48 protein-coding genes and 7 pseudogenes are annotated in these 57671 nt (G+C 57.8%); 29 read left to right on the top strand and 26 right to left on the bottom strand.

Translation table 11 applies throughout. The features are described from left to right. Positions 1-82: 82 nt before the first annotated feature. Positions 83-703 carry a Gfo/Idh/MocA family protein gene (locus tag ATB98_RS30140; RefSeq protein WP_234781992.1) on the top strand — a complete coding sequence of 207 codons (621 nt, stop codon included), beginning with the start codon at positions 83-85 and terminating at the stop codon, positions 701-703. After that, entirely contained in the window at positions 645-965 is a 321-nt protein-coding gene (locus ATB98_RS30145) for a Gfo/Idh/MocA family protein (RefSeq protein ID WP_234781994.1), read from the top strand. Before ATB98_RS30140 ends, ATB98_RS30145 begins: the two co-directional genes overlap by 59 nt. 459 nt (positions 966-1424) lie before the next feature. Here the strand turns inward: ATB98_RS30145 and ATB98_RS28195 are convergent, their stop codons facing one another. Then, a complete protein-coding gene (locus ATB98_RS28195) occupies positions 1425-1874 on the bottom strand; it encodes a DUF3846 domain-containing protein (protein ID WP_084435726.1) in 450 nt (149 codons plus the stop codon). 471 nt (positions 1875-2345) lie between these two features. On the opposite strand from ATB98_RS28195, the gene ATB98_RS22575 reads away from it, so the two are divergent. The 4 genes from ATB98_RS22575 (at position 2346) to ATB98_RS30590 (ending at position 6817) form a co-directional block, all read left to right on the top strand. Continuing rightward, complete coding sequence (locus ATB98_RS22575) at positions 2346-2819, top strand: DUF2867 domain-containing protein (RefSeq protein WP_066877706.1); 474 nt, start codon at positions 2346-2348, stop codon at positions 2817-2819. 671 nt (positions 2820-3490) lie between these two features. Continuing rightward, positions 3491-4597, top strand: coding sequence for a histidinol-phosphate transaminase (gene hisC, locus ATB98_RS22580; protein ID WP_066877708.1), 1107 nt, complete (start codon positions 3491-3493; stop codon positions 4595-4597). Positions 4598-5008: 411 nt separating this feature from the next. Beyond that, entirely contained in the window at positions 5009-6037 is a 1029-nt protein-coding gene (locus ATB98_RS22585; RefSeq protein WP_066877710.1) for an LLM class flavin-dependent oxidoreductase, read from the top strand. A gap of 402 nt (positions 6038-6439) precedes the next feature. Next, positions 6440-6817 (top strand): MucR family transcriptional regulator, encoded by a 378-nt coding sequence (locus tag ATB98_RS30590; protein ID WP_153435854.1) that lies wholly within the window; start codon positions 6440-6442, stop codon positions 6815-6817. Here the strand turns inward: ATB98_RS30590 and ATB98_RS29795 are convergent. From ATB98_RS29795 to ATB98_RS22655, 15 genes and pseudogenes are all read right to left on the bottom strand, one after another. Beyond that, a pseudogene (locus ATB98_RS29795) lies at positions 6729-7679 on the bottom strand (AbrB family transcriptional regulator); the annotation flags it as partial. The gene ATB98_RS30590 and the pseudogene ATB98_RS29795 overlap by 89 nt on opposite strands. Before the next feature lie 66 nt (positions 7680-7745). Continuing rightward, positions 7746-8027: a hypothetical protein gene (locus tag ATB98_RS22595; protein ID WP_066877712.1), complete on the bottom strand. Its 282-nt coding sequence runs from the start codon at positions 8025-8027 to the stop codon at positions 7746-7748. A 289-nt stretch (positions 8028-8316) separates the two neighbouring features. Continuing rightward, positions 8317-8538 (bottom strand): putative nitrogen fixation protein NifT, encoded by a 222-nt coding sequence (gene nifT / locus ATB98_RS22600; RefSeq protein ID WP_066877715.1) that lies wholly within the window; start codon positions 8536-8538, stop codon positions 8317-8319. Next, entirely contained in the window at positions 8535-8858 is a 324-nt protein-coding gene (locus ATB98_RS22605; protein WP_066877880.1) for a nitrogen fixation protein NifZ, read from the bottom strand. Before ATB98_RS22605 ends, nifT begins: the two co-directional genes overlap by 4 nt. Before the next feature lie 79 nt (positions 8859-8937). After that, positions 8938-9132: a 4Fe-4S binding protein gene (locus tag ATB98_RS22610; protein ID WP_066877717.1), complete on the bottom strand. Its 195-nt coding sequence runs from the start codon at positions 9130-9132 to the stop codon at positions 8938-8940. Positions 9133-9166: 34 nt separating this feature from the next. Further along, positions 9167-10648, bottom strand: coding sequence for a nitrogenase cofactor biosynthesis protein NifB (gene nifB / locus ATB98_RS22615; RefSeq protein ID WP_066877719.1), 1482 nt, complete (start codon positions 10646-10648; stop codon positions 9167-9169). A 222-nt stretch (positions 10649-10870) separates the two neighbouring features. Beyond that, complete coding sequence (gene nifA, locus ATB98_RS22620; protein WP_174551913.1) at positions 10871-12520, bottom strand: nif-specific transcriptional activator NifA; 1650 nt, start codon at positions 12518-12520, stop codon at positions 10871-10873. Between the two features lie 208 nt (positions 12521-12728). Next, positions 12729-13022, bottom strand: coding sequence for a ferredoxin family protein (locus ATB98_RS28210; RefSeq protein ID WP_084435709.1), 294 nt, complete (start codon positions 13020-13022; stop codon positions 12729-12731). A 13-nt stretch (positions 13023-13035) separates the two neighbouring features. Next, the gene (locus tag ATB98_RS22625; RefSeq protein ID WP_066877721.1) at positions 13036-14343 is read right to left on the bottom strand and encodes an FAD-dependent oxidoreductase; all 1308 of its coding nucleotides are present in this window, start codon (positions 14341-14343) and stop codon (positions 13036-13038) included. A gap of 11 nt (positions 14344-14354) precedes the next feature. Next, positions 14355-15467 (bottom strand): electron transfer flavoprotein subunit alpha/FixB family protein, encoded by a 1113-nt coding sequence (locus tag ATB98_RS22630; protein WP_066877723.1) that lies wholly within the window; start codon positions 15465-15467, stop codon positions 14355-14357. A 17-nt stretch (positions 15468-15484) separates the two neighbouring features. Then, positions 15485-16336: an electron transfer flavoprotein subunit beta/FixA family protein gene (locus tag ATB98_RS22635; RefSeq protein ID WP_066877726.1), complete on the bottom strand. Its 852-nt coding sequence runs from the start codon at positions 16334-16336 to the stop codon at positions 15485-15487. A 179-nt stretch (positions 16337-16515) separates the two neighbouring features. Then, positions 16516-16878, bottom strand: coding sequence for a nitrogenase stabilizing/protective protein NifW (gene nifW, locus ATB98_RS22640; RefSeq protein ID WP_066877728.1), 363 nt, complete (start codon positions 16876-16878; stop codon positions 16516-16518). A 100-nt stretch (positions 16879-16978) separates the two neighbouring features. Next, positions 16979-18181, bottom strand: a complete 1203-nt coding sequence (nifS, locus tag ATB98_RS22645; RefSeq protein ID WP_066877730.1) for a cysteine desulfurase NifS — start codon at positions 18179-18181, stop codon at positions 16979-16981. 113 nt (positions 18182-18294) lie between these two features. After that, positions 18295-18615, bottom strand: coding sequence for an iron-sulfur cluster assembly accessory protein (locus ATB98_RS22650; protein WP_066877733.1), 321 nt, complete (start codon positions 18613-18615; stop codon positions 18295-18297). A 960-nt stretch (positions 18616-19575) separates the two neighbouring features. Continuing rightward, on the bottom strand, positions 19576-20115 hold the full coding sequence (locus tag ATB98_RS22655; RefSeq protein ID WP_066877884.1) for a peroxiredoxin: 540 nt from the start codon (positions 20113-20115) through the stop codon (positions 19576-19578). Positions 20116-20680: 565 nt separating this feature from the next. Here ATB98_RS22655 and ATB98_RS22665 point away from each other — a divergent pair. From ATB98_RS22665 to ATB98_RS22685, 6 genes are all read left to right on the top strand, one after another. After that, on the top strand, positions 20681-21355 hold the full coding sequence (locus ATB98_RS22665; RefSeq protein WP_066877736.1) for a nitrogen fixation protein NifQ: 675 nt from the start codon (positions 20681-20683) through the stop codon (positions 21353-21355). Positions 21356-21459: 104 nt separating this feature from the next. Further along, on the top strand, positions 21460-22788 hold the full coding sequence (locus ATB98_RS22670) for a dicarboxylate/amino acid:cation symporter (RefSeq protein WP_192934017.1): 1329 nt from the start codon (positions 21460-21462) through the stop codon (positions 22786-22788). Positions 22789-23027: 239 nt separating this feature from the next. Then, positions 23028-24245 (top strand): cytochrome P450, encoded by a 1218-nt coding sequence (locus ATB98_RS22675; RefSeq protein WP_167354107.1) that lies wholly within the window; start codon positions 23028-23030, stop codon positions 24243-24245. A 311-nt stretch (positions 24246-24556) separates the two neighbouring features. Beyond that, positions 24557-24926: nuclear transport factor 2 family protein (locus ATB98_RS30150; RefSeq protein WP_174551914.1), on the top strand; the 370-nt coding region annotated here is incomplete at its 3' end. Positions 24927-24943: 17 nt separating this feature from the next. Beyond that, positions 24944-26476 carry an SDR family oxidoreductase gene (locus ATB98_RS29800; protein WP_456114851.1) on the top strand — a complete coding sequence of 511 codons (1533 nt, stop codon included), beginning with the start codon at positions 24944-24946 and terminating at the stop codon, positions 26474-26476. 177 nt (positions 26477-26653) lie between these two features. Then, on the top strand, positions 26654-27712 hold the full coding sequence (locus tag ATB98_RS22685; protein ID WP_066877740.1) for an LLM class flavin-dependent oxidoreductase: 1059 nt from the start codon (positions 26654-26656) through the stop codon (positions 27710-27712). Positions 27713-27907: 195 nt separating this feature from the next. Here the strand turns inward: ATB98_RS22685 and ATB98_RS22690 are convergent. Both ATB98_RS22690 and ATB98_RS22695 read right to left on the bottom strand, forming a co-directional pair. Next, a pseudogene (locus ATB98_RS22690) lies at positions 27908-29219 on the bottom strand (ISNCY family transposase). A gap of 315 nt (positions 29220-29534) precedes the next feature. Next, complete coding sequence (locus ATB98_RS22695) at positions 29535-30725, bottom strand: IS701 family transposase (protein ID WP_066877741.1); 1191 nt, start codon at positions 30723-30725, stop codon at positions 29535-29537. Between the two features lie 150 nt (positions 30726-30875). On the opposite strand from ATB98_RS22695, the pseudogene ATB98_RS28215 reads away from it, so the two are divergent. From ATB98_RS28215 to ATB98_RS29160, 3 genes and pseudogenes are all read left to right on the top strand, one after another. Next, positions 30876-31046, top strand: a pseudogene (locus ATB98_RS28215) (transposase); the annotation flags it as partial. A 143-nt stretch (positions 31047-31189) separates the two neighbouring features. After that, a pseudogene (locus ATB98_RS22700) lies at positions 31190-31980 on the top strand (transketolase); the annotation flags it as partial. Positions 31981-32166: 186 nt separating this feature from the next. Continuing rightward, entirely contained in the window at positions 32167-32757 is a 591-nt protein-coding gene (locus ATB98_RS29160; RefSeq protein WP_234782002.1) for an ISL3 family transposase, read from the top strand. Here the strand turns inward: ATB98_RS29160 and ATB98_RS29165 are convergent. The 5 genes and pseudogenes from ATB98_RS29165 to ATB98_RS22725 form a co-directional block, all read right to left on the bottom strand. Next, on the bottom strand, positions 32702-32974 hold the full coding sequence (locus ATB98_RS29165) for a hypothetical protein (RefSeq protein WP_066877745.1): 273 nt from the start codon (positions 32972-32974) through the stop codon (positions 32702-32704). The two genes, ATB98_RS29160 and ATB98_RS29165, sit on opposite strands and share 56 nt — an antisense overlap. Positions 32975-33239: 265 nt before the next feature. Next, positions 33240-33875, bottom strand: a pseudogene (locus ATB98_RS22710) (ISNCY family transposase); the annotation flags it as partial. 262 nt (positions 33876-34137) lie between these two features. Next, positions 34138-35457, bottom strand: coding sequence for an HlyD family type I secretion periplasmic adaptor subunit (locus tag ATB98_RS22715; protein ID WP_066877746.1), 1320 nt, complete (start codon positions 35455-35457; stop codon positions 34138-34140). 86 nt (positions 35458-35543) lie between these two features. Then, positions 35544-37235, bottom strand: a complete 1692-nt coding sequence (locus ATB98_RS22720; RefSeq protein ID WP_066877890.1) for a type I secretion system permease/ATPase — start codon at positions 37233-37235, stop codon at positions 35544-35546. A 465-nt stretch (positions 37236-37700) separates the two neighbouring features. Further along, positions 37701-38456, bottom strand: coding sequence for a calcium-binding protein (locus ATB98_RS22725; RefSeq protein ID WP_084435715.1), 756 nt, complete (start codon positions 38454-38456; stop codon positions 37701-37703). A gap of 99 nt (positions 38457-38555) precedes the next feature. Here ATB98_RS22725 and ATB98_RS22730 point away from each other — a divergent pair, with 99 nt between their 5' ends. Then, on the top strand, positions 38556-39206 hold the full coding sequence (locus tag ATB98_RS22730) for a nuclear transport factor 2 family protein (RefSeq protein WP_084435717.1): 651 nt from the start codon (positions 38556-38558) through the stop codon (positions 39204-39206). A gap of 168 nt (positions 39207-39374) precedes the next feature. On the opposite strand, the pseudogene ATB98_RS22735 reads toward ATB98_RS22730, so the two are convergent. Together ATB98_RS22735 and ATB98_RS28225 are read right to left on the bottom strand one after the other, a co-directional pair. Continuing rightward, positions 39375-39771 (bottom strand): annotated as a pseudogene (locus ATB98_RS22735) (ATP-binding protein); the annotation flags it as partial. Beyond that, a pseudogene (locus ATB98_RS28225) lies at positions 39771-40304 on the bottom strand (Mu transposase domain-containing protein); the annotation flags it as partial. The pseudogenes ATB98_RS28225 and ATB98_RS22735, both read right to left, overlap by 1 nt. Positions 40305-40759: 455 nt before the next feature. Here ATB98_RS28225 and nifH point away from each other — a divergent pair. The 12 genes from nifH (at position 40760) to ATB98_RS22790 (ending at position 53779) form a co-directional block, all read left to right on the top strand. Then, positions 40760-41653, top strand: a complete 894-nt coding sequence (nifH, locus tag ATB98_RS22745) for a nitrogenase iron protein (RefSeq protein WP_066877752.1) — start codon at positions 40760-40762, stop codon at positions 41651-41653. A gap of 100 nt (positions 41654-41753) precedes the next feature. After that, on the top strand, positions 41754-43256 hold the full coding sequence (gene nifD, locus ATB98_RS22750) for a nitrogenase molybdenum-iron protein alpha chain (protein ID WP_066877754.1): 1503 nt from the start codon (positions 41754-41756) through the stop codon (positions 43254-43256). A gap of 101 nt (positions 43257-43357) precedes the next feature. After that, a complete protein-coding gene (nifK, locus tag ATB98_RS22755) occupies positions 43358-44899 on the top strand; it encodes a nitrogenase molybdenum-iron protein subunit beta (RefSeq protein ID WP_066877755.1) in 1542 nt (513 codons plus the stop codon). Positions 44900-44952: 53 nt separating this feature from the next. Then, on the top strand, positions 44953-46413 hold the full coding sequence (nifE, locus tag ATB98_RS22760) for a nitrogenase iron-molybdenum cofactor biosynthesis protein NifE (RefSeq protein WP_066877896.1): 1461 nt from the start codon (positions 44953-44955) through the stop codon (positions 46411-46413). A gap of 9 nt (positions 46414-46422) precedes the next feature. Continuing rightward, the gene (gene nifN, locus ATB98_RS22765; protein WP_066877756.1) at positions 46423-47829 is read left to right on the top strand and encodes a nitrogenase iron-molybdenum cofactor biosynthesis protein NifN; all 1407 of its coding nucleotides are present in this window, start codon (positions 46423-46425) and stop codon (positions 47827-47829) included. Next, entirely contained in the window at positions 47826-48308 is a 483-nt protein-coding gene (gene nifX / locus ATB98_RS22770) for a nitrogen fixation protein NifX (RefSeq protein ID WP_066877757.1), read from the top strand. Before nifN ends, nifX begins: the two co-directional genes overlap by 4 nt. Positions 48309-48312: 4 nt before the next feature. Beyond that, a complete protein-coding gene (locus ATB98_RS22775) occupies positions 48313-48801 on the top strand; it encodes a NifX-associated nitrogen fixation protein (protein WP_066877759.1) in 489 nt (162 codons plus the stop codon). Between the two features lie 1697 nt (positions 48802-50498). Next, positions 50499-50816, top strand: a complete 318-nt coding sequence (fdxB, locus tag ATB98_RS22780) for a ferredoxin III, nif-specific (protein ID WP_066877761.1) — start codon at positions 50499-50501, stop codon at positions 50814-50816. Beyond that, positions 50788-51075: an exopolysaccharide production repressor protein gene (locus ATB98_RS28230; protein WP_234781995.1), complete on the top strand. Its 288-nt coding sequence runs from the start codon at positions 50788-50790 to the stop codon at positions 51073-51075. Before fdxB ends, ATB98_RS28230 begins: the two co-directional genes overlap by 29 nt. 123 nt (positions 51076-51198) lie before the next feature. Beyond that, positions 51199-51684, top strand: coding sequence for a NifX-associated nitrogen fixation protein (locus ATB98_RS22785; RefSeq protein ID WP_066877907.1), 486 nt, complete (start codon positions 51199-51201; stop codon positions 51682-51684). A gap of 142 nt (positions 51685-51826) precedes the next feature. Beyond that, complete coding sequence (locus ATB98_RS29170; RefSeq protein ID WP_153435545.1) at positions 51827-52210, top strand: hypothetical protein; 384 nt, start codon at positions 51827-51829, stop codon at positions 52208-52210. A 54-nt stretch (positions 52211-52264) separates the two neighbouring features. Continuing rightward, positions 52265-53779 carry a tryptophan halogenase family protein gene (locus tag ATB98_RS22790; protein ID WP_066877763.1) on the top strand — a complete coding sequence of 505 codons (1515 nt, stop codon included), beginning with the start codon at positions 52265-52267 and terminating at the stop codon, positions 53777-53779. A gap of 62 nt (positions 53780-53841) precedes the next feature. Here the strand turns inward: ATB98_RS22790 and ATB98_RS22795 are convergent, their stop codons facing one another. Continuing rightward, complete coding sequence (locus tag ATB98_RS22795; RefSeq protein ID WP_066877764.1) at positions 53842-54813, bottom strand: LysR family transcriptional regulator; 972 nt, start codon at positions 54811-54813, stop codon at positions 53842-53844. Between the two features lie 1109 nt (positions 54814-55922). Here ATB98_RS22795 and ATB98_RS22800 point away from each other — a divergent pair. Then, positions 55923-56936, top strand: a complete 1014-nt coding sequence (locus tag ATB98_RS22800) for a LysR family transcriptional regulator (RefSeq protein ID WP_066877765.1) — start codon at positions 55923-55925, stop codon at positions 56934-56936. Positions 56937-57671 lie beyond the last annotated feature (735 nt).

Here is a 57671-nt window from a genome sequence, read left to right on the forward strand (position 1 = left end):
CGATGCGCCCACACCTTCTTCTCAGCTATCCTCATCGCCGCAACATGCTGCTTCTATCTCAATTAATGAGTCCTGAGCCTAGATGACCTCTGTCGGGCAATGGCATTTCGCTGGGGCGAGGCTGTCGAATCACTGGCAAGTCGTTGCTGGAGCTCTATCATCAGATCCGGATAACGCGCGCAACTCAGCCGTAGAATGGATGATTGCGCCCGACCGCTCGTATGGCGACTGGAAGGAAATGGCAGAAGCAGAAGCCGGGCGCGACGACGGTATAGAAGCAGTTTCCATCGTCACGCCAAACTGGACCCACCATCGGATCGCGGCGGCATTCCTCAAGGCTGGTATCGACGTAATACTGGACAAGCCCATGACCACGACGGTTTCCGATGCTCGAGAACTCGTGGAGCTTCAAAGAGCTAGGGGTCGAGTGCTGGTCATGACTTACCCATATGCGCATCACGCGATGGTTCGTCAGGCCAAGCACATGATACGAAACGGGGCCGTTGGATCCATCCGGCAGGCACACATGGAGTATGTTCAGGAGTGGGCAACAAGTCCAGTTCCCGATCGTGGCAAGGGTGCGATCTGGCGACACGATCCCGAGAAGGTCGGCCGCACGTCAACGATTGGGGACATCGGTACGCATGCCTACCATCTCCTGCATACAATTTACCGGACAGAATATAGCGAGCGTCAGGGCTGAGTTCCACAACTGTGGAGCTCCAAAGCGGGTGGAAGACACAGCCTATGTCAATTTCCGTCTGGAGAATGGTGCGCCTGGCATTCTTTGGGTGACGCAGGCAGCGCCGGGCCAATATTGCGGGCTCCGCATTCGTGTGTGGGGCGACATGGGTGGGCTAGATTGGGATCAGGAAAAGCCCGAGGTGTTACGTTATGTGCCCTTAGGGGAGCAGAGCAGATTTTCCTCCGCGGCCATGGAATCCTGCCCGAGGCGGAAGGCCTGATACATCTTCCGCGGGGGCACGGCGAAGCGGCGGTGGATGCATGGGCAAACCTCTATGCAGAAGCTGGCCTTGCAATCGCTGCCCGGCGCGCAGGATACGCTCTCCCGAAAGATTGCGTGGAGCTTTCCGGAGTGGAAGATGGCCTTAAAGGCATGCTGTTCATCGACGCTTGTGCCGACAGCCACGAATCCGGTGGGTCTTGGGTTTCGATGACGCAGTGAATTCGTTTGCAGTCCATGTCATCCGCGGGGCTCGCTGTGCCGGGCACTGCGGATGATACTAAAGCAAAGTGCAGTACCGATCCTGCTCCTGCACGCCGCAGGAACTCGAAATGAGGTGGAGCTTGTCGCCTCTAAGATGAATCGTTTTCTGGAAATTCATACTGATTGGTTCGCCGTGAACTTCCCGGCGAACGTCTCTGGGATGATGCTGGAGTGCTATTCTCCGGGATCGCGTATCTCAGGCGCTTCCATGTACGGGCATAGGGGGGCGCCTCTCAATTCGTACTTTTAAATCCTCCAAGGCGCCTGCAGGGATAAGGCCCTTCGACTGCACATTATCATCTGTGACAAAAACCGGATCAATGACCGGTCGGCAGCACTGGAAATGTGCAGCAGCCTCGCCAATATCTATCGATGGAGAATGATATGACTCGCTTCCGTCGGTTCCGGCAAGAGCAATTTTCCCACCAAGAGGCTGTGGGTATCGGCCAAACATGGTGAAGGCTGTTAGCCCTTCCCGCAGTCCTTCCGCATCTACAAATAGCCAATGCGACTCGTCAAAGCGGACCATTTGAGTAAGCTTGCAACCGAGCAAGTCACTAATCGGCTTAACGCTGATGGCGCCGACTAGCTCAACGGCTCGAAAGAGCGCCGTTTCCGGATCCAATAGGTAAACTACACTCTCCATCTTACTCCCTCCCGCGGTGGAAGCGCTCTCACGCGGGTCAACCCGATCAAGCTGCGATTGGTGCAAGTCAGGTGCTTGGCTATCCCGTTCCGCGAGATAATCAAAATCGGTTGTTTTAATGGCATGCATTCGCGCTATGGATGCGCGACGAGTTCCTCGCGGCTCAGCAAAAGCGGACTTGAGCCCTGATGCCCCAGATAGGTGCCTGCTCGTCATGTCTGCGTTGTACCGCAGCCGCTACTAAGCCTGCGTACTGCATTTCGCGGCCCAGCACCTTGGAACCGCGGCCGGACGTACAGTCGCGATTGCTGTCGCTCTTTCCGTCCGCGTCAGACCTGTGCGACAAATGGCCCTGAACTGCGGCGACCGGTCCGCTATCTCGCGCCGCCTTCCTGCGCAATTATGTGGTACGTCAAACGCATAGTAGCGGCCCTGATCGGCGGAACCGGTAAGGGCGAAAGGTGAGCGCTCATGAGACCACGAAGGGCCGACGTAAGACTGCCGAATTTTTGGCTCCCAGGAGCAGATTGGGCAGATCGCTACGAAGTCCTAGTCTTGGCTGAACGGATAACAGCGGCTGAGGCGGCGTGGCGAGTACTTGGAAGCGCACCTCGCTGGGTGCGAAGCCTTCTCATGTTTCGAAACCACCTCGTGCCTTTGTTCGGTCTGAGCGCAACCGCGGACACGAGGTATTCCGACCTGGTCGCCAGCCTCCCGCTAATGCACAGCGACGACCGCCAGACAGTATTCGGGTATGATGACCGCCACCTCCTTTTTCGCCTGGTCGTGGAGGTCGGTGAAGGGCCGGCTGATGGCCAGATTGTCGGCATGACCACCCTGGTGCGCTGCAGGAGTTTCATGGGCTGGCTCTATCTTGCCGCTGCCATTCCCGTCCATAAGGCGATTATCCCGTCCTTGCTGACGGCGGTTGAACGATCTGCCTAAAACACTTTACGGCAAGTGAATTGCCTCCGCGCCGGACGAACACCGCCCAGCCGGAAAGCGACGCGCGATTAGAAGCAGGCCTCAGAAGCTTGTTCCGCCTGGCTCAGCCAGCCGAAGCGCCTCCATACGCCGTCTTCTTGACTAAACGCGAAAACGTATCGTCGCGCCGCTCTACCAGCGCATCACGAAAACAACCTGATCATTCTGGTTCCTGGAAAGGCTCAATAAGATCCAAAAAGCCGAAACCCTGATTCAATTCGTCCACGCGGCTTTCGCGATTTTGTGATCACAAGCCGCCGCAAAGCGGCGTAGCGACCGCAAGGCAATGGCGAACGTCAGGGGCGCGCGCCACGTCGCTGAGCATGAGATCGTTTCCCCGTGGGTGCACCACAAGTCAGCCTCTAAGTCACGCCCCCGCTTGCTGTCGGCGTTTGAGACCATAAGTCCCAGACAGGCGCTCGGCCCAGGTGCGCTCAAGAAGAGCCACGGCCTGTTTCGAGCTCAACATATGAGTAATCGACGTCCTAATCGTTCATCTTTGTATCCATGACATCAATAGCTGCGATGAAAACAAACGATTTTGCTAAGCGATAGGACTGTAATAGAAGAAACTCCATCAGGTTAAGGCCAGTAAAAGCACGACTGCCCTCTGCGACTGAAAGGGAGAATATATGTCTGATGCAAAATTGCAACGCGTACTTTCGTCTCTTTCGACAGTGCACAGACAGCTGAATTCGCTTCCCTCCAGCGCGGCACCAGATGCCGGGTGTGTCAAACTAAACACAAACGAGAATCCATTTGCCTTGCCGGCAGCGGTAATGCAGAGCGCTGTTGCTGCTCTCGAACGGCAGTATCTATATCCGGAGGATGATAACGTCAGCTTGAGGGAAGCAGCTGCCGCATCCTATAACGTTTCCCTGGATCAGGTGATCGCCGGCAACGGATCCTCCGAACTTCTTTCGCTCCTATACAGAGCATTCCTTGACCCGGGTGACAGCGTCGCGATGTTGTCACCTGGCTTTGCATACAACCACAAGCTCACGCTGCTGCAAGGTGCTCGATTGCTAGAAATCAGATCCGGCGAGTCTTGTTCGTTGCCGATACACAAATTGCTTTTCGGTCCTGCAAAGGAGGCCAAGTTCATTCTCTTGGCTAATCCGAACAACCCTAGCGGAACTTTTGTCCCGATTGCGGATATTGAAAGCCTCGTCGCACAATCTGACCGGTTGATCGTACTGGACGAAGCCTATGTAGACTTTGCGCCTGACAGCGCTCTCCGTCTAATTGACCGCTATTCGAACCTTCTGATCTTAAGAACGTTTTCGAAGAGCTATGCGGCGGCCGGCATTCGCGTTGGCTTCGGCTTCGGCCATCCTGAGGTTATAGGCAGGCTGCGCAATCTCCAGAACATGTTCAACATGAATGTGATCGCCCATGCGGTTGGTGTCAGTATCCTTGCCCACCGCACCGCCTACAAGGAAAACCACAGACATATTAAGTTTGAGAGAGAGCGCGTGAGGTTCGCACTGTCGCAACTTGGGTTCTCTGTAACGCCCTCTCATGCGAACTTCCTGCTGGCCCGTGTGCCATCGGGGCGAGACGGCACTTGGTGGCAAACCTGCTTGAAGCAAAAAAAGATACTCGTGGCCGCCCTTCCTGATGAGGGTCTGGAAGATTGCATTCGCGTTAGCATCGGGACAAAATCGCAAATGGATGCGTTTCTTGAAGCTGTCGATGAGATTTTGGGAGCTGAGACCTCCCCACGATCGGCCGTTTAGCACCTACATATTCCGTTCTGTCGCGCGTGCGAATGATCGCAGCAACAAGACAGAGAGCAACGATCGCAAGATCTCCCCACAGTGTTGACCAGCTCTACCACTCCCTAGGGAGAAAGCAGTTGCATAGCCAGCTCGTACGTCTCTTAGGTCACGCTCTCCAGCCATCAAACTGCCGAATCAGGACACAGCCGCGAACGCGATGAACCTTTCCCCGACAATAGGACTGAAGATGTTGAGCAACAGCCGAGCGTGCAAGACATGTTCCCGTAGTGTCGTTAGCTTCAACGATGTGGCTCTCGCCGGTGCTACCCAAAGTCAGACTCAACACGTTAGTGATGTCCGGCCAAGAAAGGCCCCAAGTTCGCTTGGATCAAGGTCCGGAGCTCCCGGAACAAAGTCGGAGACAGTTCAATGAGAAAAGCCCTTCCTTCAAACCTAACTTTCGGCATATTCGACCATCTGGACGAGGACGGTAATACGGTTGCACGACAATACGCAGACCGTCTCAAGCTGGCGGAAGCGTATGATCGGCTCGGCTTTTATGCTTACCATGTAGCGGAGCACCATTGCTCGCCGCATGGAAGAGGCCCGTCACCGAACCTGTTCTTATCGAGTGTCGCACAGCGCACCCGCCACCTTCGTCTCGGCCCCCTCACCATGCTGCTTAGCCTTTGTCATCCGCTGCGTGCATTTGAGGAGATCTGCATGCTTGACCATTTGAGCGGTGGTAGGGTCGAGTTGGGCATAGGGCGCGGCTCCCTTCCGATCGAGCTAGCTTACTTCGGGATTGGTGCGGACGCAGTGCCAGGACGGTATCTCGAAGCCAGCGAAATCCTGATGGAGGCGATGAGGGGCGGCACTCTTTCCTACCGCGGCCACCATTTTGAGCTAAACAATGTCCCTTTGACCCTGAAGCCTCATCAACGCCCGCACCCGCCGACATGGATCGCCACCAACAAACCCGAGTCTGCACGCTGGGCCGCTGCAAACGGCGCGAATATCGCGTCTCTAGGTCCTGCCTCATTCGTCCGCAAGGTCACCGACGCCTTCCGCTGCGAGAAAGGACACAACAGTGACGCGAACGACCAGGCGCCATTCCTCGGACTGCTTCGCATGATTGTGGTCGGGCAGTCTGCAGACCATGCATATTCGCTCGCCGCTCCTGCTTTCGAACGATGGCTTGAAACTTTCAAATTCCTGTACGTCCTAAATGAAATCCCGGTTCCACCGAATCTGCCCCTGGGCTTCGATGCAGCAATCGAAAGTGAATTGTGCGTAGTGGGAACGGCGGATTTTGTCCGACGGGCTCTATTCGATCAGGTGGAAGAGGCGGGGGCAAACTATCTCCTTTGTCAGGTCGCGTTTGGGAACCTGCCCTTGGACGCTTCGCTTTACACCGCCAGGACGCTTCAATCCGATGTCATGGATTGGGTTGGCTGAGTACCATGGTGCCTGACCGAACTCAGATATGCGGAAACGCACTTCTTTCTCTCCCCATGTGTGGCGCAGCCCATATGCTTGATTGAGATCAGGTCCGAAACGGGGGTGTTCCTTATCCGCGAGTTGATTGTTGAATGGCCGCCATGCGCGATCAAGAAGCGAGCACGAGGCGCGGAGGAAGAGGGGAACTGGTTTTAACAACCAGAATACGATAGTGACGTACGGCGAGCGGGCATGAAAGTCCACGCCAATGAAACGGATTGGCAAGGCTGGAGGGGCAACCGCACCGTTGCCCGACGCTTTCTTGCGTTTTCGATTAACCCGGTGGTCAAGTATTCGGTCGGATGCCTTTGCATTGACTTGGCCGAACTCTACTAGGCACAAATTGACGGGAGAAGAGTAATGCGCAAACTGCGTTCGAACGCCAATGAGCGGCAACTCAAGCTTGCCGGCAAGATCGTCGCGGCTTATCTAATGCGCAATGTCGTCTCGATCGACGATTTGCCGCATGTGATTCAGCAAACCCATGCGGCGCTGAGGAGTGCCTCTCCAATATTCCAAAGCAAGGAGGAGCCTATCGTCGGAAAGCGGCGCCCAGCAGTGCCGATCAGGAAATCGGTGGCCGAGCACCCGCTCCCGCTACTATCAGAAAGAGACGGACGATATGGTGGAGAACAACGAACGGGACCTCCACGCCAAGGGACAGAGCAACGACGCTTATCTCGGCGACACCTCCCGGTGAGTAGGCGAGCACGAGAGAGGCGAACCGGTCTCCTGTGAGGCAGGAGAACGCTCGCGAAGGCTAGCGTCACGGACAGAAGCAGAATTGTGGAACCGAACGACAGGCCGATGACTCCCGTGATCCTTCTGGGCGGCGCAAACGCGAAACGGCAGCCGATGGTTGCTCCGATGACGACCTGCGCCGTAGCGCGTGCCGCAGTCGGCAGCTCGAATTGCGTCAATCCCATAAGATGCATGATGGCACTTGCCGACATGGCGCCGAGCAGATAACGCGCTGGCAGGCGCAGCAAGATTCCGGTAGGCACCCCGAGCAAAACAGCCACGGAGAACCACAAAACCTCGTTGGCGCGGAGGCTCGCGAGCGGAACGAAAGCCGCCACGGTGCGATGCGGCGCGACCCTGGTAACGCTCCAAATCAGGAACGGCAAGACAAGTGCCACCAAGATGATCCTGGTGGCCTGAACGAGCGCAATCATCTTCTCGTCTCCCCACGCTCCAGGCCGAGTGTAACCATGTCGACGAGACTTCCGGGCATTGCCGAGAAGTAGGCCGTGGCGTGGTCGAATCCGGCCACACGGCGGAAGTAGACGTAGACCAGTGCGCCTTCGGCCGCGACGAACGCCGCTAGACCACCGAGCGACAATAGCAATGCATCGGCATGCTGGAACACCGCAGGCGAGAACGACCCTCCTAGCGTTGCGCCAATTGCAGCGGTCATTGGCGGTCGAGCGAAGGGAGGCATCGCCACCGGCAACCTGAACAGCGCACCCACGCCGGTGGCGATGATTGCGCCCGCGACCCATGCGAGCGATAAATCGAAATGCCACATCACCCAGCCGCCAAGCGCTTCCAGCGCGAGAGTGAGGGCAAATTTGCAAACTGACGCACCGTCCTTACTCATCACGCATCATCGGCCATAGGACGCGCACCCGCGCAATGAGTACGTTCGGTGCGATATAGCCTCGCGTCATTCATTGCCGAGCGGGTCGATGAAGCGGTGCGGCGCCTTTGGTCGGATCGAGGTCTCAGTTCGTTGGGATAAGGTCGCAGTGGACGCCGCCGACTTGTCCGATCGCCTGGCGCCGATCACGCGACCTTGGCAATTCCTCTTGTGCAGGCCCATTGGAATGGTCATGCCCTTGATTATGCTGGTCGAACCTTCGCCTTTGACAAATGGTGTCGTCGGCGCGCCGCGATCGTTAGACTTCAGTTCCACATAGTGCAGGACAGCTGCCATTGCGGTAGTCATGGTGAACTCCTTGGGAGCTTAGGCTCCGATTGCGGCAACGAGGTCTCAGGCGGCCCTTCGATCGGCAGGCGCACTGCGGCGAGTCGTTGGGGTTGAGAGTGACGCACCGGCGACGACGGCCGGCGGCGAAGGACAACGGTTGCTCCACTGCACGAGCCCAGAGGGTACCAAGCAGATCTGACATATTCGACGCCACACGTTCATCCGCGCCGGGTCACGTCACTTTCGGCGCGGCTGCTCCGAGACGACGAAGCGCGCGGAAGTCAGTGTTGGCTTTATGACGATTGGGCTACTTTGCCAGCATCTCATCCACGATCTTCCTTGCCTCGACGGTGACCGGTAGACGGGTGTCCTTCGGAAGCTCGGGCAGTAGGAGCCGCCAGCCGTTTGCAAGCACCACAAAGCCGCCCCATAGGCTTTCATTCTCAACCTCGACGATCGGTTCTTCGAGATCTTTCCTGGGAACATACGCCGATAAGCCATTGCCAGTTCTGCGAATTGTTACTTTCATCTGGCGTTTCCTTCGCTCCGATAATTGCACTCAGCAGTTGCCAGGCTTGGCACCTGGTCGAGGCTCGTCAGTTCACGCGCACGCATCCCAACGACAATGCCGCGATCAATCCATTCGACGGCATAGATGTAAAACTGCTGGAGGAAGGTCCCCACATCGCGCACAAAACCCGCGTCGCCTTTCCTGACGAGGCTTGCTCCGATTTCTTTCCCGGGATAGGTGCCGTCGTTTTTGATGTGACGTGTGGCACAAACCCGCTCACCCGGCCTAAACCGCGGAGGATTATGGATTTCGACCTCCTCTTCGCGTCCAAGACCCATCGCCATTCCTTTCATCGTTGCGGTTACAGAGAAGACTCAAGGCCGTCCGCGCGCGTAAGCCGGCCATTGCATTCGGCGCTTAAGCTGGCACGCAGGTCTTCGGCATCGGACATACCGAGGCGCATTGCTGCTCCTCGAAAACTCCCTCGCATTCGGTGCACTTATCAGGATCAATCACGTAGTTGTCTCCCTTGAACTCGATGGCGCCGGAAGGACATTCGAACTCGCAGGCACCGCATTGGGTGCATTGGGATGCGATGATTTTGAAGGCCATTAATCAACTCCTGTTTGTGTTTGGATAGGCGAGCTCAAGCTGTTGCCTGCGATAGATCGATGCCATACTCAGCGGCGTAAAGAGCGCTGATCGCGGTTTCGATGTAATCATAGCCAAAGGCCTCCGTTGCCCGGATCCCAGCTTCCATGAGCTGCTGCTTGGGGCAATCTCCGATCTTGGCGCACAACACGATATCTATGCCGTCGAGTGCAGCAATGATGCCACCGAGGGTGCCTTCCTCGCCCCAGCCCCCACGGCAATACGGCTCGATTTTGCGATGCCCCACAAATTTAATCCCGGTCTGCGAGGCTTCGTAAACTTGGAACTCCTTCGCATGGCCGAAGTGTTCGTTGATGCGTCCGCCCCCCTTCGTCGCAACAGCCACTTGAAGCGACCCGCGCACGCTCATAGATGCAAGCGTTGCAATCGCCTGGTTCTTGGCTGCCAAATGGTCATCGCGTATGTGTGCGACCACCTCACGGTAGGCATGACGCTTGCCACCGTTGTAGCCAAGTTCGAGCGGAATCTGGTCGAGCGTGAACTCCTGGCCACGATCGGTGCCGAGAAGGCCGACTGCATCGGCGCGGCACTGTCGGCAGTGACGCATCAGCTTGGCCCCGCCTTCGAGACGATCCTGAAGCGCCTTCAGCTCGAGCGCATTTGGGCCGCGCTGTCCAGTGAGGCCAAAACGGGTTCCGTGTGCCGGGTCGGAGATCAGCGGCATGACATTGTGCAGAAATGCGCCGCGCTCCTTGACGCATTTGTTGACTTCGATCAGGTGCTGGTCATTGACGCCGGGGATCATCACCGAATTAATCTTGGTTAGGATGCCGCGTTCGCTCAGCATCTCAAGTCCCAGCATCTGCCGCTCATGCAGGATTTTGGCAGCGCCTATGCCGGTGTAGCGGCGATGACGATAAAAAATCCACGGGTAAATCTTCTCGCCGACTGCGGGGTCAACCATGTTGATGGTGATCGTCACGTGGCTGATGTTCAATTCCGCCAACTCGTCGACATGCTCCGGCAGGGCAAGTCCATTGGTGGAAATGCATAGCTTGATGTCGGGGATCTCCCTAGCGACGCGTTCGAAAGTCGCCCTTGTCTTCTTCCAATCGTAACAAGCATCGCCCGGACCCGCGATGCCGAGAACGGAAAGCTGCGGCACTTCGTTGGCGACCCCAATCACCTTTCGCAGCGCCTGGTCCGGTGTCAGCTTTTCCGAGACAACACCAGGCCGACTTTCGTTGGCGCAATCATATTTTCGATTGCAGTAATTGCATTGGATATTGCAGCCTGGTGCGACTGCGACGTGCATACGGGCAAAATAGTGGTGCGCTTCCTCTGAAAAGCATGGGTGATCCTTGATCTTCTCCCAGGTAGCCGAATCCATATCGGTTGGCCTTGAAGACAAGCCGCAGGACGAGGATGCGCAGCCACCGGATTTCGCGGTTGTCAGCAACTGCCCAGAGGATGTCGTGTTGGTCAGGCTTTCAAGCGAAATTATCGGTGCGCTCATCGAACAGCTCCATTGGCGAGTAAGATCGTTGTCGGAAATGCAAGCGCTGTGCCAACCAAATAAGATGGCGATTTCAAGAGCTTGGCGTTTCGTGTTCGATTTGGGCCAATTGCTCCGACGCAGTTTTGTCGAAGTCGCGACAACAAGCGGCCAAATTGGACAGACCCGCGTGCCTGAGGAAGAGGGGGTTGGTCACGCCACAGGATACGTGGGCTCGCCGACTTAGATTTTCTTCACCTGTATACGATGCCGACGTAAAGCATAGCCGACTTGCCGCGGTGTGAGGCCGAGGATCCGAGCTGCCTTTGCCTGAACCCAGCCGGCCTTCTCCATCGCACCGATTAGCAGCTCGCGGTCCGTTAGATGTGGTGCCACCGTTAAGCCGGCCGGTCCATTGGAGTAACCGAGGCTGACCGGCGATTCGACCGACCCACTGAGCGTATTGCCCCCAAGTGGACGGTCAGCGCTTTTCCAGAGCATTGAAGAAAAGCACTGGTCCTTCAGGCAGGAGAAATCTGATGGAACGATCGCCTCCGAACCCGCGAGAGTGGCGGTCCTCCGGACGCAGTTTTCAAGCTCTCGCACGTTGCCGGGAAAGTTGCATTTCGACAAGAGCTCGAGCGCAGCCGGCGCGAACGCGAGATCGCGATTGTTTTCCCTGTTGAATCGGTCGAGGAAAACCCTCGCAAGGCGTGGAATATCCCCATTTCGCTCCCTGAGAGGCGGCAAAAATAGGGGTACCACATTGATTCGGTAATAGAGGTCGGCCCTGAACTCCCCATCCGCGACTGCCGCTTCTAGGTCTTTGTTCGTGGCGCATATGAGTCGAACGTCAACTTTGAGTGTTTTTGTGCCGCCGACTCGCTCAAGCTCACCTTCCTGCAAGACGCGCAACAGTTTCGCTTGGAAGCCCGGCGAAATCTCGCCGATCTCATCGAGCAGCAGCGTTCCGCCGTCCGCCAGTTCGAAACGGCCTGCGCGCTGAGAGATGGCCCCGGTAAAGGCGCCCTTTTCATGTCCGAACAATTCCGATTCCAGAACGCCTGCAGACAGCGCGGCGCAGTTCAACTTCACGAAGGGCTTCTTTTTCCGAGGTGAAAGCTCGTGGATGGCCTTTGCAAAGAACTCCTTGCCCGTGCCGCTTTCGCCCCTGAGAAGCACCGCAGAATTGGTTGTTGCAACGACTTTGACGCTTTCAACTACCTGCTGGAGCGCAGGGCTTTCCCCGACAATCCAATCGATTTTTGTAGGGCGTTGTCGGGCAGATTCGGGCAGTTCCTTTTCGCCTGAACTCGTCTTGCGAGTTCCTTCCTCACCCACGATTGGCTGGCCATCGCGGCTGAGGTGCCGATCCAGCCGAATGGCCCGGGCCGAAAGGTTGGCAACCATGGAGAGGAAACGCACCTCTTCCTCAAATTGTATCCTGGTGCTGCCATCTTTGGCGCGGTCGATCCACAGTGTTCCAAGCGTCTCGTTATCGACCTTCATCGGGACGCCCACGAAGGTTGCTGGGCCTGTGGCGTTCGAGCTGGTTTCGAACTCCGCCTGGAACAGGTCTGACTTGCAAGTGTCCGGTACGACCAGAGGCGCGCCTTTGGCGACGATTCTGTCTATTGCAGGCTTCGCCGGAATGCAGCGAGCGCCTTGCGATGCTTGCTCCACGCCGAGCGTCGCAACCATCTCGGGCGCTCCTCCAGCATTCAGAACCACGATTGCGCCGCGCCGCATTGGGAGAATTGCGGAAAGGGCCTTAATGACATTGGCAAGCTTGGTCTCGAGACTGTCTGGACCGATCAAGACTTTCGATATCCGATAGATACCGCTGCCCCAGAAATCCGGTTTGTGCATGGTTTGAGCGGATCGTTCAGTCATACCCTCATTGAGCCTGTTGTGCAGCATTTCAGCCTGGAAACACCGTCCGGACCGCTTATGCTCCCATGAGAACATACTGCGATGCTAATATTATCAGGTGCTTACATCGGCACTTGAGAGTACGCGAATGTAGCCGTCTTGCTCGACAAAAGCGAGATGCTTTTGGCCCCACCGGTTTGGTTTCATGCGGACTAGAGTCGGCTGCTGGTCAACCGAATTTGAAGAGGACACCGAATCCACCCCGTGGGTAGCTCCAATCGATATCACCGTTTGCTTCGCACAATATCCTACATGTACCGCACTCCATGCACCCATCAGCAGTAACTTCCACTTGACCGTTTTCATTCACCTCATAGCATTTGGCTGGGCAGATCCGCGTCAGTGCGAGCAAGTTTGCGCTGGGAGATTGATGCGGTCGCACTTTGATATGTGGCCGCCCCGCGTCCACCAGGTAGCGGTTCTGGTAAAGCCTGTCCTCGATGCGAACGACTGGAGCTGTCATCTCATTTCTCCCTTTAGCGCCAAGCAAGTGCCAAGCGGACCGCGTCGCTGAACAGTCCCCATCGCGAGCGTGCCTTGACAAAAGCGGCCGTCGTCGCTTTTTCCTTCTCGATCTTGGGTGTGCCGTCGACGCGCACGAAATTTTGCGCCGCCTTGGACAGCAGCTGCGGGTACGTCATAAAAAAGTTGCGTGAGTTCGTGTGGAGCAGGGCGGGCATGTCCTTGTATTTTTTAAGATCTTTTACAACGAAAGATTTGTCCAGCATGGCCTTGTAAAGGGAGAGGTTCTCCGGGGCCATCGGGCATCCTTGGCTCTTGATCATGGAGATCGCCTCGCCGGCGATGCGACCCGACGTCATGGCGAGATTAGAGCCCTCGCGGTGCACGGCATTGTTAAGCTGCCCCGCGTCACCAACCACAACCCAGCCGTTTCCAAAGAGCTGCGGAATTGCCTTGTACCCACCCTCCGGAATGAGGTGCGCCGCATATTCCTTAACCTCCGAGCCCGCAAGTAGCGGGCGGATTGATGGATGGTCCTTGAAGGCGTCAAGAAGGGTGTATGGACTTTCCACGGTCGCTGCGAAATCGGAGACAAGGCAGCCGATACCGAGTGAGACTGATTCCTTGTTGGTATAAAGAAATCCCAATCCGGCCATTCCGCGCGAGATTGTCCCAGCCGCTTCAATAACGCAGCCTTGATCGCCGGTAAGACCGAAGCGCTCGCCGATGACCTCTTCCGGCAGGAAATGCATTTCCTTGACAGCGAGTGCCACGGCCTCGGGTTTCGGCACCTTACGAAATCCTGCTCTCGTGCCGAGGAGGCCGTTGACACCTTCTGCGAGGACGACCACTTCCGCGTGGATGGTTTCACCAGCACGATCGGTGCGTACGCCTATCACCTTGCCCCCGCCATCGAGAACCAGCTCCGTCGCCGTCGTTTCGCACAGAACTGTCGCACCGGCCTCGCGCACTTTGCGCGAAAACCACTTATCGAACTGGGCGCGAATGATCGTGTAGCGGTTCGGCGTCGGCTCATTAAAGTCGTCCGAGCGGTAGTGCACTCCGGTGTGCGACGTATCGTCCATCAGCCAGAAACGCTGCTCGATTAGATGCCGCTCAAGAGGTGCGTCATCACGAAAATCCGGAATGATTGTCTCCAGCATGTTGGCGTACAGTATGGCGCCTTGGACGTTCTTGGAGCCCGGGTACTCTCCGCGCTCCAACTGCAGCACCTTTAGGCCGCGACTTGCCATCGTGTAAGCAGCCGCGTTTCCAGACATACCGGCGCCGACGACGATGGCGTCGAATTTCTCCTTGGACATAGGGTCTTACCTCAGTTCACTAGTCTGATATGATTGCCCGGTGCCAACCGTCTGATGAAAACTTCCGTCAGCGCCGGCAAAAAACTAACCGCGTCGGCGACAACACCGATATTGGCGAAATCGAAGATTGGCGCGTTCGGATCGGTGTTGATAGCGACAATGAGATCAGCTCCCTCGACGCCAACGCGATGCTGGACTGCACCTGATATCCCAGCCGCTATATAGAGTTTCGGCCGGATCGTTTTGCCAGTTTGGCCGATCTGCCGATCAGCCGCCATCCAACCCTTTTGCACTAACGGCCGAGAACAGCCATAATCGCCGCCGATCGTTTGCGCGAGATTCTTCAGGAGCTGCAGGTTGTCAGCAGCGCCGAGTCCAAGCCCGCCGGCAACCACTACATCCGCATAGGCGAGATTAGCGTTCTCCGATTGGCCATCGGATAGGAAACCGACCACCTTCGTGACGATCTCATCCTCGAGCATCCGCAAGTCATGCCGGATTACCCGCCCGACCGGCTTGTTTGACCGCTGTGGCATGCGCATGACCCTTGGTCGCACAGTTGCCATCTGGGGACGGCAATTGAGCGTATAGATGGTGCAAAGCAAGGAGCCGCCGAATGTGGGCCGGGTGGCTGCGAGGGAACCGTCGGCATCTACATCAAGTCCAGTGCAGTCGGCTGTGAGCCCCGTCAGCAGTGTGGTCGCTACGGAACCGGCGAGGTCCCGACCGAGCGTCGTCGCGCCGAGGAGCAGAATCTCGGGTTTATAGGTATTGACGAGATCTGTTAGTGCTTTGGTGAAAGACTCGTTTCTATAATCGGTGAGTAGCGGCTTCTCGACCAGGTAGACCAGGTCGGCATCATAGGCGAAGGCCTCAGCGACAGCATGCCGGGTAGAATCTCCCGGCGGCCCGAGAATAACACCCGCAAGCTGCACGCCCAGCTGGTCAGCGAGTCTGCGGCCTTCGCCGAGAAGCTCGAACGAGACCGGGTGGACCTGACCGCGCTCCAGCTCGATGAAAACCCAGACATGCCGGTAGTTCTTGAAGTGGTCAGGAAGGTCCTTCTTGGTGCTGGCTCGGCCGAGCGCAGCGGGTGGCGGTGCTTTAGTTTTTCGAGTTCCCATTATCTGCTCCTATCTCGTCACGCGCTACCAGCAGAGGAGAGCTCGTGTTGCAGTGCCGGCTGATGAGTGAAAATGGACGCGACCAGCTCGTCAGCTATGTCGCGCACCCTCTTTTCGGTGGTGTCGATCTGCACCGCCTTTTGTTCTCGCGGGGTAGGAGCGAAGACGCGCTTGACGACTGTCGGTGAACCGCGTAGCCCGCATTTGGTGATGTCTTCGATGCCGGCTTCCACCGCGCTCCACTTGACGATCTCGCTGCGCGCTGCGCGCAAGGCGTCATCAAGTGAGCCCCGGCGAATGACAGTGGTACCCTCTAGCATGGTGATGAGGCAAGGCAATTTGCTTTTCAGAACATGCGTGCCGCCTTCCGAGCGGCGCTCGACCGTAATCGCTCGCGCGCTGAGATCTATGGAGGTAATCTTCGCAACATAGGTCAACTGCACGAGGTTCAGGCGCTTTGCTATTCCAGGGCCGACCTGGGCGGTGTCGCCGTCGATTGTCTGCTTGCCTGTGAAGACGATGTCGGGCGTGCCAAAGCTGTTGCCAATCTGCGCTATTGCCTGAGAAAGGGCGAATGAAGTCGCCAACGTGTCAGAGCCGGCAAAGTGACGGTCAGTCAGGAGTACCGCGCGGTCTGCGCCATAAGTGAGTGCCTTGCGCAGTGCTTCCTCTGCCATGGGCGGACCCATGGTGAGCACCGTGACCTCGCCGCCGTGATGGTCGCGCACTTTGAGGGCCTCTTCGAGAGCAAACAGGTCGTAAGGGTTGATGATGGTCGGCACGCCTTGGCGCATAATCGTGTTCGTCACCGGATGGACGCGTATCTGCGCTGAGTCCGGTACCTGCTTGATACAGACTACAATGTGCATGAGGTCTCTTTAGCTCCGATCGCATTTGGGCCTGAAGGTTTCGGCTGTCTTCAAAGCACCAATCGTGCCAACCACATGACTGTCAGTAACCGACTGGAATTTAAGCATTGTTCGTTTCTGCACGATCGGATTTCTGACAGTCTTGTCGAATTGGAGACGTCATATGTCGTAAACCAACCTCACTTGTCGCTTCCGAAAGACTTCAGGACGGATTCCAACGGTACAAACGTCTGCCCTGGCGCGGCAGTTTTAGTCGGGTCGCGTTGCTCAAGCACTCTGAACACCCGATGTGAAAGTGGCGAAGAAGTCGCAAAATCCGCGTAGGCGCGTTCCAGCGCGTCGCGCACACGGGCGCGGTGATCGGAAAAGTTCTCCTCAGCCATGTACTGTCCCATGCGTTTCATGATGTGGAGCCGTGAGACGTCGAGCACCTTCGGCTCATAGGAAACGTCAAGGGCCTCAAAGAATTCCTCGGCAGTCGACAAGCTCTTTAGCCGCGCGAAAATTGCGTCGCTCGAAACGGCCTCGCCATCACAAGTCATTGCATTCTCCTATAGGTGGGATTAGTTGGCTGGTCCCAGCTGCTGCTAGACGCTGAAGACGACCCGCCGGCGGACCTCTCAAACCGTTCCCGTAAAATGATCAGCCTGCTGCGGCCGTGGAGTTGTCTATCCTCCGCCTTTCACCTACCGCAGGGAATGGAAACGAACCGCGAAGTTTCTTCACAATTCCAGGTATCACTTCGAGTACCTGATCGACATCCTCCTCGCGGCTGAAGTGTGAAAAGGAGAAGCGAACTGCGCCGAGTGCCGCAGCGTCGGGAAGGTTCATCGCCTCGAGAACATGGCTCTGCCGTGAGGAGCCAGAGCTGCAGGCGGAGCCAAACGCGCAGGCGATGCCGTGGCGATTGAGCAGAAACTGAACGGCTTCACTGCCAATGCCCTCGAAGACCACATTTGTCGTGTTAGGTAACCGCGCGAGCGGATCGCCGGTGACGAAGGCCTTGGGAACGCGTTCGAGAAGTCCTTTCTCCAAACGATCGCGGAGCGATTTCACCCATGTGTTTTCCTCGTCCATGCGCTCCAAGGCGAGTTCGGCTGCCTTGCCTAAGCCTACAATTCCGGGCGTGTTCTCTGTGCCCGCGCGTCGGTTGCGCTGCTGGCGCCCGCCCTTGATGAGTGCGTGAAAGGGCACGCCGCTCTTTATGTAGAGTGCGCCGACGCCTTTCGGGCCATGGAACTTGTGACCGGAGAGCGACAGCATGTCGATTGCGGTCGATTTCAGGTCCACCGGAAGCTTACCGATCGCCTGCACTGCGTCAGTGTGGAAAATTGCGCCGACTTCCTTGGCCATCTCAGAAAGCCTGGCCACGGGGAAGATCGTCCCGGTCTCGTTGTTCGCCCACATAATTGAGACGATTGCCACACGATGGGTGAGGGCGGCCCGATAGGCGTCGAGGTCGAGTCGGCCATGTTGATCGACCGGGATCCGGTGCACCTTGATTCCTCTTGTTTTTTCAAGCTGACCACAGAGCGTTAGCACCGCCGGGTGTTCAACCGCTGAAGTGACGATCTCTGATCGCTCGGGCATCACCTCCAGCGCTGAAAGAATCGCCGTATTGTTGCTTTCGGTCCCGCCCGACGTAAAGATGATCTCGTGGTCGAACTTGGCACCGATCAGCGCTTGCAATTGCTGGCGCGCCGTCTTCATCGCTGCGCCGGCAGCGGCGCCAATGTCGTGCATCGACGAGGGGTTGCCAAACTGGTCCGCAAAGAACGGCAGCATTGCCTGGAGAACTTCGGAATCGACACGTGTCGTTGCGTTGTTATCGAGATAGATCGACATCCAGGATGGCCCTCCTCCTACTGAAATGACGCCAGGAGCACGCTGGGACACCAGCACTGATGCAGCATTCTTGATCCTTTTTCATGATGATCTCGTATTCTCGTTCTGCCCGGTCAGCTAAAGGACTTCCCGCAGGCGCAGTTCTTGCTCGCGTTGGGATTGTCGAAGATGAATCCGGGTGAATTCACATCCATTGTGAAATCGACTGTCATGCCGCCGACGTGAGGTTGAGAGTCTGAGTCTACGAATACTTTCACCCCTCCCGCCTCAATGACAGCATCGCCGTTTCGTGACTCGCTTTCCAAGCCCAGGTGGTATTTGAAACCAGAGCAGCCGCCCGCTTGCACTTTGATGCGTAATCCAGTCGCCGGCTCGGGAGCCTTTGAAAGCGCAAACTTTATTGCGGCAATGGCACTGTCGGTGAGCGTTATCATGGACCTTTCCCCTGGTTCCGAGTTGCGCTTGCGAAAAGCGATGCACCTGGCGTGCCAACAGAAAAACCGTTCCAAAACAACACCCCATCCAAACACAGAGGTGTCGCATGTGTGACACCGTCAGAATGCCGACATTGCCGAGTTGATCACACAGAGCTCGTGTGAGGTTTTGCCGGGGCTGGGCAAAGGGGGTTATTCTCTCTTTTATTCATCGGCGACACGGTGGCAGTCGGCTCGGGCTTGCTCCTGCTAGCGACTCCGGCGTTTCTCCAACTTATCTCCCGGGCCAGTTCATGGGAGTGTCGTTGCGGACTCGGACTAGATATCGAGCGACAGTCGACCTTTGGGCCGACAAATGATGCGGTCAGCCCAACCGCCCAGGTCGGATCCGCCGGGTCAATGGGAGAATGTCGCTCCCGTTGGCATGTTTATTGCCAACCAGTCGATGAAAGCAGCGGGTAGCGGGTGCAATTTCCTTGTCTCTTATGTCGTCTGTGAAAAAAGGTCTCGTCAACCGGCTCCGCTCGGCGTGGCGGTGGGCCTTTCGAGCGGCCGCGTTCGGATTGTGTCTTCTTGCCTCTGCAACGATGGGGCAAGACAATCTGCTGGATGAGGCGAGATCGCTATTCAGCGCCACAAGGAACCGGCGGCTCTAGACTGCAATCCGGCGACACCCGAGAAGCTCGAGCCTGGCAAGATGCTGTATTTCGAACGGCGACTTTCGAAAACCATAACAGATTGGGCGCCGCGACGCAGACGGGCGACCCACCTTGGAGGCTATAGCGGGCAGCGCGTCGGACGAAACGCGCTGAACTCCTGGTACTGTTCAGCCGCGGGGATCATGAGAGAGTGCGATGGTTTAGTGCCGACGGCAGCTGCGGGACCAACGTCAGCGCTCGGGCTCCACGACATCAGGCTGGAAAGGTCACACAGAAGCATCAAAATCCTGTTGGGGACCGCTCAAGAGACGGGAGCGGTCCTCAAGGTTTCAAGAATGTTCTGCGGAGAAGAGACCTCATAGGGATCAGACTCGCAGTTGTCCGAGAGACCTTCCTCTTCGAACCATTTCTCCACCACGCCATCGTTGACCACGGCAGCGTAGCGCCAAGAGCGCATCCCGAAGCCAAGATTATCCTTTGCGACCAGCATACCCATTTTGCGAGTGAATTCGCCGGAACCATCCGGAATGAGGTTGACCTTTTCTACGCCCAAGGCCTTACCCCACGCGTTCATGGCAAAGGCATCATTGACTGATAGGCAGTAGACCGACTCGATCCCCGCATCTCGGAACTCGTCATATAGCTTCTCGAAATCGGGCAATTGCCGAGTTGAGCAAGTCGGGGTGAACGCACCGGGAAGCGAAAACAGAACGACGCGCTTGCCGCTGAAGTAATCCTCGGTTGTTCTGACTTCCCACCGGTAGGGATTTGGTCCCTTCAGGGTCTCGTCGCGAACGCGCGTATGAAAGGCAACGAAGGGAATTCTTTTTTTCATTGGCATCAGCATTTCTCCTTTTATGGTGCATCAGCATCCTTCGGAAAAGAACCGACGCATTCGCCGTGATTGGCAGCTTGGCGGCTACCGACGAGCAAACAGCAAGCGCCGTGCCACTTGCCATCCAAACTGCAGCAGCACTGCTTTGTGGCCCGCATGGCCATGTTCGTGTGCGAGTATTGGCTAGTGGCCACAAACTCCAGCAGGCGCCTTTCGAGGCCCAGCTCGTCGGCGTGATGGGCCGGCAGGTGCTGGCGCGTACTATCGCCTGCGAGGCCGATTTGCCGGGTCACGGTTCGGCGTTTCCTGTTGAGTATCCGGCCGCTACTCTTGGCAGAGAACCGACATCTCATGTCGTCCTTGTCGTCCTCCTGACACGGCCGCATCCCCCCGAGCTCCTGCCAGACTCTCGTTTAGTCCTTGAATAGCAACCACAAAGTTATCTCTTCGGCTCGGCAGATTCGATTGGCACGAGACTTGAAATGTCCCCGACACGACGCGGCCAGAATTGCCTTGCGGCAAGCACCACGCGGGCGCTCGGTGTGTGGAACGAAGAGGGAAGGAAGCAACGTTGTCAAATCTAGCTCAAGTCCGCGCTTTGTCGAAAGGGAGAACAGTCCTTGGAGCCAGAATGTCCGATCGGCCCGGTTGGCGACAATTGTCCGAACTTCTGGCCCCCGGACCTTGGCCGCCCGTAGATCTTAAAATGGATTTCGATCAATACGTGCTCGCTTGTGTCCTTTCGCGTGCGCTTGAGGAGATCGATGCCGGCGAGGCAACTGCGACAGAGGCAACGGGGCTTTCGCAAGTCGAGCTTCGAGACATCCTCAACCGCAGTTTTCCCGCACCAACGATTCACGCTTTCTGCCTGGAAGATGTCAGGGATGTGGAGCCCGGCATAGAGGAGGAGCTTCTGCGCGGTCTGCTGCTCGCGCATGCTCGACCGGGCGCTTCGGCGAGCGTACGTTTCGCCAAGATCATAGCCCGCCGTGCTTTACGCCACGACCATCTCTGGAGAGAGCTCGGCCTTTTCGATCGGGTCGAACTCAGCCGATTGCTCTCAACCCATTTCCCAGCGCTTGCAGCCGGCAATACCGACAACATGAGGTGGAAGAGGTACTTTTACCGCAAGCTCTGTGAGGCTGAGGGATTTTCGCTGTGCACGGCGGCCGCTTGCCAAGAATGCAAGGAAATGGAGAACTGCTTTGCCCCTGAGGAAGGCAAAAGTGTTCGCGTGGAGCCCTAGTAGGAGCCAACCTAGGTCGCCGCCTATGCCAACTGTAGACCGCTGCGCTTCGCCGATTCAGCATGCCCGGTTTACGACACATGCATGCACCCGTGGAGGCTATCATGTCGATCGCAGAACATTACGCGGAGATCCGCGGCAAGACACCCCTTTATCGCCATCTCTATGTCCAGGTGCTGGCAGCGATCGCCGCAGGTATCCTGCTCGGGCATTTCTATCCGGATATCGGCACCGAGCTCAAACCGCTCGGCGACGCCTTCATCAAGCTCGTGAAGATGATCATCGCGCCGGTGATCTTCCTGACGGTCGCGACCGGCATTGCCGGCATGACCGATCTCGCGAAGGTCGGCCGCGTCGCCGGCAAGACAATGCTCTACTTTCTAACCTTCTCCACTCTCGCGCTCGTCATCGGCCTAATGGTCGCGAATGTGGTGCAGCCGGGCGCCGGCATGCATATCGATCCGGCCTCGCTCGATATGAAAGCGGTCACCACCTATGCCGAGAAGGCGCACGAGCAGTCGGTCACCGGCTTCCTCATGAGCATCATTCCGACGACGTTGGTCAGTGCTTTCGCCGAGGGCGACATCCTGCAGGTGCTGTTCATCTCGGTCCTCTTCGGCATTTCGCTCGCCATGGTCGGCAACAAGGCCGAACTGCTCGTCGATTTCCTACAGGCGCTGACGCTGCCGATCTTCCGGCTGGTCGCCATCCTGATGAAAGCCGCGCCGATCGGCGCCTTCGGCGCCATGGCCTTCACCATCGGCAAGTATGGCATCGCCTCGATTGCCAACCTCGCCATGCTGATCGGCACCTTCTACCTGACGTCGTTCCTGTTCGTCTTCGTCGTGCTTGGCGCGGTCGCGCGCTACAACGGCTTCTCCATTCTCTCGCTCATCCGCTACATCAAGGAAGAGCTGCTGCTGGTGCTCGCCACTTCGTCCTCGGAAGCAGCACTCCCAGCCCTCATGAACAAGATGGAAAAGGCGGGCTGCAGGCGCTCCGTCGTCGGACTCGTCATTCCGACGGGCTATTCCTTCAACCTCGACGGTACCAACATCTACATGACGCTTGCGGCGCTCTTCATCGCCCAGGCAACGGACACGCCGCTCTCTATCGCCGACCAAGTCCTGCTCCTGCTCGTCGCCATGCTGAGCTCGAAGGGGGCCGCCGGAATCACCGGCGCCGGCTTCATCACGCTTGCCGCGACGCTCTCGGTCGTTCCCTCCGTGCCGGTCGCCGGCATGGCGCTGATCCTCGGCATCGACCGCTTCATGTCGGAATGCCGGGCTCTGACCAACTTGATCGGCAATGCGGTCGCGACCGTGGTGGTGGCGAAATGGGAAGGCGAGCTTGCCCGGGCGCAGCTTGCAGCCGCCCTTGCAGGCAAGGCGCCGGTCCAGACCATGCCGGCGGTTGTCAAGCCAGCGGAGTAATGCCCTTGAACCCGGACGATAAGTGTTTTTTGGCGCGAACTATTTCGCAGATCGCGCCCACTTTCTTGCGGCGCGACCAAGGGCTGCCTGTCTGTGCAGCAGGTATTTACCATTCCCGCATTCTTGATCGTCGCCCAAGGGGCAAAGAGCGATTTCTGACGGAAAGCTCCCGATCGGTTCCGCTCAGATCCTCGACGGCCCACGCAGTTGATGAGTGATTGACAGAGGGGACAAAGCGCGTGAAGACCAACACCATTCCAGATCATGTACCGCGCGAACTGGTGCGGGACTTCAGTCTTTTCAGTTCACCTGGAATGGCGCCGACGCCTAACGGCGATCCGCACGCTGCCGTGGCTTGTGTTCATGACGGCCCACCGATCTTTTACTCTCCGTCCAACACGCGTGATGGGCGAGGTACCTGGGTCATAACACGCGCGAGAGACCAGCGCCGTGTGCTGCAGGATACAAGGACCTTTTCCAGCCATCGCAGCATCTTCGCCTCCGCACTGGGCGAACATTGGCCGGTCATCCCGCTCGAACTGGATCCACCGACCCATGGTGTGTTTCGTGCACTGCTAGATCCTCTGTTCTCATCCAAGCGGGTGATTGCACTCGAGCCGACTATCCGCGAGAGAGCGCGCGCGCTGATCGACCGCATAGCGAGAGAGAGAACCAGCTGTGACGTCATGAGGGATTTTGCCTTGCCCTTCACGGTCAGCGTCTTCCTTAGCTTCCTGGGGCTTTCGCAGAGGAGATCCGAAGTATTTGTTGGCTGGGTAAGCGATTTACTCCACGGTAACTCAGACAAGCGAACGGCAGCGGCCCGGTCGATCGTGGGCTTCATTGACGAACTTGCAGCCAGGCGCCGCAGGACACCAGCTTTCGATTTCATGACTTTTGTCGTGCAGGCGGAGATTGATGGCCGCTCCTTATCAGAAGAGGAAGTCCGCGGCATCGGTGTGCTTTTCTTGGTCGCGGGACTCGACACGGTCGCGGCCGCCATAGGCTTTGACATGGCCTATCTCGCACGCAATCCAAAGGACCAGGAGTTGTTGCGGAACGAACCGAATCGGGTCATGCTCGCCGTTGAAGAATTGCTGCGCGCCTATTCCACCGTTCAGATGGTCCGCGAGGCCACGAAGGATATCGTGTTCGAAGGCGTGCCGATCCGTAAGGGTGATTATGTTTCCTGCGCCACTATGATTGCCAATCGTGATCCATCGGAATTCGAGCGCCCTGAGACTATCGATCTGGCACGACAGGGTAACCACCACACCGCCTTTGGCTATGGTCCACACCTTTGCCTCGGAGCGCACCTTGCACGGCGAGAAATTGTCGTTGGCCTACGCGAATGGTTGGCACGCATCCCAGCTTTCCGCATCAAAGAAGGTACGGCGCCGATTACCCATGGCGGTCATGTATTCGGGATTAAGGATCTTATTCTGACTTGGGCCTGATCGGGGCCCGGCCTGTACGCAGAAGCGCATGACCCAAAACGCTTCATCGCTCAACGACTTCCTCAACAAGCAGCGGCTTTAAGGGTCTTACGACAACTGTCGCCTTTGTCGGCCTGACGACACAGGCTTGTTTGAGACCGTTTTTCGTATATCGCGGCTAAGTAGCTGAAAATGAAACTATAAATGCATTCTTGGGGCGGTCAGCCAGATTGGAATGAACTTTGAACGTCCTCTATTGAGCGGCGGCGTCTGGTTGCTGGTGAGCTCCTGGGAACACGCTTCATAGAATTTTCAGAACCTGTATTGAGCCGATGCATCAACCAACCATAACCCAACTCTTCGACCGGGAAGCAATCCGCGACTGTCTCCATCGTTACTGTCGAGGGATCGACCGGGCAGACGAGGCCGCTTTGCGCAGCTGTTATTGGCCCGATGCAACTGACAATCACGGAAGTTACTCCGGCTCTGCCGGGGGGTTCATTCAGCTTGCGCTTAGTGTCTTCAAAACCCAGCCGCGCAACATCCACCAGCTTGCCAACATAATGATCGAGTTCCTGGGACCGGCAGAGGCCGCCGTCGAGAGTTATTTCACCGCGCTGCAGCGCGGACCCGACGAGGCAGGCGAGATGAGGCAGATGCTCCTCTGCGGACGCTACTGTGATCTGTTTCAGAAAAGGGAAGNAGGGCGGGTCATCATCGTGACAGGTGCCGCAGGGGGTATCGGCCGCGCGCTGGTCGATATTTTTGCCACGAATGGAGATGTTGTCGTCGCGGTGGACCTTCCGGACAGCGGTGTGATTGAACTGGGCCGTCATCTTGGCCAGCCCCATCTCTGCCTTGAGTTCGACGTGTCGCGACAGGACGATGTCCTCGCATTCTGTACGCTTCTGGAAAACCGATTCTCGCAGATTGGAGTGCTCGTCAATAATGCGGGGATAGGGCCGACGATGGCTGCGACCGTCGATACTCCCATCAAAGATTTTCAACGCGCGCTAGCGGTAAATCTCATCGGTCCGTACTCGGTGGCGTGCGAAATCGCCAAGTTGATGAAACCCGGCGCAGCAATCGTCAACGTCGCTTCGCTTGCTGGCCTCCTCGGCAACCCGAAGCGCAATGGCTACGCCGCTTCGAAAGCTGCGCTGATCTCAATCACGAAAACGCTGGCGTGCGCATGGGCTTCGCGCGGCATCCGCGTGACGGCAGTAGCCCCCGGTTACGTGCGTACGCCAATGGTCGCGGAACTAGAAACAGCTGGCAAGTTGGACGTTAGGGCAATAAGGCGCCGCGTACCGATAGGCCGACTGGCTCGTCCCGACGAGATCGCGCGAGCCGTGCACTTCCTCGCCAGTGAGCAGGCACGTTACATCACCGGATCGGCGCTTGTAGTCGATGGTGGCTGGATGTCATTCAACCAGCCAGGTGAAGCCCACCCGGCTCAGGGTAGGACGCCCGGAGCAGAACTCTTACGCCCGATCGAGGACACCGATGCGCGAACGGTGGTCGTCATGGACGGTGCTAAAGGCATAGGTGCGGCCATCGCTCGCCGCTTTGCCGCGAGCGGCGATACGGTTGTGATCGCTGACGGAGACGGTTGTGCAGCGGTAAAGCTCGCTAATTTGCTCGGCGACAAGCACCTGTCAAAACGCGTGGACAGGACAGTCGAGAGCGAGGTCGTCGCGCTCTTCGAAGAATTGCGGAAGCGCTTCGGCCACATCGACGTCTTCGTCAACGGCCTTGGCGTGAATGGCACATTCGTCCCCGATATTGAGCAGGCGACGGCAGTGCTCAAAAACACTCTGGGTATAAATCTTACTGGCGCCTTCACATGCGTGCGCGAGGCCGCGATATCGATGCGACGTGGTAGTGTAATCCTGAATCTCACGTCGAGTTGCAGACTCTTACCTCTCTCGATGAAGCATGCTTACGCCGCGTACAACGCCGGCCTAGATATGCTTACCCGGTGCATGGCGGCCGAATTCGGGCCGCTTGGGATCCGCACAGCCACAGTCGCGCCAGGTCACATCCGCGCGTTTGGCGACATCCAGTGCGAAACGGCTACCGGCACAGGCCCGAGATCGCTCCGACAGGAGATCCCTTTGGGCAGGTTTGGGGAACCGGAGGAAGTCGCCGAAGCCGTCTACTTTCTGGCATCGTCTGATGCCTCCTACATCAACGGCTCGATCCTGCACGTGGACGGAGGCTGGGCCTCGTCCGGAGACGCGGGGAACTGAGAATTCCCACGTGTTGGCTGTGAGCTCTGAGCACAGTGAGACCCCTTCGACAGAGTCGCTTCATCGATCATGGGAGCGTGCTCGTGAATCGAGGCCGTTCCAGGCACGCCTACATGCCCGCACTGACCGCCCGATCATCACGAGCTGTGTGATCCCTTCCGCAAACAAGGAGACACCATGGAGTTCGCAACTTTCATTCTGGCTGCCCAGCGAGGCTATCATCAATCTTCCGATAGCGTCATCCGCAACTCAGTAGAGCAGGCCGTTCTTTCGGAGCAGGCTGGCTTCCGCACAGCTTGGTTCGCCGAGCACCACTTCAACAACTACAGCCTCGTCCCGTCGCCCCTGCTGATGGTCGCCCACTGTGCCGGATTGACGAGCACCATACGCCTCGGCACCGCGGTCTGCGTGCTGCCACTCTATCAACCGCAGCGCCTGCTAGGGGAAATCGGCTTTGTCGATATCGTTGCGAACGGCCGACTCGAGCTCGGCGTTGGTTCGGGATACCAGCAGTTTGAATTCGACCGTTTCGGCGTCAATGTAGATGAGGCGCCCGCCGTCTTTTCGGAATACCTCGACATCTTGCTCAAGGGTCTCAAGCAAAACGTCTTTTCCCACAATGGTCACTACACGCAGATGCCTGCGACGGCGATTTCGGTGCGCACCCTTCAAAAGCCGAGCCCGCCGATCTGGATTGCCACCGGGTCCTCCAAAACAATGCGCCGAGCCTATCGTGAGGGACACAACCTTTTCGTTACGGCCCTCCATGAGGGCTTGGAAACTTTGGGCCTGCTGCGAGACATCATCCAGACCGCCGCTGCATCCGAGGGCAAGAAGGTCCGTGACGCCAAGCTGTCGCTTTTGCGCTGCTGCTATGCCAGCGATGATGGCGCGGAAATCAACCGCTATCTCGATAACGCCCGCTTTCAGCGCCGGCTGTCCGAGGCCCTGCATCAGCGTCGGCAACAGAGCAAGGACGGCTACATGTTGGAGGCGGTGCCGACGCATCAGGACCTGTCGTTCGATACTATGCGCAAGAACCTGCCCATCGGGAACATAAATCGCGTGATTGATCGACTTCTGGAGGAGATCGGAGTCTTGAAGCCGGACCAGATTGCAATTCAGACGCAGTTGGGGGATTTGAACCAAAGCACGATGCTGCGCCAGATAGAGCTCTGGGGAGACAGGATCATCCCAGCAGTCCAGAAATCTCTCGGGCAGCCGGACACTACCTAACTTTCTAGTCTAGTTTCCGTCCATAAACACGTATATTTTATAGCGTTTGCAAGCACTTGTCTCGGGTTGGCGTCCTCTTGGAGGGCGTGGATGGGGTGCAGGGTGCGGGGTTTCGTCAGGGCGGAGTTGCTGGAGTAATTGCGCGCACGGCGCTGGGCCGACGCAAGGCCGGCTGAGCTGCAATACGGGTCGGCATCAGGTCGATTTGAGGCGCGTGAGGAGGACGAGGTTGTAGGCCACGACCGAGGACCAGACATAACTCTTGAAGTGATCAAGGCCGCGCCAGGTGCAGCGCGCCAAGCCGTAGGCGCGCTTTAGGCAGGAGATGCCGGCCTCGATGCCAGCGCGGAAGTTGCGCAGCTTGCGATAGACCCAGTTGCTTTTGACCATGTCCTCGATCCGCAGGCCGGCCTTTTTGTGGAAGGCCATATCGTGAACGCCCCAAGTCTTCGCTGCGACCAAGTTGTTGCGCGTGGCAAAGCCACCATCGGCCGCCGCCTGCCGTGGCGCGTTGCCATAGAAGGCGATGTGGCGTTTCAGCATCGGCAGCAAGCGATCGCTGTCGGCCGGATTGCCAGCCTCCACCACCAGATCGAGGATCATGCCGCTCCTGCCGGCGGTCAGATTGAGCTTGTGGCCGTATTCGACGTCACGACTGCCTTTGACGATGATATCGGCATGGGATTCGAACAGGCTGACCAGCTTCTCACCCGCCGGCACCGTTTCGCCGGTCAGGACGCGCCGCTCGCTCTGGGTGATGACGCGTTCGATCAGCGGCCGATAGTGACGGGCCTCGATCTGCCACGGTGCGATACGGGGATTGGTCGCGACAGCCAGGCTCTCGCTCGCCTGGTCCAGATAGGCCAAAGTCGTGCGGGCGATTGCGATCAGCTCACGGTAGAGTTGGACACGGTTGGGCCGACCGCGTGTGAACTGAATCTTGCGGGCCCGCTTCTTGGCCGCGCGGCAATGGTCTCGCCATGCCAGACCACCGACCAGGGTGTCTGCCCGCTTCAACAGGCGCACCATGACCCGCACAGCATCCCACAGCAGGCTGCTGTCGCTCGGTTCATGGATCGGTGCTGCGGTGACGGTGCTATCCAATCGCACGACACTACCATCCTCCAGCCTCGCCTGCCGAGCGCTCAGCAGCAGTGCCCGGTTGATCTCTTCCCAGGTCTCTGGTCGGATTGCACTGATCGTCTTCTGCAGCACCGACTTCTGCGGGCACCATGACCACGGCAGTCGCGCAAAAGCGCGAAACGAGGCGGAGTCCTCCAGATGGAAGCCGGTATTGCTTCAGCAGCGCGCAGCGCAAGACCGCCTCAGCAGGCAGGCCTTGGCGTCCAGTTGCCTTGACGCTGTGTCGACACAGGTCTCGCGCCACCAAGCCAACCAGATCCCGATGCTCGTCCAGCCAGTCCGACATCGCCTTCAGTTCGCAGCCGATCTCGTGCGAGGCGAAAAGATCGAATATGCTGGCTTGGACGGTGCGTTCTTGGCGCATTGTCGGCTCCGGCGGTGGCAGGACTTGGAATCAGTGGCATGATCCAGGATACCTGAAACCGCCGGGCCTTGCCCGCAAAACTGCGATTCATCGAACAAAATCAATCGCTTGTTGTTTATGGATGGAAACTAGTCTAGTACTACAGTTGCGTATTACTTCGCATTTTTCTGTGTGCGATTGCCGCTTTGAATTGGTGCTGTCGGCGCCATCGGGACCATTGGAAGATGAACGCGACTGACATGACGTGGCGCGGCATGAGCCGAGCGAATAGATGCAGTATTTCGGGCGTCGTGTAGGCTCGCCAAGTTTTCGGCATCATGCGGCCGCGACTTGAGCGGCTGGACTCCTTTCGTTCTGTTTTCCAAAGGCCTCACGGCGCTGCTGGGCCGTGATCCTTGCAAGGAATGCAGCGGCGGCCATGACCAGACTCATATGGCGGTGCCAACCATGCGAGGATCTCGCTTCGCAATGATCGAGACCAAGATCGTCTTTAGCACGTAGGAAACATTCCTCGATCGTCCATCGTAGTCCAGCGGCAGCAGCCAAGTCCGCCAGCGTCGCTTGGGTTGGTGCGTAGGCGAAGTAGTAGGCGATCGCATCTGGATCTCGCAGGCTCCGGCGAGCTAGCAACCATCGGGTGAAGCCCTCTTCAGTTTCCCAATTGAGGGGTAGGCGCACCCAATCGTAAAGGCGCGGTCCCTTGGCACCTTCGCCAGCCGAAAGCGGCTGCCAGGTCTGCCCTTCAAGATCACTGACGAGTGTGGCCGGATCGGTTTCAACGAACTGCCATTCTTCCAGAAAGCGCAAGACGTGGTTGGAACGGATAGCCAGCACATAAGCCTGCCCCCGCTTCTCCAGCATCCGCCTGAACTTATAATCCGATCCGTACACTGCATCCGCCAGCACGAACGCGCACGGAATGCCTTCATCGAGAATTCGCGAGACCATCTCGCGCGCCATCGCCGGCTTGGTAGCAAAAGCCACTTCCTCCGGCACACAGGCCTTTACGCGCCGAGCCTGGCTCTCCGCCCATCCCTTGGGCAGATAGAGCCGTCGGTCGATGAGAGCATGGCCGAAGCGGCTTGCATAGGCGGCAAACACGCCCACCTGGCAGTTCTCTACACGTCCGGCCGTGCCGGAATATTGCCGCGTGACGCCGACAGAATGCTCCCCCTTCTTCACAAAACCGGTCTCGTCCACCACAAGCACACCGTCGGCGTCGCCAAGTGCGTCGGCCACATACCGGCGAACCCGATCGCAAAGCGCGTCCGCCGACCAGGACGAACGCCCGAGAAGCGACTGCAGTCGATACGGGCGGTCAAGGCCAGCCTCTTCTGCCAGCATCCAACCCGTCTTGCGCTCCGCTCGCGACAGAACGCCATCGATAAAAGTGCTCGCCGATGCCCTCTGTTCTACACGCTTGAACGCCGGCGCAAGAAACTGCTTCATATCTGCCAGGGCATGCCGCCAATCGAGACCCGTACCTACCCAATCCGATACCGCCATGAATTGATCATCCCATCATCGCCTAAACGACCATTAGGAATCACAATTCGCCTAAATACGCAACTGTAGCACTAGGCCGCAAACTCATAAACGGGGTTTTCTAACCGGACGGGTGATGATTCAATGAGGCCTTGATTTGGAGGCCTATGCGTGACCCGCCGTCGTTTCGACCTGACCGATTTCGAGTGGGCGATTATTCAGCCCTTGTTGCCGAACAAGGTTCGCGGCGTGCCGCGGGTCGATGACCGGCGGGTGATCAACGGCATTTTGTGGTGGTTCCGCACAGGCTCGCCTTGGGCAGACGTGCCGGAGCGATATGGGTGCGGGTTTCGGAGAAGTCCGGATAGGGTTTCCGGTAATCTCCGGACACGCCGAGGACCAACCTGGTCAAACTGTCCGGACTTTAGTGAAACCGCTGTGCGGGATTTAGCGGAATCAATGTCCACCTTTTGCGAAGCGCGCACCTGACCTTCCAGGGTGGCGCGGCATGGCGAAAGCGGCTGCTGGACGAGATCGGCGACCAGGGGCCGGTGACCGCCCTGATCGAGCGACGTTCCGACGAGGAGCTGCAAGCGCTGATGGTCAATCTCGGAGGACATGATCTGCCGAGCCTGCTCGAAGCCTTTGAGCGAGCTTCGCAGCACGACTGTCCGGTCTGCTTCATCTGCTACACGATCAAGGGATATGGCTTGCCGCTGGCAGGCCACAAGGATAACCACGCCGGGCAGATGACCGCCACCCAGATGGAAAGCTTCCGCCAGCGGATGGGTGTGCAGCCTGGACAAGAATGGGAAAAATGGGCGGCGGCCACGATGCCGGCCGGTGAGCTCGAATCCTTCGTCGCTCGTGCTCCCTTCTTCAGGGAAGGCCGCCGCAGGCTCTTAGCGCCGGCGGTTCCCGTTCCCCTTACACTGCCTTCGCCTAGTCAGCCAGGTAAGCTGATGTCGACCCAAATGGGCTTTGGCCAGATTCTTAACGATATCGCGCGTGGTGACACGCCGCTTGCCGAGCGCATTGTCACGACCTCGCCGGACGTAACCGTGTCGACCAACCTCGGCCCCTGGGTCAACCGGCGCGGGCTCTTTGCCCGTGAAAGCATGGCCGACATCTTCAAGGCTGAACGGATTCCGTCAACCTACAGCTGGGATTTCGGACCGCAGGGCCAGCATCTCGAATTGGGCATAGCTGAATCCAACTTGATGATCATGCTCGGGCACTGAGTCTTTCGCATTCGATCAACGGCGCTCGGATCCTTGTAGGGCGACAATCTGGGGTTCTTCCGCAATTTTGGTGCAGGCAGCGGGATTCACGCCGAATGCGAACAAGTCCATAAAGTGGGAATCGCAGTCAATGCAGTGATTTGCCCGTGCAGGATTTCTTTCGCCCGCTGATTTCTTCCGAGCTTTCCATAGTCCAGATTCTTCCGCGGGCCGATCGCGTTGTGCTTGTAGCGCGCCCGACGGCAAAAGAAACTTGCTGCCCCTGTTGTGGCTTTCGAACGGCGCGTGTCCATAGCCATTACCAGCGTCGGCTGGCGGATCTGCCGTGGCATGGGCGTGTGGTGGAGGTTCAGCTGCAGGCTCGCCGTTTGCGATGCGTCAATCCAGGCTGTTCGCGCCAGATCTTCACAGAGAGATTGCCACAGACTGTGCTCCCGAAAGCGCGTCGCACGACGCGCTTATACGAGCACCACCTTGCGATCAGCTTTGCCACGGGTGGAGAACCTGGCTCGCGCCTGTCGAGAAAGCTGGGCATGCCGGTCAGCGGCGACACCCTACTGCGAATGGTGCGGATGGCTGCGTGCGAGCCCATATCGGCACCGCGCGTGGTGGGAGTTGATGATTGGGCATGGCGCAAGGGGCAAGGCTACGGAACGATTATCTGCGATCTGGAGCGCAACCGTGTCCTTGACCTGCTGCCGGATCGCAACGCCGACACGCTCGCATCTTGGCTGGGCCGCTACCCCGGTATCGAGGTCATCGCACGCGACCGCCGGCGTCTACGCCGAAGGCGCTCGTCGCGGCGCGCCTAACGCAGTTCAGGTCGCTGACCGCTTCCATCTTCTGCAGAATCTCGGCCAGGCCTTGCGGCTCGTGGTCGACCGCAATCGTGTGTCCTTCAACGCCGCCGGAAGGGCGATGTTTGCCGAGCCTGTTAGTCACGATGGCGCCGAAAAGGCCGCCACCAGTGCGCCAACCGGGCTGGAACGATTGCGGCAGGATCGAAGAGATCAACGTCACGAGGGTCATGAGGAAATCCGCCGCCTACATCGGACCGGCATGTCGCCGCGGCAAATAGCGCCGCGTCTGGGGCTCAACGTTAGAACCGTCGAGCGTTGGCTTGCCGCGGCCGGGGAGCCGGAGCATCGGCGGCCGGAAACACAGTCGGCCACGTTGGAGCCTTTCAGGCAATACCTGGAACAACGATGGCAGGAAGGTCAGCACAATGGAGCGCAGCTATGGGAGGAGATCAAGCAGATGGGCTTCAGAGGTGGCAGGGCGACGGTTTACAGATGCGCAATAGCAGGACAGGGTCGAGCCCGGCGTAGATTTCCTGCAGATGGGAGCGGACTACATCTGACGTGCGAGCGTCGGCAACCAGACGCTGATGCGGCGTGGCTGGCGGACTATACGTCTTGCGCACACGAGCGCCGTCGCGCTGCTTCGCGATTAACTTGAACGATGGCTGAAAGAAGTTCACGAACAGCCGCGCTGATCGGTAGAGCTTCGCTAGCAGCGCGGCGGCCTCCAGCCCCTCGAACCGACGATATCCGACCATCCTGCGCACCACGGCGCCATTCTTCTGCTCGACAAAGGCCTGGTCGTTCTTGCGGTAGGGGCGGCAGCGCGTGAAGACGATGTTGGCGGCGTCACAATAGGCCTTCAGCGTCTCGTTCATGAAGACGGTGTCGTTGTCCGTATCCAGGCCGAGAAGCGCGAAGGGCAGTTGCTTGCGCAATTCTGTGAGGACACTGCTCAACAGCGTCTGTTCGCGAACCAGCAGCGGCGCACATTCCGTCCAGCCATTCGCGATGTCGGTGAGCACAAGGGTTTGGATGAAGCTGCCGCGAGCCGAAGGGCCGCAATGGGCGACGAGATCCGCCTCAACGAAGCCTGGCGCCGGATCGTCCCAATCCGCCGACGTCCTAACTATAGATTAGGGAGTAGCTGTGGCCAGCAGCTCGGCCACAAGGTTCTTGACGTGAAATCGCCTACCGCTATGCACCTTGTTATGCTCCCACAAAGTAGCCGGCTGTAGACCGCATGACAATGCACTCTACCCGAAAGATCACCTCGCTACCTCCGGCTATCGTGGTAAGAGCTCAAACATCACGGATCACCGGAAGCGAGCGCTGATCGGCTCATTTGATTGGACAACCTGATGCGTCGCGGTAGGAGAATATCGGGCACGCCTATTTTTCTTTCATGCTCTTATGGAAGGCGTCGATCAACGGCTTCGCGATATATTGCGCGAAGGTTCGCTCGCCGGTGGAAATGATCACATCAACCGGCATGCCGGCGACCATACGTTCCTTGATCTCTGGGGGCACGTTCTTATCGTCCACACGCACAATAGCTTGGTAATATGGCTCTCTGCTTTTGCCACTCTCCGGCTGAACGACGTCCTTGCCGAGAACGGAAACCTTACCGTAGATCGCTGGCGTCGTCTTGGCTGAGAACGCAGAGAAGCGCACTTCCACATCAGAATCAGCGCCGACATTGTCGATGTCGATCGGCCGGATTTGTGCATCGACGACCAGATCGTCATCAATCGGCACGATGTCGAGAAGTGGTTCAGCCGGGCGCACGACACCATTTGTGGTGTGGATGCGGATACTCTGGACCATGCCCCGCACGGGGGCGATCACGGTGGTTCTGGACAGTACGTCCCCTGCAACGCGGAGGCGCTCGCGTACTTCGTCGATCTGATCGCGCACTTCCTTATGCTCCTCGATGGCTCTGTCGGAAAACTCCTGCTTGACCTGGACGATCTGCAGCTCGGTTTCACCGATCGTTTCACGGATCTTGGTGAGTTCGGTCTCGGCCTCACCACGCACGCGAGACATTTCCAGCATGTTGCGCGTCATCTGTGATAGCCGATTGACGGGCACCACACCGATCTTTTGGCCGTTGCTCAACCGCCCGATTTCCTCACTCATCGAAGCTATTTGCATGTCGCTGGCGTCAATCTGCTTGGCGAACCCTTCGGCCTCCTTGTTGAACTGATGGATACGCGAACTCAAAATGGCCACCTTGCCGTTGCGCGTTTTGATGTGCGATTCTAGGATGTTGCGTTGAAGCGTCATAGCCACTTTGGCTTCAGGCAGCGGGCTCGTCAGAAGGCTTTCGGGAAAATCAATGTTGCTATCGCCCTTAGCTTCCGTAATCAGGCGCGCCTCCGCTGTCTGAAGATACAGAAGCTTGGTGCTCAAAACCCTGTAGTTGCCCGCGGCCTGGGTAGGGGCTAGCTTCACCAGCACATCGCCCGGATTAACGATATCTCCTTCCTTGACAACGATTTCCGAGATGATGCCGCCTTCCAGATGCTGTATTGTCTTGCGATTACCCTCGATCGAAACCACGCCAGGCGCAACGATCCCGCTGGCGAGTGGCGCGGTTGCCGCCCAGGTTCCCAAGGTACCGCAGCCGAATAGAATTGTAACATATCCGCCCACAACATAGGAACGCGGCGAGAATCTGTTGCTTTGGGCATGCTCTTTAGTCTTAATCATCGGGTTGTCTCAAGCGCTCTTGAAAGGCAAAGAAATATTATAAGACCCAAGGCATGAAGACGAACACGCTCCACGCTCGCCTTCGCTTAATCGGCCGAATGGATGGCCGTGACGGCTGATTTGGGCTGGAGAATGTCGCGCGTTGCGCCGTAGCCTTGCATGCGACCTTGGGCAAGCACTAGCGTCTTGCCCGACATAGCGATCAGGCTCATCTTGTGGCTAACGAAGAGAACGCTTTTGCCCATGGTCTTCAGCGCCAGAACGACTTGGTTGAGCGCTTCTTCGCCTTCATCATCGAGGTTAGCATTCGGCTCATCCAGCACGATTACCGAGGGATTTCCGTAGACAGCACGCGCCAGTCCGACGCGCTGGCGCTGACCGCCCGAAAGCTGCCGCCCCCCAACACCGATTTGGGTGTCGTAGCCGTCAGGCAGGTTCTGGATTAACTGGTGCACACGGGCAAGCTTTGCAGCCTCGATGATGGCTTCCGGCTTCGCGGCCTCCTGAAAACGGGAGATGTTTTCAGCGATTGTGCCGGAGAACAGCTCAACGTTCTGCGGCAGATACCCAAAATGTTGGCCAAGCGCGTCAGTTTCCCAATGCTGGAGCTCGGAACCGTCCAAGCGAACAGTGCCGGCGGCCGGCGACCAAATGCCGACAAGAGCACGCGCTAGGCTGGATTTGCCTGCACCGCTCGGACCGACGATGGCCACCGCCTCACCAGGATTGACTCGGAAGGTAACGCTATGAACCAACGGCGCCTTGGTCCCGGGAGCCGCAACGGCCAGTTGTTCCACGCTCAGCGTGCCGCTAGGAGTCGGCAAAGAAAGCTTTCTTTGTTCTTCCGGCACTTCTAGAAAGATCTTGCTCAAACGACCATAGGCTTGACGGGCGCTAACGAACTGCTTCCATTGGCCGACGACCTGATCGACCGGCTGCAGGGCGCGACCCATCATGATAGATGCGGCGATTATAGAGCCAGGCGAAATCGCAGCTTCCAGCGCAAGATAGGCTCCGGCACCCAGGATGATGGTTTGCAGACCCATGCGCACGAACCTGGAGATGGACAGCAACGCGGCGGATCGATCGCTGGCAAGGGCCTGGCTTTCAATCACCTTCCGGTGCAGGGCATTCCACCGTCCGCACAGGCTGTCTTCCATACCGAGCGCGCGCACAACTTCGACGTTCATGAGAGTAGAGTTGGAGAAGTGGATTGCACCCTGTCCGGCAATCGTTGCTCTGAACAATTCCTTCTTGGTCATGAATTCATTAGCGATCGCCAGAGTGAAGACTATAACGGCGCCCCCGGTCGCAATAAATCCGATCAACGGATGAAAAAAGAAACACACGGCTAGGAAGATCGGCATCCACGGGAGGTCGCAAAGCGCAACCAGTCCGTAACCGGTCAGGAACTCTCGCAGGCGATCGATATCCATAAGGGCGAATTCGGACCGGCCCTGAGGATGCCTGAGGGTAGAGGTGATGACACGGCTGAAGACGCCTGTGGCGATCATCTCATCAAAGCGCATACCAGCCCGCATCAGCACCCGGGAACGAATCCATTCGAGCAGGTTACAAAGTGCAAGCATCGTCAGCGCAATCAAAGTCAGCATCATTAACGTCATTTCGTTACGGCTGTGAAGTACTCGATCGTAAACCTGCAGCATGTAAAGGGGACTGACGAACATCAGAACGTTGATCACGATGCTAAAGCTCATGGTCGCAACAATGATCGTTCGGTACGTGGCTAAAGCCTGTCTGAACGGGTTTGCTTTCATAGAGACATCCTCCCCCCGCTTCAACGCTCGCCCCATACTCACGGATTCACGATGCTTACACGAGGACCGATCACCTTGTGCTGCATCGATGACCATACGCAGCGACTTAAACTCGGCCACTGGCCACCAGGCGCCGACCGCATTCGCTCGCCGCTCATCGCGAGGGGCAAAGCTCCGCTTAAAAAACTCTGTGCGTATCGCGCATAGCCTCACCCGCGCAAACGCGCGTAGCTGGCCGCCGACGTTCGACCGAAAAAGATAATCGTCCGCGGCTGCTGCGGCCATGCAATCGAAATAACAACAGCTGAGCGGAGCTTGAACTACCGACGAGCGACCAGCCTAAGTCTTCGACCGCGGTCAGTTGCACGCGCCGGTGTCTTTCACCTGCCGCCCACTCAAGCAGAGGCCGCAGAAGGAAGCGTACCGTGCCGGGGTGGGCACGGCACGGCTTCCGATCACTACGAATCAGGTGAAGATGAAATTGTCCCGAGAAAAGAACTGTTCGGACGTGTCCTCCACGTTTGACAGCTGGGCAAACGGGTGGGCATGGTCTTCTGAGTCAACATAGGCTAGTATAACAGAGCCGTATTGATCATCGTTGTACACAATGATATCGCCTGGCTTCTCATTGTTTACGGAGGCAGCAGCCTCGCTGCTATCGCCAAAGCTTTGATCAGTGAGCACCAAGACATGCTCCCCGTTTGCGTCGGCGGCTCGCCCTTGGAAGAAGGTGTCAGCTGCGCCACCCAGGCCGCCGGTGGAGTGGTTGACGAAGTTGCCATCGGCACTCATGCTGCCGAGAAGATCCTTGGCGTCGAACACAAACTTGTCTTGCCGCGCATCGAAATCCGCGATTTGGACAGGCTGCACACTCCCCTCGGTCTTCGGGTCATGATACCGGAAAAGAAAGCGGTCCTTGCCGGCGCCACCTGTCATCAGATCGTGCCCGTCACCAGCCACAAGATAATCGTCTCCTGGGCCGCCATCGAGAACGTCATTGCCCGCCACGACTTTATCGCGTGGTACATTGACTGTTGAGTCGCTAAAGAGGGTATCATCGCCCTCCTGTCCGAACAGCAGGTCACTGCCTCCACTGCCGATTACGATATCGTCGCCGGCGCCCGCGTAGACGGTGTCGTTGCCATCGCGGGCGTCGATGGACTCACTTTCGGGCGTGCCGATCATTTTTTCACTTTGGTCGGTACCGGAAATCCAGATCATTTACAATTCTCCTTAGGTGAACGAAAACCCCGGTACTCTATACTCCGGTCGGACAGCCAGGAAAAATTCGTTTGTTTAATGGAGCCATCCAGATAATGGATGTCACTGCCCTCTCCGCGGGTCGCCGCGACCCCGGAGTCAATTCGACCGCACCGACGCGTTGCGACCTTCGAGTACATCGATCACCACGCGCCTTGCCAAGTCCACTTGGAAGCAATCCGCGACTGTCTCCATCGTTACTGTCGAGGGATCGACCGGGCAGACGAGGCCGCTTTGCGCAGCTGTTATTGGCCCGATGCAACTGACAATCACGGAAGTTACTCCGGCTCTGCCGGGGGGTTCATTCAGCTTGCGCTTAGTGTCTTCAAAACCCAGCCGCGCAACATCCACCAGCTTGCCAACATAATGATCGAGTTCCTGGGACCGGCAGAGGCCGCCGTCGAGAGTTATTTCACCGCGCTGCAGCGCGGACCCGACGAGGCAGGCGAGATGAGGCAGATGCTCCTCTGCGGACGCTACTGTGATCTGTTTCAGAAAAGGGAAGGGGAGTGGCGCATCTCCGAACGCACCGTGGTCTATGATTGGGTCGAAGAGCAGAGGCCCCCGACGTCCGCGGAAGCTGAGCGGTTCGGTCCCCGCCAGCCGATTGGGGCACCGCACCCGAATGATCCCGTCTACGAACTTTTGAAGCGGCACGCTCCTCTGAAAACTTATCCAAAGATCCGGGTTGGCGGTGGAGAAGAAGAATAATGATGCGATTTGGCTACCCTCCTTTTCCCCCCGCCACCACCTGTCCAGTGAAGACACGCCTGGACCATTGCCAGGTTCAGCCGGGGCGTGTCATCATCGGGACAGGTATCAAGCGACATCGGAATGAGTCCCCTTGGCGTCATATAAAACTGGCCCCCTGTTGCAGAGCACGGTGCAGTTCTGGCGGATTACCTCCCGACCCAACGCGATCGCGAGGTGAGACTTGCCAACGCCCGGTGGCCCCAGCAACAGTACTGCGTCGCCATGAGCGACCCACCGGCCGGTTGCGAGTTCGCGGATCTGATGCGGGTCAATGCTGGGCTGAGCATCGAAGTCGAACCCGTCGAGCTCGCGGGCATGCGGGAAGTGCGCAATCTTCATCGCCATCTCGATCCGGCGTTCATCGCGCCGGGCAATCTCTCGTGAGACCAGGAACGCCAGAGCTTCGCGCAAGGTCATCTTCGAGCGGGCCGCCTCGTCCAGGAACGTGTCGAGTTGATCGCGGAGCCGTCAGCTTTAGCCGATCGAGTGTCGCAATGAGTAAATCGTGATCGACGGACGTCATCACCAGCCACCTCCAACAACAGCCTCGTATTCCGCAAGTCGTCGCAGCAAGGCGGCTGGTGCCAGCTCAACTGAAGCGGTGCGAACCAGTCCTTCGCTACCTGCGACGCCAACAAAGTGATCCCGGCCGACGATCCGTTGTCGCCGTCCTTGGCAGAGAGGATGATCGGCCACAACCTGGCCAGCGTGACGGATAATTACACGGCCAGCCAGTACAACGACTTGGACGCTCTCGCCGATGAGACGCCAGGGTACGGAATAGCTGTTTGTGTCGAGATCGATGGCGCAGTCCGCCTGCACCTTGCGCACGAGGTCGCGGAGTTGTCCAAACGGTGCGCGGCCGGATAGCGGCCGAAGGGCTTCGGCACTTCTGGGGAAAATTCACGCGGCATTGACAGTGCCGTGTTCTCGTCGGTCTGCGACCTCTCTTATCCATCGGTCAAGGTGCGCCTCGAACGAAGCCCAGTTCTCAAACCGGCGACCAGCGATAGCATTCTTCTTGACGTACCCGACCCCGCGCTCGTCCTTCCCCTTCTTTCAAGTCCAGGACTGCAGTTCGTGCGCATGGACAAGCGCGCATAGAGTTTGACAGCCGCTGGGCGCGGCTCATTGCGTCGTGGCATTGCAACCTCCTTTGGTTTGACTGCCTCATGATGCTACGAGAGGACGAGGCGGACCATCCTACCGCCCCGAATACAGCAACCCAAAACCGCCGGAGCGAACTCAAAACTGGATAAAACTTGGGGCAAGGTCAGACGCTATACGACAATGCTGGTTACAATTGTCGGTTCGGCGACAAGGACTTGCTTTGCGACGCGGGCGGTCTCTTTTCGGCATAAGTAACTGATAACGTCGAACAATGGCACTCTATTCGGTCTACGCGCCGAATTGGCACGGGTCTTGTAACTACTTGCGCAGCCGGCAAAAGCTGCCGGCGACATTCATGTTGCGGGCAACCGCGATGGTTCGAACAAACGAAGGAAAGCAACATGGCAGGTCTGCGTCAAATCGCATTTTACGGTAAGGGTGGTATCGGCAAGTCCACCACTTCGCAAAATACGCTCGCCGCCCTTGTCGACCTCGGGCAGAAGATCCTCATCGTGGGCTGCGACCCCAAGGCTGACTCCACCCGCCTCATCCTGAACTCGAAGGCGCAGGACACGGTACTGCATCTCGCGGCAAAGGAGGGTTCGGTGGAAGACCTCGAGGTGGAGGACGTGCTGAAGGTCGGTTACAAAGGCATCAAATGCGTGGAGTCTGGCGGCCCAGAGCCGGGCGTCGGTTGCGCCGGGCGCGGCGTAATCACGTCGATCAACTTCCTGGAAGAGAATGGCGCCTACGATGATGTCGACTACGTCTCCTACGACGTGCTCGGCGACGTGGTATGCGGCGGCTTCGCGATGCCGATCCGCGAAAATAAGGCCCAGGAAATCTACATCGTAATGTCCGGCGAAATGATGGCACTGTACGCCGCCAACAACATCGCCAAGGGAATTCTGAAATACGCCCACTCGGGCGGCGTGCGGCTCGGCGGGTTGATTTGCAATGAGCGACAGACAGACCGCGAACTCGATCTCGCCGAGGCACTGGCGGCCAAGCTCAATTCCAAGCTCATTCACTTCGTGCCACGCGACAACATCGTCCAGCACGCCGAGCTCAGGAAGATGACGGTTATCCAGTATGCACCGGACTCCAAGCAGGCGGCGGAATATCGGGCGCTGGCTGAAAAGATCCATGCCAATTCGGGTCAAGGCACCATCCCGACGCCGATCACCATGGAGGAGTTGGAGGACATGCTGCTCGACTTCGGCATCATGAAGACCGACGAGCAGATGCTTGCAGAACTCCAGGCTAAAGAAGCGTCGGTAGCAGCTGCCCAGTGACTGCCTCGCAGACGATGTCGGAACTTTACCCGGCGCAACATTCCACCAACGGTGCCTCTTCTTCGAGGCATCACCTGAATCTCGAAAAGGGGGCAGGCGAATGAGCCTCGACTACGAGAATGACAGTGCTCTCCATGAGGAGCTTATCACGCAAGTGCTGTCGCAATACCCACACAAAGCGGCGAAGCGTCGTCAAAAGCACCTCAGTGTCGCAACGGACAGAGAGGAGGTCGGCGAGGAAGGCCTGACCATTTCCGAATGTGACGTAAAGTCGAACATCAAGTCCATTCCAGGCGTAATGACGATCCGCGGCTGCGCCTATGCTGGCTCGAAAGGCGTGGTCTGGGGCCCGGTCAAGGATATGGTCCATGTCTCGCACGGGCCGGTCGGTTGCGGTCAATATTCCTGGTCGCAGCGCCGCAACTACTATGTCGGCACGACAGGCGTCGACACATTCGTAACAATGCAGTTCACCTCCGACTTTCAGGAAAAGGACATCGTCTTCGGTGGCGACAAAAAGCTGGAAAAGATCATCGACGAGATTGAGGAACTGTTTCCACTGAACAAGGGCCTCACCATACAGTCTGAATGTCCGATTGGCCTCATCGGTGACGACATCGAGGCGGTGTCGCGCAAGAAGGCCAAGGAGTATGAAAAAACAATCGTGCCGGTACGCTGCGAAGGCTTCCGCGGCGTCTCGCAATCGCTCGGCCACCACATCGCCAATGATGCCATACGTGACTGGGTCTTCGGCAAGGCCGAAGTCGAATTCGAAACTGGCGCCTACGACGTCAACGTGGTCGGGGACTACAACATCGGCGGCGACGCCTGGGCCTCGCGCATCCTGCTTGAGGAGATAGGTCTGCGCGTAGTCGGCAACTGGTCGGGTGATGCCACGCTCGCGGAAGTGGAACGTGCCCCGAAGGCCAAGCTCAACCTCATCCACTGCTACCGATCGATGAATTACATCTGCCGGCACATGGAGGAAAAATACGGCATCCCCTGGATGGAATACAATTTCTTCGGCCCATCCCAGATCGAAGCCTCTCTGCGCAAGATAGCCAAGCATTTCGGCCCTGCAATTGAAGAAAGGGCCGAGAGGGTCATCGCCAAGTACCAGCCCTTGGTCGACGATGTAGTCGATAAGTATTGGCCGCGCCTCCAGGGCAAGAGAGTGATGCTTTATGTGGGTGGGTTACGCCCCCGTCACGTCGTCACAGCCTATGAAGACCTCGGCATGCAGATCGTCGGCACCGGGTACGAATTCGCCCACAACGACGACTATCAGCGCACCGGCCATTACGTGAAGAAAGGCACGCTGATCTATGACGACGCAACCAGTTACGAACTGGACAAGTTCATCGAGAGGATTCGTCCCGATCTTGTTGGCTCCGGCATCAAGGAAAAGTACCCGGTGCAGAAGATGGGCATACCATTCCGCCAGATGCACTCATGGGATTATTCCGGCCCATACCACGGCTATGACGGCTTCGCCATCTTCGCCCGCGACATGGATCTGGCCATCAACAATCCGGTCTGGGACCTCTACGACGCGCCTTGGAAGAAAGTGAGAGCGCCTGCGGCAGCGGTTGCAGCCGAATAGAAGCGTGGTCTTCCGCGGACAGGAGCCCGCGGGAGATCCGACGTCTCAAAAGTTTTCCTGTGCCGCCGTTTGACGAGGCCAGATGAAAAAGGGTGACCAATATGCCGCAATCGGCCGAAAAGATTCTTGACCATGCTCCCCTGTTCCGCGAGCCGGAATACAGGCAGATGCTAGCGGAGAAGAAGCTTAATTTCGAATGTCCTCACTCCGATCAGATCGTCACTGATCAAGGTGAATACACCAAGACCTGGGAATATCGCGAAAAGAATCTTGCCCGCGAAGCGCTCGTGGTGAACCCAGCCAAAGCCTGCCAGCCGCTGGGCGCGGTATTCGCCGCCGCGGGATTCGAGCGGACCATGTCCTTTGTACATGGCAGCCAGGGATGCGTTGCTTATTACCGTTCGCACCTGTCGCGGCATTTCAAGGAGCCCTCATCGGCAGTCTCATCCTCCATGACCGAGGACGCGGCAGTGTTCGGCGGCCTGAAGAACATGGTCGATGGGCTCGCCAATACTTACGCGCTCTACGACCCGAAGATGATTGCCGTCTCTACCACCTGTATGGCGGAAGTCATTGGTGACGATCTGCATGGTTTCATTGAGAATGCCAAGGACGAAGGCTCGGTCCCCCTCGAATTCGACGTGCCATTCGCTCATACGCCTGCCTTCGTCGGCAGCCACGTCGACGGCTATGACGCCATGGTCAAAGGCATCCTAGAGCACTTCTGGAAAGGCAAGGAGCGTACGAAAGCGGCAGGCACGATTAACATCATCCCGGGTTTCGACGGCTTTTGCGTCGGGAACAATCGCGAGCTGAAGCGCCTGCTCAACCTTATGGACGTGTCCTACACCTTCATCCAGGATGCCTCCGATCAGTTCGATACGCCGTCGGATGGCGAATTCCGCATGTACGACGGCGGCACGAGGATCAAGGACGTGAGGGCCGCACTCAATGCCGAGGCGACGCTGTCGCTGCAGCACTACAATACGCGAAAGACGCTCGAGTATTGCCGCGAGGTCGAACAGGCTACCGCCTCCTTCCACTATCCGCTCGGGGTCGAGGCAACCGACGAGTTCCTGATGAAGGTGTCGGAGATTTCCGGTAAGGAAATTCCCGAGACAATACGCCTGGAACGCGGCCGGCTGATCGACGCCATGGCGGACAGCCAATCCTGGCTGCACGGTAAGAAATACGCAATCTACGGTGACCCTGACTTCGTCTACGCCGTGGCCCGATTCATCATGGAGACCGGCGGCGAACCGATCCACTGCCTCGCCACCAACGGCACGTCCGCCTGGGAAGCCGAGATGAAGGAGCTCCTTGCATCTTCTCCCTTCGGTAAGGATGCCCAAGTTTGGCCTGGAAAGGATCTGTGGGCAATGCGATCGCTACTCTTCACCGAGCCTGTAGACCTGCTAATCGGCAATTCCTATGGCAAGTATCTCGAGCGCGATACCGGCACACCACTCGTCCGGCTGATGTTTCCGATCTTCGATAGGCACCACCACCATCGGTTTCCCCTCATGGGCTACCAGGGCGGGCTGCGCGTCCTAACCACGATCCTCGACAAGATCTTCGACAAACTTGATCGCGAGTCGATGCAGATTGGTGTGACGGATTATTCTTATGACCTCACTCGCTGAATGCCGCTGCCGGCAAAGATCGGCCCGCTCGTAAAATGTTGGAGGTCAACGAAATGTCCTCGCTCAGTGCCAAAATTCAGGATATCTTTGTCGAACCTGCCTGCGAGAAAAATGGCAGGAAGGATGCCGGCGCCCGCAAGAAGGGCTGTTCGAAACCGCTGACCCCCGGTGCGACAGCCGGCGGCTGCGCTTTCGATGGCGCCAAGGTAGTGCTGCAGCCGATCACCGACGTCGCGCATCTAGTTCATGGACCGCTCGCCTGCGAAGGCAATTCCTGGGACAACCGAGGTACGGCGTCGTCCGGTCCCACGCTGTGGCGCACCAGCTTCACCACTGATCTAACCGAACTCGACATCATCATGGGGCAGAGCGAGCGGAGGCTGTTCCACGCGCTGCGCCAGATCAAGGAAGCGTACGCGCCGCCTGCGATCTTTGTCTATGCAACCTGCGTGACCGAACTCATCGGTGACGACATCCGGGCCGTCTGTAAGCGCGCGGCGGAAAAGTTCGGCTTACCGGTGGTGCCGATCAATGCGCCGGGCTTCGTTGGTTCAAAGAACCTAGGCAACAAGCTCGCCGGCGAGGCTTTGCTCGATCACGTCATCGGCACGGTGGAGCCTGATGACGTCGGCCCTTACGACATCAATATCCTTGGAGAGTTCAATCTGTCTGGCGAGTTCTGGTTGGTGAAGCCACTCTTGGACCGGCTTGGCGTCCGTATTCGTGCCTGCATCCCCGGCGACGCGCGCTACCGAGATGTTGCCTGCTCTCACCGCGCACGCGCAGCCATGTTGGTGTGCTCGACGGCACTCATCAACCTTGCCCGGAAAATGGAAGAGCGTTGGCAGATCCCCTTTTTCGAGGGGTCCTTCTACGGCATCACCGCCACCTCGGAAGCTCTCCGGCGGATTGCGGAGCTGCTCGTAAAGAGAGGTGCCGATGCACAGATCCTCGATCGCACCGACACACTCATTGCAGAGGAGGAAGCGATTGCGTGGAAAAGGCTAGAGGCATACCGCCCGCGGCTCGAAGGCAAGCGGGTGCTCATCAACAGCGGCGGCGTGAAGTCCTGGTCGCTTGTGCATGCGTTGATGGAGATCGGCATGGAGATCGTTGGCACCTCAGTCAAGAAATCGACGGTCGAAGATAAGGAGCGCATCAAGCAGGTGCTGAACGACGAGCACCACATGTTCGAGTCGATGGCGCCCCGAGAGCTGTACACCATGCTCTCAGAGCACAAGGCCGACATCATGCTGTCAGGCGGGCGCACCCAGTTCATCGCGTTGAAGGCAAAGACACCTTGGCTTGATATTAACCAGGAACGCCACCATCCCTATGCCGGCTATGACGGCATGGTGGAACTCGTACGCCAGATCGACCTCGCCATTCACAACCCTATCTGGTCCGAAGTGCGGGAGCCGGCACCATGGGAAGTCGATCCTGCTGCGGAGGAACGACCGAGCACGTACACGCACACAGAGACTGCGAGTGTCGCGCCCTTCGCTGAGTGTTGAGGAAAGCCAATGGTCCACGTCTATCCCCAAACCAAATCAGCAACGGTCAATCCGCTCAAGTCCTCCCAGCCGCTGGGCGCCGCGCTAGCCTTTCTCGGCGTGGAGGGTGCGGTTCCGCTGTTCCACGGCAGCCAAGGCTGCACCAGCTTCGCGTTGGTTCTATGCGTTCGCCATTTCAAGGAAACGGTTCCTCTGCAGACTACGGCGATGGACGAATTGGCAACAGTCGTGGGCGGGGCAGGCCATCTGGAAGAGGCGATTCTCAATTTGAAGGAACGCGCGAACCCGCGGCTGATCGGGATCTGCACGACGGCCCTAGCGGAAACCCGTTCTGAAGATTTCGCAAGGCAAATCGCCAACATCGAAACGATGCGCGCGGAGGAACTTGGCGCGGAAATAGTGCTGGCAAACACGCCGGATTTCGATGGCGCCCTCGAGGAGGGATGGGCCAAGGCCGTCGCCGCAATGATCGAGCGGATTACCCGGCCCGGCCAGCAGGCGCCTCGCTCAAAACGGGCAAGAGTGATCGAGAGGAGTACAAAGCCTCGCGAGCAGCCGTGGAAGCGGAAGAAAGTCGCGATCTTGCCCGGCTGGCATCTCACTGTCGCTGATATCGAGCATTTGCGCGAGATGGTGGAAAGTTTCGGGCTCAAGCCGGTGATCCTTCCGGACGTTTCGGGCTCGCTTGACGGAACGGTGCCCGACCGCTGGATGCCTGTCACCTATGGCGGCACCAGCGTTGAGGACATCCAGGAGTTGGGCACGGCGGTGCAATGCATCGGAGTCGGAGAGCATATGCGGCGCCCAGCTGAACTGCTGCAGAAGCTGACGGGTGTGCCTTACATCCTATTCCAGTCGCTAACGGGATTGAAGAACGTCGACCGGTTCGTCTCGCTTCTTTCCGAAATTTCCGGCGTGTCGGCGCCGGCGAAAATCCACCGTTGCCGCTCACAGCTGCAGGACGCGATGCTCGACGGACACTTCCATTTCGCCGGCAAGAAGATCGCGATCGCCGCCGAGCCGGACCAGCTTTACCAGTTCGCCACCTTCTTCACCGGGCTTGGCGCCGAGATGGTGGCGGCCGTTACCACTACCGGTGCGTCAGAAATTCTTGAGAAAGTGCCGGCCGAATCGATCCAGATCGGCGATCTCGGCGATTTCGAAGATCTAGCCGGCGGCGCTGATCTTCTCGTCACCCATTCGCACGGACGCCAGGCGGCGGAGCGCCTCGGCATTCCTCTCCTGCGCGTCGGCTTCCCGGCATTTGACCGTCTCGGCAGCCAGCACAAGCTCACGATTCTGTATCGGGGCACGCGCGATCTGATTTTCGAGGCGGCAAACATCTTCCAGGCCAACCAACACACGCCGTCGCCCGAGATAGTTGATGCACTGCGGAAGCGGAGAAATGCCGGATGAATTCCGTTCGTCGCCTCTCGCTCGTCGCTGACGAGATTCACCCGCGGCATCCCGGCGCATTGCGCATCGCGATTGCGACGCAGGATATGAAAGCGCTTAATGCCCATTTCGGATCGGCCAAGCACTTTGCAATCTACGACGTGATGCGCGACGGCTGGGATTTCGTGGAAGCAGTGAGCTTCGATGACGTGTCCGACGAGACGGGGAAGCATCGGATCGAGGGCGATGACCGGATCACACCGAAGGTAAACGCGTTGAGAGGCTGTCACCTCCTCTTTTGTGTGGCTATCGGCGGACCTTCCGCAGCCAAGGTCGTATCGGCGAAAATCCATCCGATAAAGGTGGGGCACCCCGAACCTATTCAAGACGTACTTTCGCGAACCCAGAAAATGCTTAAGACGGCTCCTCCGCCGTGGCTGCGCAAGGCGCTGGCGCAAGCAGGCATCGCCGAAAAGAAATCTTTCGAGGACGAGGACTGATGTCATGAAAAAAGTGTCGGCCGCTGGGGGCACGCCTGCTGTCAACGAGCACGAGGCGGCCCTTGCCACCCCTTTCGTCAGATGCCTCACGCGGCTGATCCGCGCTCAGGATGCCTATGGGCGGCAGGACGGCGCGTCGGACGTGGAGCTGCTGGCCAACTACATCGTCACCGAAGAGCAGCGCCGTCAAATCCCGATCATCGGCGATCCCGATCCGGACATGATGTTGAGGCTCAATATCTTTTACACCGCCGTCGGGCTTACAATCGAAGCGCGCACCGGTTTGGCGGCGTCGCCGGCTATGATGATCAGCCATGAGGGCTTTGGACGAGTGCTTCTCACGACCGGGCGGCTGGTCGTATTTTCGAAAACAGTGCGCGACGTCCACCGATTTGGCTTCGCGACGCTTCCTAAGCTCGCCGAGGCCGGTGCAAAGCTAGTGGACGATGCGATCGCCGCCATCGAAGCCTATCCCGAAGTGGCGCGGGCCTGACGGTCGATTCGGCAATAATGAATCGTCGACCCTCACGCCCCTCGAGGGCCGACGTGGGCAGCGGGGCTGATCTCCCCATTACTCCCGGTCCCGCTGCCCTCACTGCACCGAACCTGAGGCGCCAACACATGCCTAGGTGCTGTGATGCCCCACCGATGACCAGCAGATCGCCCGGATAAGCTAGGAGCTCAACAACAACATTGGACGGCACCGGGTTTGGACGGGTGAGGTCATGTCAGATTTTGGAAAGTTTTCTGTGCTGTGCGCATGAGGGCATAACGTTGGTTTCCCGCAAACCAACGTTAGGGGGCCTCAAATTACGAACACCTAACGCAATGCGCGTTGAACTTTCGTTTGGGTGGATTCTGGAATCAGGCAGGCGGCCTCTCCAGACAGGAGCGGTCATTCACGACCGTTCCACGTCAACTGCATCCTAGGCTCAGCAAGACCTACGAACTGTTCACGGCGAGCGTTTTTTCAACGAGCGGTTTCCACCCTCACCGCCCTCCAAGTCTTTACGCGGCGAATTTACGCCCAGGTTTTGGTTGCAGTCGGCGGCTGCACGCGTTTCGCGGGGCGGGCGAGTATACGATAGGGCTGCGATGCGCGCCCTGCCTTAGCCTCCTTCAAAAGACGGAATATCGCCGAAAGATCAAGACCGAACTCGTAAATCGGAAGATGAAGTTGGTTGCGAAAGCATTGTTATCGGCACCGACCTGCCGGCGAGGAGCAATGTGTAGCGATCCAAACAGTCGCATCGACAGTTTGTCGGTTCAGCGACACAAGCTCGTTTACCAAACTCTTGTTTGCCTCTGAAAAAAGGACTGAAAAGCAGCAACAAACTCCTTTTTAGCTCCCGCAGCCAACTGGCACGAGTCTTGAAGACATTCCTTTGAGAGGCGGCGAAAGCTGCCAATCAGTACGTATCAACGAAGGAAAGTGACATGGTAGGTCTGCGTCAGATCGCATGCTGCTGCAAGGAGCGCATGGGCACGTGCACCATCACCCCCAAGTACGCTCACCGCCCTTGTCGCCCTTGGACCGAGGATGCATATCGTCGGCCGCGACAGGAGGATCGACTCAAGCCACCTCATCCTGGACTCGAAGGCGCAGGACTGGGCGGCAGCACCCTGCGACCACGATCGTCGGCGGTTCCGACCCTTGCTACATCGCCGTCGCGCCCGCGATGCGCGCACCGGCGGGTGGCTTCGCGGACTATGATGAGGAGGCACGAGGGCTTCGGGATGCCCGGACCTGGCCGTATTCACCGACGCCCACCGGTTGGGCTTCGAGAGGCTTCGGAAGCTCGCCGGAGACCGGGGCGAAACTGGTCGACAATGCAATTACCCCCATCCATGGGTATCCCGGCGTGGCGCGGGCGAAGGTCGACCCACGCGATGAAAAACCTTCCGGTCCTCCCGTTCTCCCGGGGGGGCCGACGTCAGGCAGCGGGGCCACTCCTCCCCATGCCCACCGGTCCCGCTGCCGCGACCGTTCCAAAGGACGAGGCTCGAAGATGCCTCGGCACGTTTTTTCAAGGGCCCACCAATGATCAGCAGACCGCCCCCGATAAGCTGGACAGGGTTGCCGGCGGACGGGACCGTTTTGATGGATGAGATTATGTCCGATCCTGGAAGACATTGACGTTTTTTGCGGTTGGCCGCTGCCGAGAGAGAGCCTGCGTTGGAGAACTTACGATGACAATTCATTTCTTTACCCGCGATGGCTCGAGATGGATCCCGGAATATCTGACGGCGATTGATGCCATGACCTGCATTGGTTGCGGCCGCTGCTTCAAGGTCTGCTCGCGCGAGGTCATGCACCTGCACGGCATTAACGAACTGGGTGAAATCCTTGGTATCTGCGATGGCGAGGACGACGACTTCGATGGCGAGCTCAATCGTATGATCATGATTGTCGACTACGCCGGCCGCTGCATCGGCTGCGGAGCCTGCGCCCGCGTCTGCCCGAAGAACTGCCAAACCCATGTCGCGGCTGACAAGATTGTTGCTTAATCTGACGGACGAACCGGGAGCGGCGTTGCGCTTCAGAATATTTTGTCGCGTCCTGCAATTGGTCGTGTGCGCCAACGCTCTAACGGTCTACTTCGTCTCGCATTCGGTCCCCAGAGTGATCATTTCCACGTTGGGTACTTCGCTGCTTCTTCAAGTTGCCTACTTCGGAAGTGTACTTATTCTGGTTTGGCGAGCTAAGTGCAATCGCAGAGCTGTCGAAAGGACCGGAAAGAGAACGTCTGACTCTGACTATTCCTAGTGCGCATGGCTGGAAATGCATTTTGCATGATTGGGGGACGGTTATCTCGGGCTAGCATGGGGCCGTGCCCGAGGAACAATGGAGAGATAGAGCAAAGGTGCGTGAAGAATGAGGACTGGAACGATGGCAACACTATCTGATCCCACTGTTATCCCGGTTCTTGGCGACAACAAAGCCGTTGCCACTCCTTTTATCAAGTGCCTGGTGCGGTTAATCCGCGGCCAGGATTGCTACGGGTCGTGGAAGGAGAAGTGCGACGCTGACCTGCTCGCCTACTTTACCGTCCCCGAGGAAAAGCGCTGTGCGATTCCAATCATAGGCGATCCCGATCCGGGCGTTCTGTGGCGGCTCGACATGTTTTACCGGGCCGTCGGTGTCTCTGTCGAGGAGCGCTCCGGCCTGCTGATATCGCGGACCATGGAAATCAACCATGAGGGTTTCGGGCGCGTGCTTTTTACGACCAGACGGCTAGTCGTTCTGTCGAAAACCCTGCGTGACGTTCACCGGTTTGGCTTCAGTACTCTCCGCAAACTCGCCAAAACGGGCGCGAAGCTGGTCAACGATGCGGCCCGAGTTATCGAGGCTTATCCGGATGTGGCACGGGCCTAATGAACCTACGTTCGAGGGCAAATATCACGCCAGAGCCTGAAGACATCAGGACGACGGTTCGAAAGCTGCAGTTGCGTGTTGTAATTGCAAAGATGGTATCGCACGACCATGCCAGGCTTTTGCGACCGACTGAAGCGAAATCATGGCCGTCGCCTCGGCAAAACGTTTGCAGCTATTGCTCGGGAGATGCTGCCGAAGTGCCAAACAGATCAAGAACCAGGAAAACCGCGTGCCCTTCAGAAACTCTCCGCGAATCTTTTGCTTGCTTCTGTGCGCCAATACTCTGGCCATGCATGTTATCTCGCATCCCATTCGCAGCTTATTTGCTAAGACACTCGCCTATTCGCTGCTCCTTCAGATAGCTTATATCGGAAGTCTCTTCCTTCTGGTCTGTCTGGCCGTGTTCGCACAAATGTTCAAAGGGCTGAACATTTTGGTCTTTTCAACCGCGCGTAATTCCCTTCGTCGTTACACAAAGCCAAAGCGTAGCGTTCGCCCCGGAGCCAGCCGCATGGGCCAAGGTTGACCGAGAAGAACGCGGCTTTGCCAACACAATCGGAAAATTACGACGGTAACGTGAATGATTGATTTGACGAACGCAAAGCGGGTAGGAATTATCGGCGGGGGAATTGTTGGCTGGCTTGCGGCGATTACGTTGGCCCGTGTTTTCGGCTCAGATGTGGATGTCACCGTCATAGAGGCTCCGGCGGTATTTCCACTTGGCCTGGGGGAGGGGGGCTCGCCTAACCTCATTGACACGTTGTGTCGTAATGATCTCGATTTGGACGTTTTCATCGGTGAAGCCGGTGCCAACTATAAGCATGGTGTGCTCTATGACAATTGGCTGGGCAGGGGAGTTCCAGACCGCTATTATCACTTGTTCGGCGGACGAGGCATTCCGGGGCTCGAATATCGCGTCAACGGCTTCTTCCCTCGGCTGTCCGCGAGGATCGCGATGGGACAGGACCTTCACACGTGCATCCCCGGGTTTAAGGCGATCGCGAGGAATGCATCGCAGCAGGAAATAGACGAGTTGGTCGCGACCGGCGAGTCCGGTCTCTACCTGTCCTACCATTTCGATGATGCCGATTTCGAGCGATACCTGAAGCGGGTTGGCCTGGCACGTGGGGTCACTTCATACGCCGCCAAAGAATGTTGGATTAGGCTTGATGATCGAGGCCATGTGTGCGCCTTACAGCTTCAGGGCGAGCAATTCAAGGTCGACTTTGCCGTCGACGCCTCAGGGTTGGCAAGAATGGGTCTCGGCAGTGCCTTTAAGCCCGGTTGGCGTTCATTCGCAAGTGTATTGCCAACAGACCGAGCAATAACCTTTGATCTTCAGCCGAAAGAATCTTCGCTTCGATCCCTGACCCGTTCGACCGCCATGACAGCCGGATGGACCTGGGAGGTTCCATTGAATCGCACCACCAGCGCCGGCTGTGTGTTCAGTAGCAGACATGCAGACGATTCGATGGTGATGGCGGAGGTCCAGCACCGCTTTGGATACGGTGTCCAGCGAAAACATGAGCTTTCGTTCGATCAAGGCTATTTCGAAACCGTCTGGGTCAACAACCTCGTAGCACTCGGAACGGCTACCGGTTTCGTCGAGCCCCTGGGGGCCGCGCTTGCCGCCCACACCTTCGAGCAATTGAGGAATTTGGAACGCACTCTCACCAACGGAGGCGGAATCGTGCCAGCTCATGCGATTGAGGCTTTCAACAGCGCGAACGCAAAGAGTTGGACAGGCGTTCGGGACTTCCTGCGCCTGCATTATGATTCGAAAAGGAACGACACGCCTTTCTGGCGAGATCTCAGTGAGGCCGATTTACCGAAGAGTTATGCCGAGCTAAGGGCCTGCTTTCAAAAACGCACACCCCGCCATATCGATATCGAACCCTACGTCGGAAGCGGGTGGCAAAGCCTATTCCATCAGATCGATTGGATATCGGTGGCGGCCCCTCTGGGGGTGGTGCCGGCGGCGGCGGCGCGTGCAGAGCTCAGCCAGCTCCCCTTGGAATGGCAATGCGAGGACCATCCCGATCTGCTGGAAGGAGCGATGTCGACGATCCGACCACGGAGTGGATGGGTACACTAAGTGCAATGGCGAGAGGGGGCCCCGCTAGCAAGCGGCGACACGTAGCACACCATGAGAACTGTTCAAGTCTGATGAAATGCATTGTCAAACCCGCCCGGTCTTGGACGTCCGGCGGCCTTAGTCGGAGCAGTCATGCGGCCGGCCTCCTGTAGCAGAATCTCTTGCATCCATATGCTTGCCTGATCTCTGTTGTGATGGGCTGGCCACTGGACAGCCATGGTAAATACTGGAAGTGGCAGCGGGAGCTCGACGATCCGTAAGGGAATTGTCTTTGCGAAATGACGGGCGAGCCGCAAGGGTATGGTCGCTATACGCTCGGTCCCTAACAGCAGCGGCGGGATCAAGCTGAAGCCGGGCGCGACGACCTCGATGCGCCTCTTTAGACCGTGCTCGAGCAAAAACCAGTCTTCGATGGAGGGCTTCAGCGCACGCCCGAACTTGGCTGCAACATGCCCCATCGACAGGTATTTTTCGAGGGAAAGCTGCTGTGGCAGTCGTTTGTTCGTGGGGCAGCCCACGCAGACGAGCGTCTCATCGAATAGTCTTGCTTGGGGATGCGCGTTAGACAAGAACTGTTCAGGAAGGATTAGGAAATCGACTTCACCGCGCCCGAGTAGCTCATTGGGTTCATCATCGGGAAACATCAATTCGAAGGCGACGGCTGGAGCTTCCCGAACCACACGCTCTACGATCTTTTCAAAGAAAACAAGTGTCACGAAATCGGACACGATGATTCTGAAACGTCGCTCCGACATGGCAGGGTTGAACATGTCGCATGAAATAATGGAAAACTGAATATGGAGCAGGACATCGCGGACCGCGGGGGCAAGGGCTTTGGCACGCGGAGTTGGGATGAATTTGCGGCCCTGCATTGTAAACAGGTCATCGCCGAAATAGATGCGTAGCCGCGCGAGGGCAGAACTCATCGCCGGCTGACTGAGGTTAACGCTACGTGCCGCTGCGGTGACGCTTCGTTTAGTCATCAGAGCATCGAGCGCAACGAGGAGGTTGAGATCAAGGCCCTTAAAACGCATGCTTTGACGTGTCCACAGTGCGGATCATTGACATCCAAAAGTAACTCTATTGCCGAAATGACGCCGTCCGCCACGGCACTCGGGGCCAGTCACGGGTCTCTATGCAACCACGAAACAGACATGAGGCGCTTAGTAGCACCCAACATGGCGTGTCTTAGACATCTCGCGCGAATGGGCGCATCGACCGCAACATGGCCGCGTCACTTTGATCGCAGCTGATCGCATCGATCATTTTTACGGCAATACCATTGCGTGGCTGGCTAGGCACCCGCGCCTCAGGTCCAGCGTATGGCCGCCTTGGTGCGTCAGCTCGGCGGCAGAGCACGCCGCCGCCATTTGCGCGTCCCACAGTGCACTGCTAAATCGCATCATCTTTGTTGGACGTGGCACCGGGCTGCAACTTCGTGAATGCATCGGTGGGATCTCTCTCCGGTAAATGAATGGAAGGAGATCCTAGTGCTTGCCGGCGTTCCCTTGCCATGCAAACTGCAAATCCTAACATGCGCTTCGGATATGGTTGAGGAACTCTTTGCACGGAAATGCCGCGAAACAGCGCTGGCACAGGGCTCATAATAAGCCCGCTGGCGCGACGCAGGTCCTGAGCGTCGGAGGTGAGGGGCTGTTGCGCGCTGCGTGCCTGTAGTTGAGCGAGCATAGTAGATCAGAGCATGACAACGAATGTATCCATGGCATGGATGAAAGCCATGCGAAAACTCAATTTCCCCACTCTCGCGGAATTCGACTAGAAAGCGTTCGCAAATCGCAGGCAAAGGTGGAAATTCAGACACACGGCAGCCCAAGAGGCACTGTGGCAGAGGGAACATGATTGGCAATCCGGGCGTCCAATGAAGTGAGATCAGGGAACGAATATAAGTGGGGCATATCTCGGGCATGCTGTTTTGCGGCTTGAGCTTAAACTCAAGTTTGGAGTGTGGACGCCCGCGCAATGGCCATACCGGGCCGGACGCTTGAACGCATCGCCATAGCCTAAGTGCGTCCAACCGACCCGCAGTTCGTAACCGTACGAAAGGCAGAGGAAGGTTTTCTTGACCCCTCTCACAACGGCCAAGGGTGTGGCCCGAGAACATTATTCTCCGAGGAGAGAAATCATGGATCACTCCGTTTGGAAGGGGTCACATTCGATCATCGTTGACAGTGACGCCGCACAGCAACGGCGGATGCCGAGCCTGGCATCAATCGACCTGAACCTGCTGGTGGAACTCGAAGCGCTATTGCAGTACCGAAACATCACGCACGCGGCCCAACACGTCGGCCGAAGTCAACCGGCAATGAGCCGAGCGTTGTCAAGACTGCGTGGCATGTTCAACGACGATCTTTTGGTTCGCGGCTCGCGCGGCTTGGTCCCGACGCCGCAGGCCGAACGCCTGGCCAAAATGCTGCCGTCTGTATTGAAGGCGGTCCGGGAGATGGTGAATTGCAGCTCAACCCCAAGAGACATGCGCTGGAAGGCAACAATCGCGATGCCCGATCACCAAGCGCTAATTTTGCTGCCGCGTCTATTGCCGCGTCTGCACGAGTGCGCGCCTCATCTCGACATTGTTACCAACCCGCTCTTGGGCTGCGCACTGCGGCGGCTTGAGCAAGGTGAGATCGATTTAGCCGTCGGGCAGATCGGAGCCGCACCGCCGGGCTTCTTGCGGCGCAAGCTTTACGCGGACCACTTCACCTGCCTGCTACGCCACGACCACCCGGTGCTAGAGCAAGAGTGGAGCACAGAAAGCTTCGCTGAGTTGCGCCACGCCTCCATCGTATCAGACTCCAATGATCGCTTCGGTCAAGTCTATGACGGGCTGTTCGAGCTGGGGCTATCGGACCGTCATCCGATCGTGGTCTCCAACGTGCTGACGGCGGCTGTAGTCATTGCGGCGACCGATCTGGTCTTACTCGTACCGCATCGTGTCGCGACCCGGATCGCCACCATGCTGCCGCTCGCGGTTGTCGATCCTCCCGTGCAACTGACGCCATATGAGGTTGCGTTGATCTGGCACGAGCGTTCGCATCGTGACCCGAAATATCATTGGCTCCGCCACGAAATCGCTGCGGCAGCGCGGCCTGGCCGGAACGCGCCGGACGCCAAATCAATTGGGGAGGAGACTGAATGATGGGGTTCGTGCATTTCGGCGCGGGCGCATCGCTCAGGAAACCGGCCGCATTACCTCGCCGGCGGTGGCGAGACGCCAGAGCGCAATCCCCAGCTTGCGGGCAAGCGCCACGGTCATCGTCTTGCAAATGGTTTTGCGGCCGCCGGCGGTGCGTTCTTGGAACCAGCGGCAAGGGCGCCGTCCTTCTGCGGCGAAAGCGCCAAGCGACTGAATCATGCCGCGCCGCACGCGGGCACTGCCAGCGATGCATCGGCGTCGAGTTTTCTGCGAACGCTGCCCTTAAGCCCGGGAAGAGCGCGGCGACCAGCCATTGCACCTCGCTCATCTCGATCCCATCGTGGTCAAGAGCGACGAGCGACCGGCTCTCGGCAAACGACTCTGCTATGAGGCATCTCCTTCTTATGCCGGATTTGACGACGGCGAAGGATGCCACTCCTTCGCCGTTGAGCTATGTCAATGGAGTGTGTCGAGAGATGTGGAACTCATATCATGTCTCCCCGAGACCCATAACATGCCGGATTGAGCAGACGATGGTGCTGACTGTTAACTCTGAAAAGAGAGGAAAGCCGAACTCTGTTGAGGCCCATGTCGGCTGGCGAATTCGCCAGCGGCTTGTGTGGCAGAACATGTCGCAACGTACAAACGCGGACTTCACGAAGGCCTCTTCGTCGAGGACGATCAAGCTCTGATATGATTACGCCAACCTGATGCAATTCACAGCACCGATAGTTGCCA

Origin of the sequence: Sinorhizobium saheli (assembly GCF_001651875.1) — a bacterium.
Classification (GTDB): domain Bacteria; phylum Pseudomonadota; class Alphaproteobacteria; order Rhizobiales; family Rhizobiaceae; genus Sinorhizobium; species Sinorhizobium saheli.

Excerpts from the sequence above, each read along its gene's own strand:
- nifT (WP_066877715.1), bottom strand. The coding sequence starts at position 8,538 with ATGAAAGTAACAATTCGCAGAACTGGCAATGGCTTATCGGCGTATGTT.
- ATB98_RS30145 (WP_234781994.1), top strand. The coding sequence starts at position 645 with ATGCCTACCATCTCCTGCATACAATTTACCGGACAGAATATAGCGAGC.
- ATB98_RS22670 (WP_192934017.1), top strand. The coding sequence starts at position 21,460 with ATGTCGATCGCAGAACATTACGCGGAGATCCGCGGCAAGACACCCCTT.
- nifA (WP_174551913.1), bottom strand. The coding sequence starts at position 12,520 with ATGACTGAACGATCCGCTCAAACCATGCACAAACCGGATTTCTGGGGC.
- ATB98_RS22585 (WP_066877710.1), top strand. The coding sequence starts at position 5,009 with ATGAGAAAAGCCCTTCCTTCAAACCTAACTTTCGGCATATTCGACCAT.
- nifS (WP_066877730.1), bottom strand. The coding sequence starts at position 18,181 with ATGTCGATCTATCTCGATAACAACGCAACGACACGTGTCGATTCCGAA.
- ATB98_RS22650 (WP_066877733.1), bottom strand. The coding sequence starts at position 18,615 with ATGATAACGCTCACCGACAGTGCCATTGCCGCAATAAAGTTTGCGCTT.
- fdxB (WP_066877761.1), top strand. The coding sequence starts at position 50,499 with ATGACAATTCATTTCTTTACCCGCGATGGCTCGAGATGGATCCCGGAA.
- ATB98_RS22655 (WP_066877884.1), bottom strand. The coding sequence starts at position 20,115 with ATGCCAATGAAAAAAAGAATTCCCTTCGTTGCCTTTCATACGCGCGTT.
- ATB98_RS22715 (WP_066877746.1), bottom strand. The coding sequence starts at position 35,457 with ATGATTAAGACTAAAGAGCATGCCCAAAGCAACAGATTCTCGCCGCGT.
- nifB (WP_066877719.1), bottom strand. The coding sequence starts at position 10,648 with ATGAGCGCACCGATAATTTCGCTTGAAAGCCTGACCAACACGACATCC.
- nifE (WP_066877896.1), top strand. The coding sequence starts at position 44,953 with ATGTCCTCGCTCAGTGCCAAAATTCAGGATATCTTTGTCGAACCTGCC.
- ATB98_RS22800 (WP_066877765.1), top strand. The coding sequence starts at position 55,923 with ATGGATCACTCCGTTTGGAAGGGGTCACATTCGATCATCGTTGACAGT.
- nifH (WP_066877752.1), top strand. The coding sequence starts at position 40,760 with ATGGCAGGTCTGCGTCAAATCGCATTTTACGGTAAGGGTGGTATCGGC.
- ATB98_RS22605 (WP_066877880.1), bottom strand. The coding sequence starts at position 8,858 with ATGGGTCTTGGACGCGAAGAGGAGGTCGAAATCCATAATCCTCCGCGG.
- nifW (WP_066877728.1), bottom strand. The coding sequence starts at position 16,878 with ATGACTTGTGATGGCGAGGCCGTTTCGAGCGACGCAATTTTCGCGCGG.
- ATB98_RS30140 (WP_234781992.1), top strand. The coding sequence starts at position 83 with ATGACCTCTGTCGGGCAATGGCATTTCGCTGGGGCGAGGCTGTCGAAT.
- ATB98_RS28195 (WP_084435726.1), bottom strand. The coding sequence starts at position 1,874 with ATGGAGAGTGTAGTTTACCTATTGGATCCGGAAACGGCGCTCTTTCGA.
- nifD (WP_066877754.1), top strand. The coding sequence starts at position 41,754 with ATGAGCCTCGACTACGAGAATGACAGTGCTCTCCATGAGGAGCTTATC.
- ATB98_RS22595 (WP_066877712.1), bottom strand. The coding sequence starts at position 8,027 with ATGACTACCGCAATGGCAGCTGTCCTGCACTATGTGGAACTGAAGTCT.
- ATB98_RS22695 (WP_066877741.1), bottom strand. The coding sequence starts at position 30,725 with ATGGCGGTATCGGATTGGGTAGGTACGGGTCTCGATTGGCGGCATGCC.
- ATB98_RS28210 (WP_084435709.1), bottom strand. The coding sequence starts at position 13,022 with ATGACAGCTCCAGTCGTTCGCATCGAGGACAGGCTTTACCAGAACCGC.
- nifX (WP_066877757.1), top strand. The coding sequence starts at position 47,826 with ATGAATTCCGTTCGTCGCCTCTCGCTCGTCGCTGACGAGATTCACCCG.
- nifK (WP_066877755.1), top strand. The coding sequence starts at position 43,358 with ATGCCGCAATCGGCCGAAAAGATTCTTGACCATGCTCCCCTGTTCCGC.
- ATB98_RS30590 (WP_153435854.1), top strand. The coding sequence starts at position 6,440 with ATGCGCAAACTGCGTTCGAACGCCAATGAGCGGCAACTCAAGCTTGCC.
- ATB98_RS22725 (WP_084435715.1), bottom strand. The coding sequence starts at position 38,456 with ATGATCTGGATTTCCGGTACCGACCAAAGTGAAAAAATGATCGGCACG.
- ATB98_RS22730 (WP_084435717.1), top strand. The coding sequence starts at position 38,556 with ATGTCACTGCCCTCTCCGCGGGTCGCCGCGACCCCGGAGTCAATTCGA.
- ATB98_RS22635 (WP_066877726.1), bottom strand. The coding sequence starts at position 16,336 with ATGCACATTGTAGTCTGTATCAAGCAGGTACCGGACTCAGCGCAGATA.
- ATB98_RS22785 (WP_066877907.1), top strand. The coding sequence starts at position 51,199 with ATGGCAACACTATCTGATCCCACTGTTATCCCGGTTCTTGGCGACAAC.
- ATB98_RS22720 (WP_066877890.1), bottom strand. The coding sequence starts at position 37,235 with ATGAAAGCAAACCCGTTCAGACAGGCTTTAGCCACGTACCGAACGATC.
- ATB98_RS22610 (WP_066877717.1), bottom strand. The coding sequence starts at position 9,132 with ATGGCCTTCAAAATCATCGCATCCCAATGCACCCAATGCGGTGCCTGC.
- ATB98_RS22775 (WP_066877759.1), top strand. The coding sequence starts at position 48,313 with ATGAAAAAAGTGTCGGCCGCTGGGGGCACGCCTGCTGTCAACGAGCAC.
- ATB98_RS28230 (WP_234781995.1), top strand. The coding sequence starts at position 50,788 with ATGTCGCGGCTGACAAGATTGTTGCTTAATCTGACGGACGAACCGGGA.
- ATB98_RS22685 (WP_066877740.1), top strand. The coding sequence starts at position 26,654 with ATGGAGTTCGCAACTTTCATTCTGGCTGCCCAGCGAGGCTATCATCAA.
- hisC (WP_066877708.1), top strand. The coding sequence starts at position 3,491 with ATGTCTGATGCAAAATTGCAACGCGTACTTTCGTCTCTTTCGACAGTG.
- ATB98_RS22625 (WP_066877721.1), bottom strand. The coding sequence starts at position 14,343 with ATGTCCAAGGAGAAATTCGACGCCATCGTCGTCGGCGCCGGTATGTCT.
- ATB98_RS22790 (WP_066877763.1), top strand. The coding sequence starts at position 52,265 with ATGATTGATTTGACGAACGCAAAGCGGGTAGGAATTATCGGCGGGGGA.
- ATB98_RS22795 (WP_066877764.1), bottom strand. The coding sequence starts at position 54,813 with ATGCGTTTTAAGGGCCTTGATCTCAACCTCCTCGTTGCGCTCGATGCT.
- ATB98_RS22630 (WP_066877723.1), bottom strand. The coding sequence starts at position 15,467 with ATGGGAACTCGAAAAACTAAAGCACCGCCACCCGCTGCGCTCGGCCGA.
- ATB98_RS29165 (WP_066877745.1), bottom strand. The coding sequence starts at position 32,974 with ATGACCCTCGTGACGTTGATCTCTTCGATCCTGCCGCAATCGTTCCAG.
- ATB98_RS29170 (WP_153435545.1), top strand. The coding sequence starts at position 51,827 with ATGGCCGTCGCCTCGGCAAAACGTTTGCAGCTATTGCTCGGGAGATGC.
- ATB98_RS22575 (WP_066877706.1), top strand. The coding sequence starts at position 2,346 with ATGAGACCACGAAGGGCCGACGTAAGACTGCCGAATTTTTGGCTCCCA.
- nifN (WP_066877756.1), top strand. The coding sequence starts at position 46,423 with ATGGTCCACGTCTATCCCCAAACCAAATCAGCAACGGTCAATCCGCTC.